Raw genomic sequence first — 57,671 nt, 5'->3', positions numbered from 1 at the left:
TGCTCACCGCCCTCGACAGGGCCGACCACGTCGAGCGCGCGCTGCGGAGCGGCGCCTCCGGGTTTCTGCTCAAGAGCACCGAACCGCGGCTGTTCGTGGACGCCGTGCGGCTGCTCGCCGCAGGTGGCGTCATCTGCACACCGCCCGGGAGCGCCGACGTTCTCGCCCGTTACGCCGGCTCGGCCCCGATAGCCGCCCCCGACCCGTCCGACGGGCTGGCCGGGCTCACCGACCGTGAGCGCGAGGTCCTTGCACTGATCGCGGCCGGATTGTCCAACACCGACATCGCCGCCCACCTCGGCATGGGCGTGACCACGGTCAAGACCCACATCGGGGCGCTCAAGCGGAAGCTCGCCGTCACCAGCCGGGTGGGCCTGGCCGGCGTGGTCCACCGATCCGCTGCCGGGCAGGGTTCGGGATGACCGCCCGCCGATGGGCAGTCGAAGCGCTCGTCGTCGTCGTAGCCGTCGCCGAGGCACTGGCGACCCGGCAGTGGCTGGAGGACTGGATGTTCGCCGGCGCGCTCGCCGTGGCAGTCGTCCTCGTCCTGCGCAGGCGTTTCCCCCGGACGGTTCTCGTTCTCGCGCTGCCCACCCTCGCCACCAGCGTGCTGTGGCTGCCCGCGATGTGCGCGCTGCACGCACTCGCCGCCTCCGAACGCCGTCGCGGCGAGGTGATCGCCGGGTCGGCGGCCGTCGCGGCGGTCGCGTTCGTTCCGTGGCGGGACCTCGACGGGTACGCCTGGACACTCCCTGACACCACCCTCGCCGTCATGCTGGCCGGGCTGCTCGCGGTCGCCCCCGCCGCGCTGGGCCTGCTCGGCCGCGCCCGCCGCGAACTCGCTGCCCGCCTCGCCGAGCTGGCTCTGTCACGGGAACGCGAGCGCCGTTACGCCGCCGAGCAGGCGGCGCTGCGGGAAAGGGAGCGGCTGGCCCGGGACGTCCACGACACGGCAGCCCACCACCTGAGCCTGATCAGCCTTCGCTGCACCGCACTCGCCGCCGCGGCGGACTCCCCCGGCTACCGCCAGGAAGCCGAGGTGCTGGGCGAGCTGAGCAGACACGCGGCGGCCGACCTGCGCCAGGCGATCCGCCACGAGACCCCGGGCCTGGCGCAGCTCCCCGCACTCGTCGTGGCCGCGGGCGACGGTGTACGCGCGGACCTCGCCCGGGTCGACCTCGCGGGCTGCGCGCCGGAGATCCAGCACACCGCGTACCGCATTGTCCAGGAGGCACTGACGAACGTGCGCCGGCACGCGCCGGGCGCCCGGGCCGATGTCGCGGTGCGGTGCACACCCGACTCGCTGCACATCTCCGTACGCAACGGGCCACCGTCCGTGCCCGGTCCGCGCCCCGAGCCCGGGGGCGGTCAGGGCCTGCCGGGCCTGAGGGTCCGCACCGCGGCCCTCGGCGGCACCCTCACCACGGCCCCGGCGCCGGACGGCGGCTTCGCCCTCGAGGCGGTGCTGCCCTTGTCGGCGCCCGCCTCGTGGTGATCACTGCGCACCGTCAAGGGACGCACATGCCGGCGGGCCCGGGCGTCAGGACGAGCCGCGCGGGACGCGGACCACGCCCTCCTGGATCACTGAGATCGCCAGCTGCCCGTCCTGCGTGTAGATACGGGCCTGGCCGAGACCCCGCCCGCCGTGCGCGCTCGGCGACTCCTGGTCGTACAACAGCCATTCGTCGGCACGGAACGGCCGGTGGAACCACATCGCGTGGTCAAGTGAGGCGCCCACGACGTCCCCGACCGCCCAGCCGCCCCGCCCGTGTGCCAGCAGCACCGAGTCGAGCAGCGTCATGTCGGAGACGTAGGTGGCCAGGCAGACGTGCAGCAGCGGGTCGTCCACGAGCTTGCCGTTCGTACGGAACCAGACCTGCGAGCGCGGTTCGCGGGGCTCGCCGACGCTGGCGTACGGGGGAGCGTCCACATACCGCAGATCGACCGCGGACCGCGCCTCCAGCATCCGCCGGGCCGTGTCCGGGTGGATGAACCGGTCCGCGTGCGCCGGCAGGGTCTCGGCGGCCGTCGGCAGGGTGTCCGGGTCCGGGGCGTCCGGCATGGGCGTCTGGTGGTCGAGTCCCTCCTCGTACGTCTGGAAGGACGCCGAGAGATGGAAGATCGGCTGGCCGTGCTGGACGGCGACGACGCGCCGGGTCGTGAAGGACTGCCCGTCACGGATGCGGTCGACCGTGTAGACGATCGGGGCGCCCGGGTCGCCCATGCGCAGGAAGTACGCGTGCAGGGAGTGGGCCGTGCGGTCGTCGGGGACGGTGCGGCCCGCGGCGACGAGCGCCTGGGCCGCGACCTGTCCGCCGAAGACGCGGGGCACGATCGCCGAGCGCGAACGGCCCCGGAAGTAGTCCTGCTCGATCTGCTCCAGGTCGAGCAGATCGAGCAGGTCGTCGAGCGCTTTCGTCACCTGGACTACAGGCCCATCGACTTCGCGATGATCGACTTCATGACCTCGCTGGTGCCGCCGTAGATGCGGTTGACGCGGTTGTCGGCGTACAGGCGGGCGATCGGGTACTCGTTCATGTAGCCGTAGCCGCCGTGCAGCTGGAGGCAGCGGTCGATGACGCGGTGCGCGACCTCGGTGCAGAACAGCTTGGCGGAAGCGGCCTCGGCGGCGGTCAGCTCGCCCGCGTCCAGGGTCTCCAGGGCGCGGTCGGCGACGGCCTCGGCGGCGTCCACCTCGGCCTGGCAGGCGGCCAGCTCGAACTTGGTGTTCTGGAAGTGCGCGACCGGCTTGCCGAAGACCGTGCGCTCCTGCACGTACTGCTGGGCGAACCGGACGGCGGCCTTGGCCTGCGCGTACGCGCCGAAGGCGATGCCCCAGCGCTCGGACGGCAGGTTCTGGCCGAGGTAGTAGAAGCCCTTGTTCTCCTCGCCGAGGAGGTCCTCGACCGGCACCTTCACGTCGACGAACGCCAGCTCGGCGGTGTCGGAGGTGCGCAGGCCGAGCTTGTCGAGCTTGCGGCCGATCGAGTAGCCCTCGGACTTGGTGTCCACGGCGAAGAGGGAGATGCCGAAGCGGCGGTCGTCCTCGCGCGGGGCGGAGGTGCGGGCGCACACGATCACGCGGTCGGCGTGCACACCGCCGGTGATGAAGGTCTTGGCGCCGTTGAGGACGTAGTGCGTGCCGTCCTCCGAGAGCTTGGCGGTGGTCTTCATGCCCGCGACGTCGGAGCCGGTGCCCGGCTCGGTCATCGCCAGCGCCCACATCTCCTCGCCGGAGACGAACTGCGGCAGGTAGCGCTTCTTCTGCTCGTCGGAGGCGAGCATCTTGATGTACGGCAGGGCGAGCAGCACGTGCACGCCGGAGCCGCCGAAGTTGACGCCCGCGCGCGAGGTCTCCTCGTACAGGACGGCCTCGAACTTGTGCGTGTCCAGGCCCGCGCCGCCGAACTCCTCGGGGACGTTGATGCCGAAGACGCCCAGCTCGCCGAGCTTGTAGTAGAAGTCGCGCGGCGCCTGGCCCGCGGCGAACCAGTCGTCGTAGACGGGGACGACCTCGGCCTCGATGAAGGCGCGGATGGTCTCCCGGAACGCCTCGTGGTCCTCGTTGAATACGGTCCGGCGCACGGACGCCTCCCTCTGGAGCTGACGGGCTGGTGAAATGTCTAAGCGCTTGCTCAGTCCAAGTTACCGGGCAGTTCGCAAGCCTGTCCAGAGTCGGAGTCCGGAGTGAGGAAGAGCACGCCCGCCTCGGGCGTCGGGCGAGGCAGGCGCTCAGCCCGCGGTGGGCGGCGGCGGTCCCGGCGGCAGGCCGGGCTGCGGGTCCTCGCCGTCGTAGGCCTCCAGCGCGGACTGGCGCAGGTCGAGCAGCTCGCCGAGGTCGTCGGGGGTCGGCGCGCCCTGGGCCAGCTTCACCGTGGCCCTGCCCTCCACCGCGGCCCAGGCGTGCCGTGCACGTTTGTTGGCCCTGCACCGCGTGGCGCTCCGGAGGAAGCTCGCGCCGGCGGCGAAGCCGGCAGAGGCCAGGGCGAGGAGGGCCGCTGGAACGCGCGCGTCCGCCGTGGCCAGTCCCGTTGCTCCCGCCGTGCCGGCGAGCAGGGCCGCGGGAAAGCCGAGTGCGACATCGGCCTTGGCCCAGAACTCGGCGCGCCGGTGGGCCAGCGCTTTCTGGCGCGTCGCCTCGTCCCGTAAGCCGGCGATCTCGGCACGCACGTGGTCCAACGGATCGACGTCCGGGGTTCCGGTCGTGGTTGCGTTCGTGGGAGTGACCATGCCGGAATTCCAACACGCCCCGAACGGAAGGGACTTGGTTGAACACGACAGCCTTCGGGGGGCGCCGTCGTGGAGTCCGTACGGAAGCGTGGATGCCCAAGCACACGCGCGCGGCTCAGGTGCGTGATCCGTACCGCAGCGCGAACCACAGCTCCATCCGTACGTCCGCGTCGTCCAGGTCCATCCCGAGGAGCGTCGAGCAGCGGGCGATCCGCTGGCGCACCGTGTTGCGGTGGACGCCCAGGGCGACCGCCGTGCGGTCCCAGCTGCCGTGCAGCGAGAGCCAGACGCGCAGGGTCTCGGTGAGTGCGGGGGAGCCCGCCAGGGGCGCGAGGAGGGCGCGGGCGTGGACGGCGGCCTCGTCGGGCGCGATCAGCTCGCCGAGCCCGGCGTCGCGCTGGCGTGCCAGCGGCTCCCGGGTCGCCTCGGCCCGGCGCAGGGCGCGCGCGGCGGCGGTGTCGGCGGCGGAGAGGTCGGCGGGGGCGGCGGGGGCGCTCACACCGAGGGTCCAGCCCGGCTGCGGCTCGATCCGCCGGTCCCCGGAGAGCAGGACCCGTACGGTCGCGCCGTCCGCGTCCACCAGCGCGCTGCCCAGCGCCGCGCCGAGCGCCGACGCCGCGATCCGGTCGGACGGCGGGCCGGGCCGCGCGGCATGCACGACGGTCCACGGCCCCGGCCCGAGCGCCGGCGCCACCTCGGCGGGCGCCGCCCCCAGCAGCAGCCGCACCAGCGCGGCCGACCTCCCGGTCGCGTCCACGCCCTGGTGCGGTGCGGTCAGCAGCGACAGCAGGACGACGGCCATCCCGGCCACGGTGTGCCCGCCGGGCTCCCGCGCCTCGGTCGTGATGCCCAGCACGAGACCCTCGCTGCCGCCCAGCGCGTACGCGGAGAGGCTGACCCCGCCGACGGTGTCGGTGGCGGACGCGGGAGCGACGCGCCGGCCACTGCCGCCGGGGGCGTCGGCGGGGGCCGGCGGGGCCTCGGCACCGGGCGCGGCGCCCCCGGGCTCCTCCTCCGCCGCGGGCCTGACCACCGCGGCCAGCCGCACCAGGGCCTCGCGGGCATCGGGGGACGGCCGGCGCCCCGACGCGTACAGGACCGAGGCGTCCGGGGCGAGAAGCACCGCCCAGCCGCCGAGGCGGGACGCCAGCTGCTGCAGCACCGCCGGGACCGGGTCCGGGCGGGCGGCCGCGTTCGCCAGGCCCTGCTGGGCCTCGCTCACCCGGCGCACCTCCTGGAGGCGGACCTGGGCCATGAGCCGCCAGACCGCGCGGGCGATCGCCGTGAACGGGGTCTGCGGCGGCACCTCGACCAGCGGCAGCCTGTGCCTCTCGCACGCCTCGACCAGCGCGGCCGGGACGGTGTCGTGCACCGGCGCGACGCCGAAACCGATCGCCGCGCCGCCCGCCTCGACGACCCGGGCCGCGTACGTGTCCGGGTCCTTCAGCAGGACGCCCGCCGTCAGCAGCAGCTCGCCGCCCAGTAGATAGGGGTACGGATCGGCCATCTCCGAGGTGTGCACCCACTGGATGGCCACGCTCTGGGGGTCCGTGGTGCCCGCGACGAGCCGCAGGCCGAGGTCCTCACGGGCCAGCAGTGCGGCCAGCGGGATGGGTGGGGCCGGCGGGGCCGAAGGGGCGGAGGGGTGAGCGGTGGGGTCCGGCATGGTGGACGTTCCATCCGTGATCGTCGTCGAGAGTGGAGGAAATGTACACTTCATCGTCGCTTTTCGGCCACCTATCGTCGAGACGTCCAGCGGCCGCGGGTACGGGCGGATGTCCCCGCAGAAGAGCTGCTGCATCCCCCTCATGTTCTGCACGACACGCCACTGAGGTGAACGAAGGAGGGCCCCATGGCCGTCGACTACGCAGTGATCGTCGTCTATCTGGCCGGCATGCTGGCCATGGGCTGGTGGGGCATGCGCCGCGCCAAGTCCAAGAGTGAGTTCCTGGTGGCGGGCCGCAGGCTCGGCCCCTGGATGTACTCCGGCACCATGGCCGCCATCGTGCTCGGCGGCGCCTCCACCATCGGCGGCGTCGGCCTCGGCTACAAGTACGGCCTGTCCGGCGCCTGGATGGTCTTCACCATCGGCCTCGGCCTCCTCGCCCTCTCGGTCTTCTTCTCCGCGCGCATCGCCCGGCTGAAGGTCTACACCGTCTCCGAGATGCTCGACCTCCGCTACGGCGGCCGCGCCGGTCTCATCACCGGTGTCGTGATGTGGGCGTACACGCTGATGCTCGCGGTCACCTCCACCATCGCGTACGCCACGATCTTCGACGTCCTCTTCGACATGAACCGGACGATCGCGATCATCCTCGGCGGCTCGATCGTCGTCGCCTACTCCACGCTCGGCGGCATGTGGTCGATCACCCTCACCGACATGGTGCAGTTCGTCGTCAAGACGATCGGTGTGCTGCTCCTGCTGCTGCCCATCGCCGTGGTCAAGGCCGGCGGCTTCGCCGAGATGAAGGCCCAGCTGCCCACCGAGTACTTCGCCCCGCTCGGCATCGGCGGCGAGACGATCTTCACGTACGTGCTGATCTACACGTTCGGCATGCTGATCGGCCAGGACATCTGGCAGCGCGTCTTCACCGCCCGCAACGACAAGGTCGCCCGCTACGGCGGCACCGTCGCAGGTACGTACTGCCTCGTCTACGCCATCGCCGGCGCCGTCATCGGCACCGCGGCCAAGGTGCTCTACCCGAACCTCGCCAATGCCGACGACGCCTTCGCGACCATCGTCAAGGACGAACTTCCCCTGGGCGTGCGCGGCCTGGTCCTCGCCGCCGCGCTCGCCGCGGTGATGTCCACCTCGTCGGGCGCGCTGATCGCCTGCGCCACCGTCGCCAACAACGACATCTGGCAGCGGCTGCGCGGCGCCATCACCCACCACCGCGCCGACGGTGAGCCGCACGACGAGGTCAAGGGCAACCGGGCGTTCATCCTGGCCATGGGTGTCGCCGTCATCGTGATCGCCATCGGGCTGAACAACGTGATCGAGGCGCTGACGGTCGCGTACAACCTGCTCGTCGGCGGACTGCTGGTCCCGATCCTCGGCGGACTGCTCTGGAAGCGGGGCACGGTCCACGGCGCGCTGTCCGCGGTCGTCGTCGGCGGCCTCGCGGTCATCGGCCTGATGTGGCACTACGGCATCCTCGCCAACCAGCCCATCTACTACGGCCTGCTCGCCTCGCTCGCCACGTACGTCGTCGTCTCGCTGGCCACCAGGCCGACGGACGAGGCGATCCTGGCCAACTGGCGCGAGCGCCTCGCGGGCCGCGGCCCCGAGGCCGCCGACGAGCCGGCGGCGGAGCCGGCCGTCCCGGCCACCCCCTGAATCCCGTTACAGTCGAACGACTGCGAACAGTAGGAAAAGCGTAGGAAGAAGGCATACGTCATGAGCAGCAACGAAACGCCGCGCGGCCCCATCGACTCGTCCCGCGTCCCGCGGTACGCCGGACCCGCGACGTTCGCCCGGCTGCCTCGGCTCGACGAGGTCGGCACCACAGATGTCGCCGTCGTCGGCGTGCCCTTCGACGCCGGGGTCTCGTACCGCCCTGGCGCGCGCTTCGGCGGCAACGCCATCCGTGAGGCGTCGAGGCTCCTGCGTCCGTACAACCCGGCGCAGGACGCCTCGCCCTTCGCGCTCGCCCAGGTCGCGGATGCGGGTGACATCGCCGCCAACCCGTTCAACATCAACGAGGCCGTCGAGACCATCGAGGCCGCCGCGGACGATCTGCTGGGCACGGGTGCCCGGATGATGACGCTCGGCGGCGACCACACCATCGCGCTGCCGCTGCTGCGCTCGGTCGCCAAGAAGCACGGCCCCGTCGCGCTGCTCCACTTCGACGCGCACCTGGACACCTGGGACACGTACTTCGGCGCCGAGTACACCCACGGCACCCCGTTCCGCCGTGCCGTCGAGGAGGGCATCCTCGACACCGAGGCGCTCTCCCACGTCGGTATCCGCGGCCCGCTGTACGGCAAGCAGGACCTGACCGACGACGAGAAGATGGGCTTCGGCATCGTCACCTCGTCGGATGTCTACCGCCGTGGCGCCGACGAGGTCGCCGACCAGCTGCGCCAGCGCATCGGCGACCGCCCGCTCTACATCTCCATCGACATCGACTGCCTCGACCCGGCGCACGCCCCCGGCACCGGCACCCCTGAGGCCGGCGGCATGACCTCCCGTGAGCTGCTGGAGATCCTGCGCGGGCTCGCCTCCTGCAACCTGGTCTCCGCCGATGTCGTCGAGGTCGCCCCCGCGTACGACCACGCCGAGATCACCTCGGTCGCGGCCTCCCACACCGCGTACGAGCTGACCACGATCATGTCCCGCCAGATCGCCGCGAACCGCGCCGCCGGCGCGGAGCAGAGCACGAAGTAACCCCCGGCCCGCCGGCCCCGCGGGCACGGCGCCGGCCTGTTGCCGCGCCCGCAGGTCACGCCGGGCCGCTCCCGCGGCCCGGCGGCCCGCGGCCGGCGCAGGCGCGGAGGCCTGCTTGCGTCCAGGCCAAGCGCCGGGGCCGGAGCCGGCAATGGCCGGACCTGGCGGCCAGAGTCTGTGACGCAGGCCTGGCGCCGAGGGCATGCCGAAGGCCAGGGCCGGCGTCGGAGCCAGGACCGGGGCCACGGCAATGGCCGGGACCGGGGTCAGGGTCAGGGCAATGGCCGGGACCGGGAACCATCGCCGGGACCGGGAACCATCGCCAGGGCCGGGACCGACGGGCAGGACCATGGCCAGGGCCACGGGCCATGGGCACGGGCCAGGGAAGACTGGGGCCACGGCGACAGTCACGGCGAAAGCCGGGACCAGGACCACGGTCCCTGGCCATGGGCAGGGCCATGGCCAGGGAGGACCGGGACCAGGACCACGGCAACGGTCACGGCCGGGACCAGGGCGACAGTCACGGCGAAAGCCGGGACCAGGACCACGGCCACGGCCAGGGCCACGGCAATGGCCCGACCAGGGCCGAGCCCGGAGGTCGAGCACCCGGGCCCTGCGCCACGGCTGGTCCGGTACCGAGGAAACGGCCGACGCCAGGCCGGGTGCGTCCGGCACGCTCCGGCGGAAGGGCATCAAGGAAGGGACACCCCATGACCCACGACCACGACCTCGTACTGCGCCCCACGGCGACGCAGATCGCGGCCGCGCTCAACCCGCCGGCCGGGCGCAACGGCGGCGACCTCGTCGTCGAGACCCTGGCCGGGCTCGGCGCGACCACGGTCTTCGGCCTGCCGGGGCAGCACGCACTCGGCATGTTCGACGCGCTGCGCCGGTCCGACCTGAGGTACGTCGGCCTCCGGGTCGAGAACAACGCGGGCTTCGCCGCCGACGCGTACGGCCGGATCACCGGCCAGGTCGCCCCGCTGCTGCTCTCCACCGGGCCCGGCGCGCTGACCTCGCTCGCCGCGCTCCAGGAGGCCGCGGCGGCCAGCGCCCCGGTGCTGGCGATCTCCAGCCAGATCCCGTCCGCGGGCCTCGGCGGCGGGCGCCACGGCTATCTGCACGAACTGCGCGACCAGAAGGCGTCGTTCCGCGACATCGTGAAGTCCGTGCACACGGTGCGCACGGCTTCGCAGATCCCGTCGGCGATCGCTGCCGCCTGGGAGTCCGCGCTGAGCGCCCCGCACGGCCCGGTCTGGGTGGAGATCCCGCAGGACGTGCTGCTCGCCGAGACGGACCTGCCGGTCGTGACGGCCATGGACGCGACCCCGCGCGACCTGGTCCCGCGCCCGGAGCTGACCGCCGTCGCCGCGCACCTGCTGCAGAACGCCGAGCGCCCCGCGATCATCGCGGGCGGCGGTGTCGTACGCTCCGACGCCTCCGGCAAGCTGCTGGCGCTCGCCGAGAAGCTGGACGCCCCGGTCGTCACCACCTTCGGCGGCAAGGGTGCCTTCCCATGGGAGCACCCGCTGTCGATGCAGTCCTGGCTGGAGGACCGGCACACCACCGACTTCCTGGAGGATGCCGACGTCCTCCTGGTCATCGGCTCGGGTCTCGGTGAACTCTCCTCGAACTACCACACGTTCGCGCCGCGCGGCCGGGTCGTCCAGATCGAGGCCGACCTCGGCAAGCTGGAGTCCAATCACGCCTGCCTCGGCATCCACGCCGACGCCCGTATCGCGCTCGCCGCGCTCATCGAGACGGTCGAGGACCGGCGCGACCCGTCGGCCGCCGAGCGGGTCGCGACCCTGCTCGCGAAGGTGCGGGAGCGGATCGCCGGCCAGGAGCTGACCCTGGAGCAGGAGCTGCTCGCCGCGGTCCGCGAGGCCCTGCCGGACGATTCGCCGAGCTTCTGGGACATGACGATCCTGGCCTACTGGGCCTGGTCCGCCTTCGACGCCCGGCACCCCAACACCATGCACTCCGCGCAGGGCGCCGGCGGCCTCGGCTACGGCTTCCCGGCGGCGCTCGGTGCCGCCGCGGCGGACCCCGGCCGGCCGGTGCTCGCGGTGTCCGGTGACGGCGGCGCGATGTACTCGATCGCGGAGCTGGCGACCGCGAAGCAGTACGGCCTGCCGGTGACCTGGCTGATCGTCGACGACGGCGGCTACGGCATCCTGCGCGAGTACATGACGGACGCCTTCGGCGAGGCCACGGCGACCGAGCTGTCCCGCCCGGACTTCGTCGCGCTCGCCGAGTCCTTCGGGGTGCCCGCGGTCCGTACGACGACGGAGTCGCTGCGCGAGGATCTGGCCAAGTCCCTGGCTCAGCCCGGGCCTTCGGTGGTCGTCCTGCCGGCGCTGCTGAAGATGTTCGCGCCGACGCACCTCTGAGGCGGGCGCGCCGCACGGGCGGGCGTGGGCGCTGTGACACGACAGCGCCCACGCCCGTACGGCTCTCCGTGTTCCCGTACAACTTTTCGCCATCCGGTGAGTCTTCCGATGCGTGACTCACCACTCCATTTCCCGCCGCCGCAGACGCGGCGCTCTCGGTGCGGCCCTCGCCGTGGGAGTGCTCGTGCCGACCGCCTTGTCGGCAGCGCCCGCTTCCGCCGTGACCCCCGCCGCGGTCTGCACCTCACTCACGCCGGGTCTCGGCGCCAAGCTCGCCGCGGACATCAACGCCGCCCTGGCGGGCCGTGCCTCGACGACGGCCATTTTCGTCAACGACCGGGGCAGCGGAACGAGCTGCTACCTGCGGCACGAGCAGCAATTCGACTCGGCCAGCGTGGTCAAGGTGATCGTGCTCGCCACCCTTCTGTGGGACGCGCAGAAGAGCGGCCGGGCGCTGACCTACACCGAGAAGACCCGCGCCAAGGCCATGATCACGCAGTCGGACAACACCGCGACCAGCGCGCTGTGGCGCCAGCTCGGTGTGACCAAGATCCAGAACTTCCTCCGTGCCGCCGGCATGACCAAGACCGTGCCCGGCTCCGGCGGCTACTGGGGACTCACCCAGATCACCGCCTACGACCAGCAGAAGCTGCTGTCGAGGATCACGGTGAGGAACGGCCTGCTGACGGACGCCTCGCGCGCCTACATCCTCCAGCTGATGAACGCCGTCATCACGTCGCAGCGCTGGGGCACCCCGGCCGGCGCGCCCAGCACCGTGAAGGTTCATGTCAAGAACGGCTGGCTGTCCCGGGCCACCCACGGCTGGCGGGTGCACAGCATCGGGGCCTTCACCAGCACCACGAAGAACTACACGATCACCGTTCTGACGCACGACAACACGACGATGACCTACGGAGTCAACACCATCCAGGCCGTCGCCCGCGTCGTCCACAAGGACCTCAACCCGACGGCGACGTTGACCTCCACGGTCACACCGCCCGCCGTCCCGCAGGAAGCCGCGGTGCCGGTGCCGGAGCTCGGACCGGCGTACTGAAGCGCTCCGAGGTCCTGGGTCCTAGGTCCGTCCTAGGACCTCAGACCGTACTTCGTCGCGGCGGGATGAAATCCGCCCGCGCCCGCGTTGGTGCCTTCCGGTAGATCAGGATCGAAATCCGGAGCCGGGAGGCACCCGTGGCGGCGGCGTCAGAGCAATCATGGGCACGGCGGCTGGCCGGATACGCCTGGCGGTACCGGCGGAACGTCGTGCTCGCCCTCGGGTCGTCCCTCGTCGGCATGGCCGTGATGGCCGTCGTCCCGCTGATCACCAAGGTCGTCATCGACGACGTCATCGGTGCGCACACGCGGTCCCTTGCCGTCTGGACCGGACTGCTGATCGCCGCTGCGGTCGTCGTCTACGTCCTCACGTACATCCGCCGCTACTACGGCGGACGACTCGCCCTCGACGTCCAGCACGACCTCCGTACCGAGATGTACGGCACGATCAGCCGGCTCGACGGGCGGCGCCAGGACGAGCTGTCCACCGGCCAGGTCGTCGGCCGCGCCACCAGCGACCTCCAGCTCATCCAGGGTCTGCTCTTCATGCTCCCGATGACGATCGGGAACTTCCTGCTCTTCCTCATCTCCCTCGGCGTCATGGCCTGGCTGTCGCTGCCGCTCACCCTGGTGGCGCTCGCCGTCGCCCCCGCGCTGTGGTTCATCGCCAAGCGCAGCCGGGTGAAGCTGCACCCCGCCACCTGGTACGCCCAGCAGCAGGCCGCCGCCGTCGCGGGAGTGGTCGACGGGGCCGTCTCCGGCGTCCGCGTCGTCAAGGGCTTCGGCCAGGAGGACCAGGAGACCGGAAAGCTCAGGGACGTCGGCCGCAGGCTCTTCGCCGGCCGGCTGCGCACGATCCGGCTGAACGCCACGTACACCCCCGCCCTGCAGTCCGTGCCCGCGCTCGGGCAGGTGGCGATGCTTGCGCTGGGCGGCTGGCTGGCCACGCGCGGGCAGATCACCCTCGGTACGTTCGTCGCTTTCTCGACCTATCTCGCGCAGCTCGTCGGGCCGGTGCGGATGCTCGCCATGGTGCTGACCGTGGGCCAGCAGGCGCGTGCCGGTGTGGAGAGGGTCCTGGAGCTCATCGACACCGAGCCGACGATCAAGGACGGTACGAAGGAGCTTCCCGCGGACGCCCCGGCGACGGTCGAGTTCGACGACGTCGGCTTCTCGTACGGGAACGGGGACTCCACGCAGCCCGTGCTGGACGGCTTCTCGCTGGAGATCCGGCCGGGCGAGACCGTTGCCGTCGTCGGCTCGTCCGGCAGCGGCAAGTCCACCGTCTCGCTGCTGCTGCCGCGCTTCTACGACGTGACGCGCGGCGCCGTCCTCGTCGGCGGCCACGACGTCCGCGAACTGACCCTGGACTCGCTGCGGGCCGCCATCGGCCTCGTACCGGAGGACAGCTTCCTCTTCTCCGACACCGTCCGCGCGAACATCGCGTACGGAAAGCCCGACGCGACGGACGAGGAGATCGTCCAGGCCGCGCGCACCGCGCAGGCGAACCGTTTCATCGACGAGCTGCCCGACGGCTACGACACCAAGGTCGGCGAGCACGGCCTCACCCTCTCCGGCGGCCAGCGCCAGCGCATCGCCCTCGCCCGCGCGATCCTCGCCGACCCCCGGCTGCTGCTCCTCGACGACGCGACGTCCGCCGTGGACGCGCGCGTCGAGCACGAGATCCACGAGGCGCTGCGCGGCGTCATGGCCGGACGCACGACCCTGCTGATCGCCCACCGCCGCTCCACGCTCGGCCTCGCCGACCGGATCGCCGTCCTCGACGATGGCCGGCTGGCCGACATCGGCACCCATGAGGAGCTGCAGGAACGTTCCGCGCTGTACCGGCGGCTGCTGACCGACCCCGACGAGCTGGGCGGCGTCTCGCCGGGGCACGCCGTTCCCGTGGAGCTGCCGGAGGACCGGACGGTTCTGGAGGAGCTCGAGGCGGAGTTCGACGCCGAGCGCGGCATCACGCCCCCGCTCTGGGTGCGCAAGGAAGAGGCCGAGGAGGACGAGGCCGCCGGCGCCACACCCGAGCTGCTGGCCCAGGTCGCGGCGCTGCCCCCGGCCGGCGACACACCCCAGGTCGACGAGGCACGGGCGGTGACGCCCGAGGACTCGTACGGGCTGCGCCGGCTGCTGCGCGGCTTCGGGCGGCCGCTGCTGCTCAGCCTGCTGCTCGTCGCGGTGGATGCGGGCATGGGCCTGCTGCTGCCGGTGCTGATCCGGCACGGCATCGACGACGGTGTGGAGAAGGTGGCGCTGGGCGCGGTGTGGGCGGCGTCCGGTTTCGCCCTGTTCACGGTGGTGGTGCAGTGGGCGGCGCAGATCGGCGAGACCCGGATGACCGGACGCACGGGCGAGCGAATCCTCTATGCGCTCAGGCTGAAGATCTTCGCGCAGCTGCAGCGGCTCGGGCTCGACTACTACGAGCGTGAGCTGACCGGCCGCATCATGACCCGGATGACGACGGACGTGGATGCCCTGTCCACCTTCCTGCAGACCGGTCTCGTCACCGCCTTCGTCTCCGTCGTCACCTTCTTCGGCATCATGGTCGTGCTGGTCGTGATCGATGTGCAGCTGGCGCTGGTGGTCTTCGCGACCCTGCCGGTGCTGCTCGTCGGCACGTTCTTCTTCCGCCGTAAGTCGGTGAAGGCGTACGAACTGGCCCGTGAGCGGATCAGCGTCGTCAACGCCGACCTCCAGGAGTCGGTCAGCGGGCTGCGGATCGTGCAGGCCTTCCGCCGAGAGCGCTCGGGCAACCAGCGGTTCGTGGAGCGCAGCGAGAGCTACCGCGAGGCACGGGTGCGCGGCCAGTGGCTGATCTCCGTGTACTTCCCGTTCGTGCAGCTGCTGTCGTCGGTGGCGGCCGCGGCCGTGCTGATCGTCGGCGCCGGGCGGATCGAGGCGGGGACCCTCACGACGGGTGCGCTGGTGGCGTATCTCCTCTACATCGACCTGTTCTTCGCGCCCGTGCAGCAGCTGTCGCAGGTCTTCGACGGCTACCAGCAGGCGACGGTGTCGCTGGGGCGCATCCAGGAGCTGCTGCGCGAGCCGACGTCGACGGCCGAGGCGCGCGAGCCGCTCGATGTGCTGTCGCTGCGCGGTGAGATCGCCTTCGAGGACGTGTCGTTCGCCTATGGCGACGACGAAGAGGCGCTGACCGGAGTCGACCTGCGGATCCCGGCCGGGCAGACGGTCGCCTTCGTCGGGGAGACGGGCGCCGGCAAGTCCACACTGGTCAAGCTGGTGGCGCGGTTCTACGACCCGACGAGCGGACGGGTCACCGCCGACGGCACCGATCTGCGCGAGCTGGACCTCACCGCGTACCGGCACCGGCTCGGTGTCGTCCCGCAGGAGGCGTACCTCTTCCCGGGCCCGGTGCGTGACGCGATCGCGTACGGGCGTCCGGAGGCGACCGACGCCGAGGTGGAGGCGGCGGCGCGCGCGGTCGGCGCCCACGACATGATCGCCACCCTGGACGGCGGCTATCTCCACGAGGTCGCCGAGCGCGGACGCAACCTCTCGGCCGGCCAGCGCCAGCTCATCGCCCTCGCGCGGGCGGAGCTCGTCGACCCGGACGTGCTGCTGCTCGACGAGGCGACCGCCGCGCTGGACCTGGCCACCGAGGCGCAGGTCAACCAGGCCACGGACCGGCTCACCGGCCGCCGTACGACACTCGTCGTCGCCCACCGCCTCACCACCGCCGCCCGCGCCGACCGCGTGGTCGTCATGGCGCACGGCCGGGTCGTCGAGGACGGCACGCACGACGAGCTGCTGGCCCTCGGCGGGCGATACGCCGAGCTGTGGCGGACGTTCGTCGGGGAAGAGGCTCCCGCTCCGGCCTGATCCGGATGTGTGCAGGCCCCCGCAGGGCCCGGACGGCAACCGTCCGGGCCCTTGTTGCGTCGTACGTCAGTACGGCTTGGTGTCTGAGGGGAGCAAGGGTGTTCGGAAGACTGGTGGTGCACGTACTCGCGGTGCTCTCGGTCGTCGTGGCGCTGTCACTGACGGGTCCTGGGACGCAGGGTGCCGCGGCCATGTCCGCGTGCACCGGCCGCCCGTCGAAGACGGTCGGGTTCGCCGCCGGGGAGCTGCGCATCTACAAGACCCGGCAGTACGTGTGCGCCCTCACCGTCGCCAGGCAGCCCGGCACCCGGCGGGCCATGGCGGTGTCCCTCCAGCCGCGCGGTGGCCGCGCCGCCGTGGACAAGGGGCGCTTCGTCCAGCAGGCCGGACCGGTCACCGTCCATGCCCTCAACCGCTGCGTCCGCGCCTCGGGTTCCATCGCCGGGAAGAGCGTCTCGACCGGCTGGATCCTCTGCTGACGCCTGTGCCGGCCGGCTGACGCCGGTGCCGACTGTTGTGCGGCGACCCAATTGGGTCTGGCGATACGGGTGTTGCGCCCGCTAGGTTCACCGACACCGTTGTGAACCAAGGGGAGGGTGCATGCGCAGAACGCTCAGATGGCTGTTGTCGCTGGTCGTGCTCATAGGCACGGCGGGAGCGACGGCGAGTGCGGCCACCGCCGCCGAGCCGGCCACCGGCTCATCGGAAGCGTCCACCGATATCAAGGACCGGATCCTCGCGATCCCCGGAGTGAGCCTGATCGAGGAGAAGCCGTACCCCGGCTACCGCTACTTCGTCCTCAACTTCACCCAGCCGGTCGACCACCGGCACCCGTCCAAGGGCACGTTCCAGCAGCGCATCACCCTGCTGCACAAGGACACGTCACGTCCGACCGTCTTCTACACCAGCGGCTACAGCGTCTCCACGAACCCCGGCCGTCGCGAGCCGACGCAGATCGTGGACGGCAACCAGGTCTCGCTGGAGTACCGCTTCTTCACTCCGTCCCGGCCCGATCCGGCGGACTGGTCCAAGCTCGACATCTGGCAGGCCGCGAGCGATCAGCACCGTGTCTTCACCGCGCTGAAGAAGATCTACGACAAGAAGTGGATAGCCACGGGCGGTTCCAAGGGCGGCATGACCGCGACCTATTACGAGCGCTTCTATCCGCGTGACATGGACGGCGTTGTCGCGTACGTCGCTCCCAACGACGTGAACAACCAGGAGGACTCGGCCTACGACCGGTTCTTCGAGCAGGTCGGCACCAAGGAGTGCCGCGACAGGCTGAACGCGGTGCAGCGAGAGGCGCTTGTCCGCCGCGAGCCGCTGGAGGCCCGTTACACCGCGTACGCGGCCGAGAACGGCTACACCTTCAACACGGTCGGTTCGCTCGACAAGGCATTCGAGGCCGTTGTCCTCGACTACACCTGGGCCTTCTGGCAGTACAGCCTGCTGGCCGACTGCGCAACGATCCCGGTCGCGGCCACCGCCACCGACCAGGAGATCTGGGACAGCGTCGACGCGATCTCCGGCTTCTCCTTCTACACCGACCAGGGCCTGACCCCGTACACGCCGTACTACTACCAGGCCGGCACGGAGCTGGGCTCGCCCGACATCGCGCTGCCGCATCTCAACGGCCTGAGCCGCTACGGCTATCAGCCGCCGCGGAACTTCGTGCCGAGGGACATCCCGATGCGGTTCAAGCCGTGGGTCATGAACGACGTGGACAGCTGGGTCAGGCACAACGCCCAGCGGATGCTCTTCGTCTACGGGCAGAACGACCCGTGGGGCGCGGAGCGGTTCCGCCTCGGCAAGGGCACGCGGGACAGCTACGTCTTCACCGCACCGGGTGCCAACCACGGTGCCAACGTGGCCCGTCTGAACCCCGAGGAGAAGGCGAAGGCCACCGCCCGGATCCTGGAGTGGGCGGGCGTCGCACCGGCCGCCGTCCAGGCCGACCCGTCCAAGGCGAAGCGGCTGACGAAGCCTGACGCGAAGCTCGACAAGCAGAACATCGAGCGGGAGCCGTTCACGCTGCGGCCGTAGTCGCTGTTGCTGATGCTGCTGTGGGCTGCGTTCGCCGTGTGCGCTCCGTGCGCGTTACACACGGCGGGCGCAGCCCACCGGCCTTTCGCCGCCCAACTGGACGTACAGATCGGTCGCCGGCGGGCACTGTGACCGCTTCTGCACCGCGGACGCCACCTCGAACTCGGGCCGCTGCTCGCCCGAACCGTCGCATGCCGTCTCCTTCACCTGCCCCTTGCGGGAGGTGTAGACGCAGTCGCCGGGCACGGTGTGCGGTCCGCCGCCCCCACCCGGGTCGCCGGGATGGGGCGGTTCCAGATTGCGCATGCACGCGTAGCCCTGCGGCACGGTCCCGTCGCCGTCCTCGTCGGCCGACGGCCGGCTCTCGGAGATGTGCAGGACGAAGTCGGTCGCGGCCGGGCAGGCGGGCCCGTCCGCCTGGCGCCCTTCGTGACGCACGACGACCCGGGCGGACGCCTTCTCGCTCGTGCACGGCACCTCACGGACGTCGCCCCTGCCGCGGCTGCTGCAGTCGCCGGACCCCAGGAACACCGCCCCGTACCCGGACGGCCCGGACGGGTTCGCCGTCCGGCTCCCGTTCCCGTTCCCGTTCCCGTTCCCGCTCCCGCTCCCGGTCCCGGTCTCCCGGGAACCGTCCGCGTCCGAGCCGCCGTGCCCCGGCGACCGCTGACAACCGAGGGCGCCGCCGATGACGAGCGCGACACACACCACCCCCACGCCCACTCGCGGCATACGCATGCAATTCCCCCCGGTCGGTCCGTCCCAGCGTGGCCCGCGGAAGCGGGCGCACGCCAGGGGAGCGGGGGGCTTTCCGCCGTGTGGGGGTGGTCAGCCGGTGGCGCGGCGTACACCGGGCTACGCCTTAATACGTCAGCCCGTATCCGACCGGGTACAGCACCTGGGCCGGATCGTCCGCGCGCTGCACGGGCACCGGCAGCCTGCCCTCCGGCTCGGCCCGGCCCGCGATCACCCTTGCGGCGGCGCGCAGTTCGACGTCCGTCCAGCTGTAGGCGGCGAGCGCGGCGGCGAAGCCGGTGCCGGTCAGCTGGGCGATGTCGTACGGGTTGCGGATGGCGACCGTGACCACGGGCACGCCGGTCGTCGCGAGCCGGGACACGAGGGTGCGCTGGGGGCTGGTGGCCGAGACGTTGTACGTACCGACGACCACGACATCCTTGCCGGCCGCGGCGGCCACCGCCTCGTCGATCTTCGCGGCGGTCGGGGTGATGCCGGTGGACAGCGCCGTGGCGGCGAAGCCCAGTTCGGTGAAGGCCTTGGCCAGGGTGGCCGTGGGCGGGCCGGTCGTGCCGGAGGGGGATGCCGGGTCCGCGCCGACGACGAGGACGTTGGCGTGGCTGCGGCGGGAGAGCGGCAGGAAGCCGTTCTCGTTCGCCAGCAGGGTGGTGGTCTCCCCGGCGATCCGGTCGGCGGCGGCGAGGTGGCTGTGGGTGCCGACCGTGCGGTCCACGCCCTCGTGCGAGACGAACGGGTCGCGGAACAGCCCGAGTTTCGACTTCAGGTGAAGGATGCGCAGGATCGACTCCTCGATGCGCTCTTCGGTCACCTCGCCGCTCTTGACCGCCTCGAGCACGGCGCTCCAGGCGATGCTCAGGCTCGGCGGGTTGAGCAGCTGGTCGCAGCCCGCCTTCAGCGCGAGCACGGGGACGCGGTCGTCGCCGTACTTCTGGCGCACACCCGCCATGCCGAGGGAGTCGGTGACCACGACCCCGTCGTAGCCGAGCTGCTCGCGCAGGATGCCGGTGAGGATGGGCCGGGAGAGCGTCGCCGGGTCCTCGCTCGGGTCGAGGGCGGGGACCACGATGTGCGCGGTCATGATCGAGTCGATCCCGGCGGCGATGGCGGCCCGGAACGGCGGCGCGTCCAGCTCGCCCCACTGCTCACGCGTGTGGTGGATGGTGGGCAGGGCGTAGTGGCTGTCGTCCTTGGTGTCGCCGTGCCCCGGGAAGTGCTTGGACGTGGCGGCGATGCCCGCGCCCTGGTAGCCGCGCACCTGGGCGGCGACGAGCCCGGCCACGGCCTGCGGGTCGGCGCCGAAGGAGCGTACGCCTATGACGGGGTTGGCCGGGTTCACGTTCACATCGGCGACCGGCGCGTAGTTCTGCGTGATGCCCATCGCGGCGAGCTCGGCGCCCGCGATCCGGGCGGCCTCGCGGGCGCGTGAGCGCGAGCCGCCCGCCCCGAGCGCCATCGCGCCCGGCATGAGGGTCGCGGGCTTCCCGACCCGGGCGACGATGCCCTGCTCCTGGTCGGTGGATATCAGCAGGGGAACGGGCGTGGGCTGGGCGAGGCCCGCCTGCTGGATGCCGTTGGAGAGGTCGGCGATCTGGTGGGGGTTGCGGGTGTTGTGCGCCCAGGCGAAGTAGATGATGCCGCCCACGTGGTAACGCTCGATCAGCTCGGCGGCGGTCCTGACGCCGATCTCGTTGAGGTTGGCGGCGATGTCGGCCTGGTCGGGGGCGGTGGCGGAGTGCCCGTACACCCGCATGACGAAGAGCTGGCCGACCTTCTCCTCCAGACTCATCCGGGATATGAGGCGCTTGAGACGGTCGCGTGTGGCGGCTTCGGCGTCGCCCGGGCCGGAGGCGAAGGCCGACGCCGGGGCGAGAGCGACGGCCGCTGCTCCGGCGGCGGTCGCGGCGAGGAGTGTACGTCTGGAGGGGGTGGTCCGGTCCTGCACTGGTGCTCCTCCCGTGAAGGAAACTTCCAAGGAGCCACGGATATCCGGAAAGTAACTGCCAGTCAAGGGTTGCGGCAGGGGCCGACGTACGGGGGGAAGGCCGCCACCGGCGCTAGGGAGGGGGCGCACCGGTGGCGGCGTGCGCTGCCGGCCGCAGGCGGCTGGAGAGGGGAGTCAGCGATCGCAGCCAGCAGCGAGGGCCGACACCGCTCTGCGGTGACTCACCGGCAGGACGGCACTTGGACGGTGCGGGGTCGGCGCTGGTTCCCCGTACTGCGAAGTTCCCCCGCATTCCAGGACATTGGTGCGGATGATGCCGTCGTGGCTCTGGCCGGGCTCATATGTACCTCAACGTGCGTCAGCGCCACTCCTGTACGTCGACGAGCGTGCCCGCCGTCAGGTCCGGGTGTCCCCAGAAGTCCCCGACCTGGGTCGCCACGACAAGCACCGGTCGCCCATCGCTGCCGAGGTGCGCGGTGTAGAACCCGAACACCCACGACGGCTCCGCGACCAGGTCCCGCGGCGGCTTGAGCCGCACCAGCTCCGTCCCGTCGGCCTCGTACACGACCGCGTTGTCCGACGGGGTGTACGGCGTGTCGTCGAGGGCCTCGACGACGAGAACCCGGCCGTCCCACGCCAGTGCGGCCTGCGTGGGCCGCGCGTACACCTTCTCCACGGTCCGTCCGTCGTCCGTCCAGCGCACGACCCGGTCGCCGTGGCTCCAGCCGATGACGACGGGTGCGCGGTGGCGGGAAGCCTGGGGGCTCCGCGTGATCCGCGGGTGCTGGTCGTGCGGGTCCTGGCTCACGGGGAATCTCCACGGGTTGCCGACGGAAACCACCGCTTCCAGCCTACTCACCTCCCCTCCGGCAACTTCCTTTAGCGTTGCTTCCATCAACCATGTAGTAATCCGCACTGGTGCTACATGGTTGCCACCGGTGAAGCTCTACCCATGCGCCCCGCCCATGTCGCTCTCGCCGCCCTCGTCGCAGCCGTCTGGGGCGTGAACTTCGTCGTCGTCGAGATCGGCCTCCAGCACTTTCCCCCTCTCCTCTTCTCGGCCCTGCGCTTCCTGGTCGCCGCCCTTCCGGCGGTGTTCTTCGTCGGCCGGCCCAAGGTGGCCTGGAAGTGGGTCATCGCCGTCGGCCTGGTGCTGGGCGTCGCCAAGTTCGGCCTGCTCTTCACCGGCATGAACGAAGGTGCACCGGCCGGGCTGTCCTCCCTGATCCTCCAGGTCCAGGCTGTCTTCACCGCGCTCTTCGCGTTCCTGGCACTGGGCGAGCGACCGGGCAGAACGCGTGTACTCGGCATGCTGATCGCCCTCTCGGGCATCGGGGTGGCCGCGGTCGACGAGGGCGGCTCGGGCCCGTTGACCGGCTTCGCCCTGGTGATCGCGGCGGCGGCCTGCTGGGGCGTGTCCAATGTCCTCACCCGCAAGGCATCCCCGCCCGACGCCCTCAACTTCATGGTCTGGGTCTCGGTCGTCCCCGTACTCCCCCTGCTCGCCCTCTCCCTTCTGCTGGAAGGCCCGGACCAGGACCTCGCAGCACTCCGCGCCCTCGACTGGGCGGGCGTCGGCGTCATCGTCTACGTCGCCTGGATCACGACGGTCTTCGGCTTCGGCGCCTGGGGCTGGCTCCTTCGCCGCCATCCTGCCTCGTCCGTGGCCCCGTTCTCCCTCCTCGTCCCGGCCTTCGGCATGTCGTCCGCGGCCCTCTTCCTGGACGAGCCGGTCAGCCCCCTCCGCTGGTGCGCGGCAGCCCTCCTCGTCGGTGGAGTCGCGCTCACCTCCCTGGCCCGGACAGCGACTCCAGGTGCTCCTTCCCCGCCGCCAGCAGCGCCGGCAGGCCCGGCGCTTGCGGATGCCAGCGCTGCTCGTACTCCCAGCACACCCAGCCGTCCTCGTCCGTGAGGGCCAGGCACTTTGCGAGGGGCAGGACGCCGGTGCCGAGGGGGAGGGGACTGAGGTCCTCCCGCGAGGCGACGTCCTTGACCTGGACATAGCCGAGGAACGGGGCGAGGGCGGCATGGGTGACGGCCGGGGCCTCGCCGTCCAGCCAGGGGTGCAGGACGTCCCACAGCGCGCCCACATGGCGATGGCCGACCGTGCCGAGGACACGGGATACCGCCGCGCCTGTGCGGTGCGAGTCATGCGTCTCCAGCAGGATCCGCACGCCCAGGTCCGCCGCGGTCTCCGCCGCCGCGGCCAACCGGCGCGCCGCTGTCGCGTCCGCCGTCTCCTGGTCCTGGTCGCCGCCGCCGGGGAAGACCCGTATGAAGGAGGCTCCCAAGTCCCTGGCCAGCCACAGCAGTTCGTCGAGCTCCTGGCGCACGGCCTCGTCGTCGCCCGCGGCCGCCACCCGTGCGTAGCCGGCGACGGTCAGGATCTCCACGCCTGCGCGGGCGAACTCGTCCACCACCGCGGCCCGTTCGCGCATCCCGATTCTCAGGTGGACCGGCTCCTCGGGGTCGGCCCTCAGCTCCACTCCCTGGTAGCCGGCCGCGGCGGCGAGGCCGGCCACCTCGGAGACGGGCATCCCGGGAACCCCGAGCGTCGAGAAGGCGAGCCTCACTTGGGTGATCCTTCCTGGAGGGCGAGCCGCCAGTCCTGGCCGACCAGATCCGCCCCGAACGAGCGGTGGGGCTTTTCGGCGACGAGGGTGAAACCGGCGCGCTGATATATCTTGCGGGCGGCGGTCAGCACGTCGTTCGTCCACAGCACCAGCTCCCGGTAACCGACCTCGCGGGCGAAGTTCACGACCGCGCCCACCAGCCGGTCCCCGAGGCCGTGCCCGCGCGCCTCCGGTTCGACCAGAAGCAGTCTCAGCCGCGCGGTGGCCGGTGCCTCGTCCCGTACGCACATCACCGACCCGACCGGGCGGCCGTCCAGCTCCGCTATCCATACCCGCTCCAGATGCGGGTCGTGGTCCTGGGCGAAGTCGGCGACTATGCGGGCGACCAGGCCTTCGAAGTCGGTGTTCCACCCGAACTCCGCGGCATAGAGCGCGCCATGGCGCTGGACGATCCAGCCCAGGTCGCCGGGGACGGGATCGCGCAGCACGGGCCCCTCACGACGCCGGTCCTGGTCGGGGCGGGCCTCGCCCAGTATCTCCCGCACCGTGCGCAGCGCGTCCGTCAAGCGGGGGCGGTCGTCCGTCGGCACGGCGGACACCAGCTTGCCGACGGCTTCCCGCGACCGCTCGTCCAACAGCGCGGTCGCCTCGCGCCCGCGCTCGGTGAGCGTGATGCGCTGGCGCCGCGAGTCCACCTCCGAGGGGGCCCGCTCGACCAGACCTTCCCGCTCGAACTTGCCGAGCAGCCGGCTCAGATACCCCGCATCCAGGGAGAGCTCCATCCGGAGGTCGGCGGCGTCCGTGCGCGGGGCGTGCGCCAGCTCGTACAGCACGCGGGACTCGGTCAGTGTGTACGGGGTGTACAGATGTTTGCTGTAGTCGAGCGCGCCGATGAGGTTCGTGTAGAAGCGGTTGAAAGCGCGGATGTCGTGAATGACCATGATCCACCCGTGACCTTTCTTTGACTGAGTCAAGGCTAGGTTCGGGTGTCAACCTCCGACAAGGCCTGTGGATAACGTGCCCCCGAGCCCGGACCGAGCAGGTCGCAGACGCGCCGCGAGCCGCCCCCGGCCCGGCCGTCCCCGTCGAGTCGCTCCGCCAGGGCCCGTCCCGGCCTTACCGCTTCTTCGGCGGCGCCGTCGACGCCCGTGCCATCAGCTCCGCGCCGATCGTCGCGATGCCCCCGGGCGGGGGCGCCTCCTTGCCCATGGCCAGCCGTCCCGCCCGTACCCCCGCTTCGTGGAGCGGCAGTCGTACCGTCGTCAGTGCCGGGACCGCGTCGACGGAGAACGGAAGGTCGTCGAAGCCGGCCACCGAGACGTCCTCCGGAATGCGCAGGCCCTGATCCCGCAGGGCCGCACAAGCGCCCAGTGCCACCGTGTCGTTGGCAGCGACGACGGCCGTCAGATCCGGGTCGCGGCGCAGTAGCTCCAGCGTGGCGTCGTAGCCGGAGCGCCGGTCGTACGAGCCGTGCACGATGAGCTGCGCGTGATCCTCGGTGGCCGTGTCGATCCCCGCCGCAGCGAGCGCCGCCCGGTGGCCCTCGAGCCGGTGGCGGGTCGTGGTCCGCTCCGCCGGCCCGGCCACGTACCCGATCCGCCGGTGCCCCAGCGTGATCAGGTGCTCGGTGAGCCGCCGCCCGCCGCCCCGGTTGTCGAAGGCGAGCGTCGCCGTGACGGACTCGCCCGGCACGGGCGGTCGGCCGCACAGCACCACCGTCGTCCCCGCATCGGCGAGCTTCGCCAGCTTGGCGGACATCGCGGCGATGTGGTCCGGGTCCTCCAGGGATCCTCCGGTGAGGACGACCGCCGCGGCCCGCTGTCGCTGCAGCAGGGTGAGATAGGTCAGTTCGCGCTCGGGCGAGCCGCCCGTGTTGCAGACCACCGCCAGCTTCTCGCCGCCCGCGCGCCCGGAAGCGCCCTCGCCGATCGCGGTCTGCGCGGCCCCGGCCATGATCCCGAAGAAGGGGTCGGCAATGTCGTTGACCAGGATGCCGACCAGGTCGGACGTGGCCGCGGCGAGCGAGCTGGCCGGCCCGTTCAGGACGTAATCGAGCTCGTCGACGGCGCGGAGCACCCGCTCCCGAGTCGTCGCGGCGACAGGGTAGTTGCCGTTGAGCACCCGGGAGACGGTCGCCGGGGACACCCGGGCGCGGGCCGCAACATCCGCCAGCGTGACTGTCATCGCTTTCCTCCGGGGGGAGATCGGGCCGAGCCCTTGCAGGGCCACTGTGCGCAGGCTAGCGTCATAGCGCATAGAAAGCGCTTGCTGTCACCGTTTCGCGACCGTATCGAGGACACATCGAGGACACGAGGCCGCAACAAACGCGGGACGAGGGGACGAGGGAACGTGGAGGCATCTTCGTGACACGCAGGACAGTGCGGATCGCCATGAACGGCGTTACGGGACGCATGGGATACCGGCAGCACCTTGTGCGCTCCCTCCTCGCGATCCGCGAGCAGGGCGGCGTCGACCTCGGCGACGGGGAGATCCTCTGGCCCGAGCCCGTCCTCGTGGGCCGCCGGGAGCACGCCCTGCGTGAACTCGCCGAGCGGCACCGGCTGACGGATTGGTCCACGGACCTCGACGCGGTGCTCGACGACGGGACCGTCGACATCTACTTCGACGCGCAGGTCACCTCGGCCCGCGTCGAGGCCATCAGGAGGGCGATCGCCGCGGGCAAGCACATATACACGGAGAAGCCCACCGCGACCGACCTCGAGGATGCCCTTGAACTGGCCCGGCTCGCCCGGGCCGCCGGCGTCAGGCACGGTGTCGTCCAGGACAAGATCTTCCTGCCGGGACTGCTGAAGCTGAAGCGCCTCGTGGAGGGCGGATTCTTCGGGGAGATCCTCTCCATCAGGGGAGAGTTCGGCTACTGGGTCTTCGAGGGGGACTGGCAGGAGGCCCAGCGACCCTCGTGGAACTACCGTTCCGAGGACGGCGGCGGCATCGTCGTCGACATGTTCCCGCACTGGGAGTACGTACTGCACGAGCTGTTCGGCCGGGTGACGAGCGTTCAGGCGCAGGTCGTGACCCACATTCCGCAGCGCTGGGACGAGCGCGGCAAGCCGTACGCGGCGACGGCCGACGACGCGGCGTACGCCGTCTTCCAGCTGGAGGGCGGGGCCGTCGCCCAGATCAACTCCTCCTGGGCGGTGCGGGTGAACCGCGACGAGCTGGTCGAGTTCCAGGTCGACGGTACCCACGGCTCGGCCGTCGCCGGGCTGCGGCGGTGCCGCGTACAGCACCGCAGTGCGACGCCGAAGCCCGTATGGAACCCGGATCTTCCCGCCACCGAGTCGTTCCGCGACCAGTGGCAGGAAGTGCCCGACAACAGGGACTTCGACAACGGGTTCAAGGCGCAGTGGGAGCTGTTCCTACGGCATGTCGCCCTGGGTGAGCCCTACCACTGGGATCTGCTCGCGGGCGCGCGCGGAGTGCAGCTCGCCGAGCTCGGGCTGAGGTCGTCGGCAGAGGGGCGCAGGCTCGACGTTCCGGAGCTGGCGCTGTGACGATCCGACTCCCTGGTGACGACGGCACGCTCCGCACCTACGAGCCACGCGGCGAACGCACCACTACCTACTCCGTAGGTAGTGCTCCGCTCGTCTCCCGGACGGTCTTCTCGGCGGCCCACGTCGTCGCCGACCCGTACGCGGACACCACCCCCGACGGCCCCGCCGCCGTCGATTGGGACGCCACCCTCGCCTTCCGCCGTCATCTGTGGGCGCATGGACTCGGTGTCGCGGAGGCCATGGACACCGCGCAGCGGGGGATGGGCCTGGACTGGGCGGGCGCCGCGGAGCTCATCCGGCGTTCGGCCGCTGAGGCGAAGGCGATGGAGGGCCGCATCGCGTGCGGTGCCGGCACCGATCAGCTCACGCGCCCCGGCGCGGACCTCGAGGCCGTGCGCGAGGCGTACGAGGAGCAGCTCGCGCTCGTCGAGGAGAGCGGGGCGCAGGCGATCCTCATGGCCTCCAGGGCCCTGGCCGCGGCCGCCCGCGGCCCGGAGGACTATCTGACCGTCTACGGGTACCTGCTGCGGCAGGCGAGCGAGCCGGTCATCCTGCATTGGCTCGGGCCGATGTTCGATCCCGCACTGGACGGCTACTGGGGAAGCACGGACCTCGACGCCGCCACCGAGACCTTCCTCCAGGTGATCGCCGAGCACCCGGGCAAGGTCGACGGAGTCAAGATCTCGCTGCTGGACGCGCAGCGCGAGATCGACCTGCGACGGCGCCTCCCCGTCGGCGTGCGCTGCTACACGGGCGACGACTTCCACTACCCCGAGCTGATCGCGGGCGACGACCAGGGCTTCAGCCACGCCCTCCTCGGGATCTTCGATCCCCTGGGGCCCGTGGCCGCTGAAGCCGTACGTGTCCTGGACACCGGCGACGCCAAGGGCTTCCGTGAACTCCTCGACCCGACGGTCGAACTGTCACGCCACCTCTTCGAAGCACCGACCCGGTTCTACAAGACGGGAGTCGTCCTGCTGGCGTGGCTGGCGGGCCACCAGTCCCACTTCACGATGGCCGGCGGCCTCCAGTCCGCCCGATCGCTGCCGCATCTCGCGCGGGCCTACGAACTGGCGGACGGGCTGGGGCTGTTCCCCGACCCGGCGCTGGCCGAGGCCCGGATGAAATCCCTGTTCACGGTGTACGGAGTCGAACAGTGACCCACGACCTCTCCCGGTTCAGCATCAATCAGATGACCGTCAAGCAGCTCACGCTGCCGGAGCTCACGGAGGCCTGCGTACGACTCGGCGTGCCCGGTGTCGGGCTGTGGCGCGAACCAGTGCGGGCGTACGGCGTCGAGGCCGCCGCCAAGCTCGTACGGGACGCCGGACTCGCGGTCACCACGCTCTGCCGCGGCGGCTTCCTCACCGCGATCCACCCCGGCGAGCGGGCACAGGCCCTGGACGACAACCGCGCGGCCATCGACGAAGCGGCGGCCCTGGGCACGGACACGCTCGTCCTCGTCTCGGGCGGGCTGCCGCCGGGCAGCAAGGACCTGCACGGTGCGCGTGAGCGCATCGCGGACGCGCTGGGCGAACTCGCGCCGTACGCAGGGGAGCGGGGCGTGCGCCTGGCGATCGAGCCGCTGCACCCCATGTACGCGGCGGACCGATGCTCCGTCTCCACACTCACCCAGGCTCTCGGCCTCGCCGAGCGCTTCCCCGCCGAGCAGGTCGGCGTCGTCGTGGACACGTACCACATCTGGTGGGACGACCAGGCGCCCGCGGCGGTCGCGCGCGCCGGTGCGGGCGGGCGGATCCACTCGTTCCAACTGGCCGACTGGATCACTCCGTTGCCGGAGGGAGTGCTCAACGGCAGGGGTCGGCTGGGCGATGGCGCGATCGACTTGCGCGCATGGCGCGAACGGGTCGACGCTGCGGGCTATACGGGCCCGGTCGAGGTGGAGCTCTTCAACGACGAGCTGTGGGCGCTCGACGGCGTGGTGCTGCTCGCGGAGACGGCGGCGCGCTACGTGCGGCACGTGCTGTAGCTCTCCGGGCAGGCCCGCGATCTCGTGGAGCCGGTCGTCCCCGAGCTCCATCAGTACGTGCTGCTGAAACGCGTCGTCACTCGTGGCGAAAACAGCCAGAGTGCCCTGGTATGTCGGCATTTCGAGATTCCGCAAAAATAACTGACCGCAACCGTGCAACCCTTCTGGCGTGAGACGAGTCGTACTTGGCGTCAGGGCTCCCGGGGAGGGATCTGGGGGGATCGGGGAGCTCTGCCGGAGGGGGAGTGAGCGGGGCCCGGTCATGTGACCGGGCCCCTTGAACTGTCCGGGCCCCGCTGCCCGGCCCCGTGAATCGTGCACACCCCCCGGTGGCTGTGGAGTTTTCCACAGGCACGGCAGGCTGTCCGACCCGGGCGGTAGCGTCGGATCATGTCCAATCTGGCAGTGGTCGAAGGGGTCCTGGAGCGGATCACCTACGCCAACGAGGAGAACGGGTACACGGTCGCCCGCGTCGACACCGGCCGCGGCGGCGGCGAGCTCCTCACGGTGGTCGGCTCGCTCCTCGGTGCGCAGCCGGGCGAATCGCTGCGCATGGAGGGCCGCTGGGGCTCCCACCCCCAGTACGGCAAGCAGTTCAGCGTCGAGAACTACACGACGGTCCTCCCCGCCACCGTCCAGGGCATCCGCCGCTATCTCGGCTCCGGCCTCATCAAGGGCATCGGCCCCAGGATCGCCGAGCGGATCGTCGACCACTTCGGTGCCGGCACCCTCGACATCATCGAGCAGGAGCCAGGGAAGCTCGTCGAGGTCCCGGGTCTCGGCCCGAAGCGGACGAGAATGATCGGCGCCGCCTGGGAGGAGCAGAAGGCCATCAAGGAAGTCATGGTCTTCCTCCAGGGCGTGGGTGTCTCCACATCCATCGCCGTACGGATCTACAAGAAGTACGGGGACGCCTCGATCTCCGTCGTGAAGAACCAGCCCTACCGCCTCGCGGCGGACGTCTGGGGCATCGGCTTCCTCACCGCCGACCGGATCGCCCAGGCCGTCGGCATCCCGCACGACAGCCCGGACCGGGTCAAAGCCGGCCTGCAGTACGCCCTGTCCCAGTCCACGGACCAGGGTCACTGCTTCCTCCCGCAGGAGCAGCTCATCGCCGATGCCGTGAAGCTGCTCCAGGTCGACACCGGCCTGGTCATCGACTGCCTCGCCGAGCTCGCGGCCGACGACGAAGGAGTCGTACGGGAGCAGGTCCCGGCCCCGGACGGCGGCGATCCGGTCACCGCGGTCTATCTGGTGCCGTTCCACCGCGCCGAGCTGTCCCTCTCCGCCCAGCTGATCCGCCTGCTGCGCACGGACGAGGACCGCATGCCGGCCTTCCAGGACGTGGCCTGGGACAAGGCACTGGCCTGGCTCGCGGACCGTACGGGCGCGGAGCTGGCCCCCGAGCAGCAGCAGGCCGTGCGTCTCGCGCTCACCCGGAAGGTGGCCGTCCTCACCGGTGGCCCGGGCTGCGGCAAGTCCTTCACGGTCCGCTCGATCGTCGAGCTGGCCCGTGCCAAGAAGGCCAAAGTGGTGCTCGCCGCGCCCACGGGCCGGGCGGCGAAGCGGCTCGCCGAGCTCACCGGCGCCGAAGCCTCCACCGTGCACCGGCTGCTGGAGCTCAAGCCGGGCGGCGACGCGGCGTACGACCGGGACCGGCCGCTCGACGCCGACCTGGTGGTCGTCGACGAGGCGTCCATGCTCGATCTGCTCCTTGCCAACAAGCTGGTGAAGGCCGTGGCACCGGGTGCGCATCTGCTGCTGGTCGGGGACGTGGACCAGCTGCCGAGCGTCGGCGCGGGGGAGGTGCTGCGGGATCTGCTCGCCGGCTCCGGTCCGGTGCCGAGCGTCCGGCTGACCCGGATCTTCCGGCAGGCCCAGCAGTCCGGGGTCGTGACCAACGCCCACCGCATCAACTCCGGGACACAGCCCCTCACCCAGGGCCTCGACGACTTCTTCCTCTTTGTCGAGGACGACACCGAGGAGGCGGGCAGGCTCACCGTGGATGTCGCGGCGCGGCGCATCCCTGCCCGGTTCGGCCTGGACCCGCGGCGCGATGTGCAGGTGCTCGCCCCCATGCACCGCGGACCGGCCGGCGCGGGCACCCTCAACGGGCTGCTTCAGCAGGCGATCACGCCCGCCCGCCCCGACCTGCCGGAGAAGCGGTTCGGCGGCAGGGTGTTCCGCGTCGGCGACAAGGTCACTCAGATTCGCAACAATTATGAGAAGGGGAAGAACGGAGTCTTCAACGGCACGGTCGGCGTGGTGACCTCGCTCAATACGGTCGATCAGCGACTGACGGTGCTGACGGACGAGGACGAGGAGGTGCCGTACGACTTCGACGAGCTGGACGAGCTCGCGCATGCGTACGCCGTGACGATCCACCGCTCCCAGGGCAGCGAGTATCCGGCGGTCGTGATCCCGGTCACCACCAGCGCCTGGATGATGCTCCAGCGGAATCTGCTCTACACGGCCGTCACACGCGCCAAGAAGCTCGTGGTCCTTGTCGGCTCCCGCAAGGCGATAGGGCAGGCCGTGCGCACCGTTTCCGCAGGCAGGCGCTTTACCGCACTCGACCACCGGCTGGCAGGTGGAGGCTTCGTGGGAAAGATCACCTAGACTTCCGGAACCGGGGCGAAGGGGGCAGGATGAGCAGGTTGACGGCACTGAGTGCCGCCAAATGGCCCAATGGTCGACCCCGAGTGCACTCTCCTCAGCCAAATGGGGGATGGTAGAGACAGTCAGGGCACCTCGAAGAAGAGGACTACGTCGGTGAGGGATGACGTGAGCGACAACTCTGTAGTACTGCGGTACGCGGACGGTGAATACACCTACCCGGTGGTCGAGAGCACCGTCGGCGACAAGGGCTTCGACATCGGGAAGCTCCGGGCGCAGACCGGTTTGGTGACCCTGGACAGCGGTTACGGCAACACGGCCGCCTATAAATCCGCGATCACCTACCTCGACGGCGAGCAGGGCATCCTGCGCTATCGCGGCTACCCGATCGAGCAGCTGGCCGAGCGCTCCTCCTTCCTCGAGGTGGCGTACCTGCTGATCAACGGTGAGCTCCCGACGGTCGACCAGCTGGCCGCGTTCCGGGGTGAGATCACCCAGCACACGCTGCTGCACGAGGACGTCAAGCGGTTCTTCGACGGCTTCCCGCGTGACGCCCACCCGATGGCGATGCTGTCGTCCGTGGTCAGCGCGCTGTCGACGTTCTACCAGGACAGCCACAACCCGTTCGACGAGAAGCAGCGTCACCTCTCCACGATCCGGCTGCTGGCCAAGCTGCCGACGATCGCGGCGTACGCGTACAAGAAGTCGATCGGCCACCCCTTCGTCTACCCGCGTAACGACCTCGGGTACGTGGAGAACTTCCTGCGGATGACCTTCTCGGTCCCGGCGCAGGAGTACGAGCTCGACCCGGTCGTGGTCGCCGCGCTCGACAAGCTGCTCATCCTGCACGCGGACCACGAGCAGAACTGTTCGACCTCCACCGTGCGCCTGGTCGGTTCCTCGCAGGCGAACATGTTCGCCTCGATCTCCGCCGGCATCTCGGCCCTGTGGGGCCCGCTGCACGGTGGCGCCAACCAGTCGGTGCTGGAGATGCTCGAGGGCATCGCGACCAGCGGTGGCGACGTCGACACCTTCATCCGCAAGGTGAAGAACAAGGAGGACGGCGTCCGTCTGATGGGCTTCGGCCACCGGGTCTACAAGAACTTCGACCCGCGCGCCAAGATCATCAAGGCCGCCGCCCACGATGTGCTCTCCGCGCTCGGCAAGTCCGACGAGCTGCTCGACATCGCCCTCAAGCTGGAGGAGCACGCGCTCTCCGACGACTACTTCGTCGAGCGCAAGCTCTACCCGAACGTGGACTTCTACACCGGCCTGATCTACCGGGCCATGGGCTTCCCGACCGAGATGTTCACCGTGCTGTTCGCGCTCGGTCGGCTGCCCGGCTGGATCGCCCAGTGGCACGAGATGATCAAGGAGCCGGGTTCCCGCATCGGCCGCCCGCGCCAGATCTACACGGGCGAGGTCCTGCGGGACTTCGTCCCGGTCGAGGCCCGCTGACCGGCGACAGTATCGGAACCGGGCTGAGCAGGCCTGCCTGGACACCTGAGCAGGCAGGCCTGAACGCCCGAGCAGGCCTGAACAAAGCGAGAAGCGCCCCGCTGCCGATCCCCCCACGGGTCGGCGAGCGGGGCGCTTCCCATATCCCCGGTGCGGATTCCCCCCACGGGATCCGGCCCGGGCGTCTGCTGGTACCCAGCAGAAGCTCTTCGCGGTCTGCCGGGGTACGTATGTCGGGAGGGCCGCTCAAAGCTCCCCGGTCTACGTGCCCCGGCCAACGCTTGCCTGGGACGTCCCCCAAGACATCCCATGAACGTCCCCCAAGACGTTCTGGCATCGCCCACTTAGACTCGCGAAGAGCCCGAATGGTTACCCTCAAATATCTGTGATCTGGATCTCTTTGTGAAGGTCCTGTGTATCACGTGAAGGATCGCAGACGCAGGCTGTTGCTCACCACGAAAACGGATGAGAAGGCCATGGCAATTCCCGCGATCATGGGATTGAGCAGTCCGGCGGCGGCCAGCGGCAGGGCCGCGACGTTGTAGCCGAAGGCCCAGAAGAGGTTTCCCTTGATCGTGGCGAGGGTCCGCCGGGAGAGCCGGATGGCATCGGCGGCGACCCGCAGATCGCCCCGTACGAGCGTGAGATCCCCGGCCTCGATGGCCGCGTCGGTGCCCGTACCCATGGCCAGGCCGAGGTCGGCGGTGGCCAGCGCGGCCGCGTCGTTCACCCCGTCACCCACCATCGCGACCGTACGGCCCCCGGCCCGAAGCCGCTGGATCGCGGCCACCTTGTCCTGAGGCAGCACCTCGGCGTACACCTCTTCGATGCCGACCTCGGCCGCGACCGCCTCGGCGACCGCGCGCTCGTCGCCCGTCAGCAGCACGGGCCTCAGGCCCAGCGCACGCAGCCGGGCGACCGCCTCGGCGCTGGTGTCCTTGACCGCGTCGGCCACGGTCAGTACGCCGCGGGCCTTGCCGTCCCAGGCGACCGCGACGGCGGTACGTCCAGAGATCCCGGTGAGCTCGTGCGGCGGCTCCACGCCGGCCTCCTCGAGCAGGCGGGCGCGGCCGACGAGCACGGTGCGGCCGTCGACCGTGCCGCGTACGCCGAGGCCGGGGACGTTCTCGAAGGTCTCGGGGACGGGGAGCGTGCCGACCCTGGCCACGGCGCCGTCCGCGACGGCACGGGCGACGGGGTGCTCGGAGGCGTGCTCCAGAGCGCCCGCGAACCGCAGCAGCTCCTCCTCGGTGGTGGAGCCGGTGACGTAGATGTCCTGCAGGCGCATCCGGCCGGTGGTGACCGTTCCGGTCTTGTCGAGGACGACGGTGTCGACCGTGCGGGTCGACTCCAGGACTTCGGGGCCCTTGATGAGAATGCCGAGCTGGGCCCCGCGACCCGTACCGACCATGAGGCCGGTGGGGGTGGCCAGGCCCAGCGCACAGGGGCACGCGATGATCAGCACGGCGACGGCCGCGGTGAACGCGGCGGCCGTGTCGCCGGTGACCAGCAGCCAGGTGACCAGGGTGCCGAGGGCGATCAGCAGGACAACGGGAACGAAGACGGCCGAGATGCGGTCGGCGAGACGCTGCACCTGCGCCTTGCCGTTCTGGGCGTCCTCGACCATGCGGGCCATCCGGGCCAGCTGGGTGTCGGCGCCGACCCGGGTGGCCTCCACGACCAGTCGGCCCGCGGTGTTGACGGTCGCACCGGTGACCTTGTCCCCGATGGTCACGTCCACCGGGACGGACTCGCCCGTCAGCATCGACGCGTCGATGGCCGAACTGCCCTCGACGACGGTCCCGTCGGTCGCGATCTTCTCCCCCGGGCGTACGACGAACAGGTCGCCGACCGCGAGGTGGGCGGCCGGGATGCGTACCTCCGTGCCGCCCCTGAGTACGGCGACGTCCTTCGCGCCCAGCTCCAGCATGGCGCGCAGGGCCGCGCCCGCCTTCCGCTTGGCGCGCGCCTCCAGATAGCGGCCGAGCAGGACGAACGTGACGACGCCCGCGGCGACCTCGAGATAGATGGCCGATGCGGGATCGGCGCGGCCGGCGGTGGGGATGACGGCGAGGTCGAAGCCGTGGCGCATTCCCGCCATCCCGGCATGCCCGAAGAACAGCGCCCAGAGGGACCAGCCGAAGGCGGCCAGGGTGCCCAGGGACACAAGGGTGTCCATGGTGGCCGCGCCATGCCGGAGGTTGGTCCACGCGGCGCGATGGAAGGGCAGCCCGCCCCAGACGACCACGGGCGCGGCGAGGGTGAGGGAGAGCCACTGCCAGTTGTCGAACTGGAGCGCGGGGACCATGGCCAGCAGAACGACGGGCGCGGCGAGCAGCCCGGATATACGCAGGCGCCGTCGCAGGGTGATGACGGGGTCGCCGACGGAAGGCTGGGCTCCGGCTCGAGCGGCCTCGGGCCGGGGCTGCGGCTGGAGTTGTTCGGCTCGGGCGACGGGCTGGGCGACGGGCCGGGCCTCCGCTGCTCGGGCGGGCTCCGGCCGGGGCCGCGGGGGCGCGGCCTCCCGGTCGCCCTGCGCAGCGGCGTCGAGTGGCGCGGCGTCCTCGCGGGGGCGCGGCGCGGTTTCGGCACCGCCCACGCTCGGTTCCCGTGGCGCCTCGCTCGCGTGGTGACCGGGGGCGGCAGTCGTGCGGGCCGCGGCCGGGGCGCTCAGCGGCGTGGCCGTGTAGCCGGTCTTCTCGACCACAGCGATGAGGTCGGCGACATCCGTGTCCGTGCCGTATGCGACGCGGGCCTTCTCGGTCGCGTAGTTCACCGTCGCGGTCACGCCGTCCATGCGGTTGAGCTTCTTCTCGACACGGGCCGCGCACGATGCGCAGGTCATTCCGCCGATCAGGAGCTCGATCCGGGACGTGCCCGCGTCCGGGGCCTCGGTGGCGATGCTGGTCATGGGTACTGACTCCAAGGCGGGCCGGCCGGGCCACGCACTGCGGCGCCCGGCCGGAAACGGATGTCAGGCCTGGCCGACGAGCTCGTAGCCCGCCTCGTCGACCGCGGCGCGCACCGCGGCCTCGTCCAGCGGCCCGTCGGACACGACGGTGACCTGTCCGCTGGCGGCGACCGCCTTGACCGAGGTGACGCCCGCGATTCCGGAGATCTCGTCCGACACCGCACCCTCGCAGTGGCCGCAGGTCATGCCCTTCACCTCGTACACCGCGGTGAAGCCTGCCGACGCGGCGTCCGTCGCGCCGCTGCCGTGGCAGGAACCGGCGGGCGAGCAGCAGGAGCCGGTGGCCTGGGGGATCTCGGTCTTCGTCTCGGCGGTCATGGCGTTCTCCTCTTCGGGCCGTGTGCGCTGTGCGATCACTTCGCGGAACGACGTCATGGTGCATCAGGTGCATGAGGGGAGTTCCCGGGGCCCCGGGTTCCTCTCCTTCGTCAGGTTATACCCCTAGGGGGTATGAATGCGAGCCGGTCCGTGGCGGCGTGTCGGACGACGCACGTCGGGCAACGCCCGGACGGATAGGTTCGGGCCGATCCGAGCGGAGCCAGGGAAGGCGGGGCCGATGAGGGCTGTGGTGTTCGAGGAGTACGGACAGGACGCCGAGGTACGGGAGGTGCCGGACCCGGTGCCGTCTGATCACGGCGTGGTCGTACGCGTCGAGGCCACCGGACTGTGCCGCAGCGACTGGCACGGCTGGATGGGGCACGACCCGGACATCACGCTCCCGCACGTCCCGGGACACGAGCTCGCCGGGGTCGTCGAGGCGGTGGGCCCCGACGTCGCCAACTGGCGTCCCGGCGACCGGGTCACCGTGCCCTTCGTCTGTGCCTGCGGCCGCTGCGCCGCCTGTGTGGCCGGGGATCAGCAGGTCTGCGAGCGCCAGACCCAGCCGGGGTTCACGCACTGGGGTTCCTTCGCCGAGTACGTGGCGTTGGAGCACGCGGACGTGAATCTGGTGGCCGTGCCCGAGGGGCTGTCGTTCGCGACGGCGGCGGGGCTCGGCTGCCGGTTCGCGACCGCCTTCCGGGCCGTCGTGGCCCAGGGGCGGGTGGCGCCGGGCGAGTGGGTCGCGGTGCACGGCTGCGGCGGGGTGGGGCTGTCCGCGGTGATGATCGCGGCGGCCTGCGGGGCGCGGGTGGTCGCGGTGGACGTCTCGCCGCAGGCCCTTGAGCTGGCGCGGAAGTTCGGCGCGACGGAGTGCGTGGACGCCACGGCGCTCACCGGCACGGGCGCGGGCACCGGCACCGGCACGGGTGCGGGCAAGGGTGCGGGCGGCGGCACGGGTGCGGGGCGCGGCGCCGGCGGTACGGCCGAGGCGGTGCGTGAGCTGACGGGCGGCGGCGCCCATCTCTCGCTCGATGCGCTGGGCTCACCGGTCACCTGCGCGGCATCGGTGCAGAGCCTGCGCCGCCGCGGACGGCATGTCCAGGTCGGTCTGCTGCCCTCGGCGGCCGGAGACCCGGTCGTGCCCATGGGCCGGCTCATCGGCCTGGAACTGGAGATCCTCGGCAGCCATGGAATGGCCGCGCATGCCTACGGCCCGATGCTGGAGATGGTCCGCTCCGGGGCGCTGAGGCCGGACCTCCTGGTCACCTCGGTGATCTCCCTGGACGCGGCCCCGGCCGCGCTCTCCGCCATGGGCACGACCCCCGGGGCGGGCGTGACGATCATCGAGCCGGCGCGCGTCGCCTGAGCGGCGGCCCGGCTCGCGGGCGTCGCCCGGTAGATGGCACGGCTTGCGCATTGCCTGGTCGATGGCCCGGATCGCGCGTCGCCTGAGCACGGCTCGGGCCCCGCACCGGCCCGATGCGATGCGGGGCCCGGCCCCGATGAACGGCGCGACTCAGTCCCTGCGGCCCCTGTTGCCGGGGCGGTTGGCCACCCAGCGGCGGATGGTCTCCGCGTACCAGTAAGGCTTTCCGGCCTCCACATGGTCGGGCGGCGGAAGGAGGCCGTGCTTGCGGTACGAGCGAACCGTGTCCGGCTGCACCCGGATGTGCGCGGCGATGTCCTTGTAGGACCAGAGCCTTCTGTCCGTCATCTGTGGCACCTCCCTGCGTGCGCCGCAGCGACGGCCGGGGGAGCCGTCGGGGGAGCTGAGGCGCGGACGCTGGCGATCACTGAGCCTGTGCCCGGTGCAACGACAGGGCGTGACGGGGAGGGAGGGGCTGTAGACGCCCTGTGACGGAAAGCCCGCGTAACGGAGACATGCGTGACGCTACGGCAAACTGCCGTGACGTCGCCGGTATGACCGTCATGCCCCGCAGGAGCGGAGGAAGCGACGGGTGCGCTCGGCGATCGGGAAGGGCTTGTCCGGGGGGCACGGGTACATGTCCTGCTCGACGATGGCGAACCGTTCGGCGTCAAGCCGTCGCGCCGCGGCCAGCACCGGCTCCAGCGCGGGAACGCCCTGCGGCGGCTCGCACATCACACCCCGCGCCACAGCCGGCCCGAACGGCACCTCGTCCGCGACCACTTCGGCGAGGATCTCGGGATCCACCTGCTTGAGGTGGAGATAGCCGATCCGCTCGCCGTAGGTCTCGATGAGCTTGACGCTGTCGCCGCCGCAGTAGGCGTAGTGCCCGGTGTCCAAGCAGAGCGAGACCAGTTCGGGGTCGGTCGCGTCGAGGAAGCGGCTGACGTTCTCTTCGCTGTCGATATGGGTGTCCGCGTGCGGGTGGACGACGATCCGCAACCCGAAGCGGTCGCCGACCTCCTGGCCGAGGCGCTCGGTCTGGGTGGTGAGATCGCGCCATTGCTCGGCGGTCAGTGTGCGGTCCTCCAGCACCTCACCCGTCTTGTCGTCGCGCCAGAAGGACGGGATGACGACGAGATGGTCCGCGCCCATCGCCCGGGTTAGCGCCGCGATGTCGGCGACATGGGCCCAGGTCTTCTCCCAGACGGCCGGTCCGTGGTGCAGCCCGGTGAAGACGGTTCCGGCCGAGACCTTCAGCCCGCGCGCCGCGGTCTCCTCCGTGAGCAGGGCCGGGTCGGTGGGGAGGTAGCCGTACGGGCCGAGTTCGATCCACTCGTACCCCGCCTGCGCGACCTCGTCGAGGAAACGCTGCCAGGGAACCTGCTGCGGGTCGTCGGGGAACCACACGCCCCAGGAGTCAGGGGCCGACCCGATCCGGATGCGGTTGAGCGAGGGTGCGGAGGAGGTCATGGCGGCCAGCTTTCCGGCCTCTCGAGAAAGGTGTCAAGCTTTCGTCCGAATGTAAGGACAAAATGTTGACAGCGTTCATGAGGGCGGGCTAGACCAGGGAACAGCCGGGCGTGGAACCGAAGGGACACGTATGTCGCAGCCGCCGTCTCAAGCGTCGCAGCCGTCGCAGCCAGCGTCTCAACCGTCGCGGTCGGCGCGGTCGTCCGAGCCGTCCCAGCCGCTCGAGCCGTCCCAGCGGTACGACGTGATCACGATGGGCCGGATCGGAGTGGACCTCTACCCGCTGCAGACCGGGGTTCCGCTGGCGCGGGTCGAGACCTTCGGGAAGTTCCTCGGTGGCTCCGCCACGAATGTGGCGGTCGCGGCGGCACGGCTCGGCCGCCGCGCCGCGGTGGTCACACGCACAGGACAGGACGCCTTCGGGGAGTATCTCCATGAGGCGCTGGGGGAGTTCGAGGTCGACGACCGCTGGGTGACGGCCGTGCCGGGGCTGCCGACACCAGTGACGTTCTGCGAGATCTTTCCGCCCGACGACTTCCCGCTGTACTTCTATCGGCAGCCCAAGGCACCGGACCTGGAACTGCGCGCGGACGAGCTGGACTTGGCGGCGATCGACGCGGCACGGGTCTTCTGGATGACCGGCACCGGACTGTGTGCGGAGCCGAGCAGGAGCGCGACACTCGCGGCGCTTGCACACCGGGCGAAGTCCGGGACGACAGTCTTCGACCTGGACTGGCGGCCGATGTTCTGGGAGGGCGCGGCCCGGGCGGCGCCGGACGAGGCACGCCCGTACTACGCGCGGGCCCTCGCCCACGCCACCGTCGCCGTCGGCAACACGGACGAGTGCGAGATCGCGACCGGCGAGCGCGAGCCGTACGCGGCCGCCCGCGCACTGCTGGCCGCCGGGGTCGAACTGGCCGTGGTCAAGCAGGGGCCCAAGGGCGTCCTTGCCGTGCACCGGGACGGCACCACCGCCGAAGTCCCTCCGGTGGAGGTCGAGGTGGTCAACGGGCTCGGTGCGGGGGATGCGTTCGGCGGGGCGATGGTGCACGGGCTGCTGGCCGGGTGGGAGCTGGAGCGGGTGATGCGGTTCGCCAACGCCGCGGGCGCGATCGTCGCCTCCCGCCTTGCCTGCTCCTCCGCCATGCCCTACCCCACCGAGGTCGACGCCCTTCTCGAAGAGATCGCGCCCGGTCCCGAGCCCGGCTCGGCGCCCGGCAGCGGACCCGGTCCCGAGCCCCGCTCGGCGCACGGCAGCCCGCCCGGCAGCGGACCCGGTCCCGTACCCGGGACGGCGTCGTGACCCGCGTCGACGTCGCCGACCTGGTCCGCATCAGGGCCCACCACCCCGAGGCGGTCGCCGAGGCGGCCGCCCGGCGGCGCAGGCGCCCGCTCGTCGGGAGCAGCGGACGGCTGATGATCATTGCGGCCGACCATCCCGCCCGCGGTGCCCTCGCCGTCGGCGAGCAGCGGCTTGCCATGGCCAACCGCCCCGGGCTCCTGGAGCGGTTGTGCACCGCCCTGGAGCGCCCCGGCGTCGACGGGGTCCTCGCCACCGCCGACATCCTGGAGGACCTCCTCCTGCTAGGAGCCCTCGACGACAAGGTCGTCATGGGTTCCATGAACAGGGGCGGACTCGCGGGCGCCGCTTTCGAACTGGACGACAGGTTCACCGGGTACCGGGCGGAGGATCTCGTCCGGCTCGGCTTCGATGCGGGGAAGCTGCTCCTCCGCATCGACTACGACGACCCGGGCTCCCTCGCCACCCTCCACTCCACCGCCCGCGCCATCGACGAGATGGCCGCGCACCGGCTGCCGGTATTCGTCGAGCCGTTCATCTGCCGCCGCGTCGACGGGATCCTGCGCAACGATCTGTCCGCGGATGCGGTCACCCGTTCCATTGCCATCGCCTCCGGCCTCGCCGGCACCTCGGCGTACACCTGGCTGAAGATCCCCGTCACCGAGAACCCGGACGACATGGCACGGGTGATGGAGACCTCGACGCTGCCCGCGGTGCTGCTCGGCGGCGACGTGGGCGACTCCGCCGACGGGCAGGCGGCGGCGTACGAGAAATGGCGCGGAGCACTGCAACTGCCCACCGTCCAGGGCCTGGTGGTGGGGCGCTCACTGCTCTATCCGGTCGACGGCGACGTCGCGGCAGCGGTCGACACGGCCGTAGGACTGCTCTAGGGGGTACGGAGAACTCATGGACGACACCGCACGCGGCACCGCACGCAGCACCGCACCCGAAACGGCACGCGACACCACACACGAGAGGCATGTACGCGCAGGGACCGCGGCCGACGGGCCGTACGCGCTCGACATCGACCCCAAGACGGCCGGATGGGGCTACTCCGCGCTGCGGATCCTGGAACTGGGCCCGGGCGGTTCGCACCTTCTGGGTGCGGGGGACAGCGAGTGGATCGTGCTCCCGCTCAGCGGCGGCTGTACGGTGCAGATCGAGGGCGAGACCATGGAACTGCTGGGCAGGGAAAGTGTGTTCGCGGGAGTCACCGACTTCGCGTACGTACCGCGCGACGCCCATGCACAGATCGCCTCCGGCGCGGGAGGCCGCTTCGCCCTGGCAGGAGCGAAGTGCGAGCGACGACTCCCCGCTCGCTACGGCCCCGCGCCGGAGGTTCCGGTCGAGCAGCGCGGCACGGGGACCTGCGCCCGCCGGGTGAACAACTTCGCCGCCGCCGACTCCTTCGACTGCGACCGTCTCATCGCCGTAGAGGTGCTCACTCCGGGCGGCAACTGGTCGTCGTATCCGCCCCACAAACACGACGAGCACCGGCCCGGCGAAGAGACCAGACTGGAAGAGATCTACTACTTCGAGATCGACGGTGAGCACGGCTTCGGCTACCAGCGGGTGTCGCCGTCGCGACCCGGCGGCACCGACCTGCTCGCCGAGGTCCGCAGCGGCGACGCCGTCCTCGTCCCCGACGGCTGGCACGGACCGTCCATCGCCGCGCCCGGCCACGACATGTACTACCTGAACGTCATGGCGGGCCCGGGCCCGGAGCGGGAATGGCGGATCTGCTTCCACCCCGACCACACGGAGGGCTACCGATGAGCACGGGAGCGAGCACGGGGCCTGCCGACCCCCATTCCCGCACGCCCAACCCCGGCGCGCCCAACCCCCGCACGCCCAACCCCGGCGCGCCCAACCCCCGCACGCCCAACCCCGGCGCGCCCAATCCCGGCACATCCCGCCCCGGCACGCGCCGTCTCACCACCGCCCAGGCGCTGATCGCCTTTCTCGCCCGCCAGTACACCGAGCGCGACGGCCGGCAGCGGCGGCTGATCGGCGCCACCTGGGGCATCTTCGGCCACGGGAACGTCGCGGGGATCGGCCAGGCGCTGCTGGAGAGCGGCCCCGACATGCCGTACTACCAGGGCCGCAACGAACAGGCCATGGTCCACGCTGCCGTCGGCCACGCCCGCCAGTCCTGCCGACTCGCCACCCACGCAGTCACCACCTCCATCGGCCCCGGCGCCACCAATCTCGTCACCGGCGCCGCGCTCGCCACCATCAACCGGCTCCCCGTCCTCCTCCTCCCCGGCGACGTCTTCGCGAGCCGCCCCGCCGACCCCGTCCTCCAACAGCTCGAGGTCCCGTACGCGGGGGACGTCTCCGTCAACGACTGCCTGCGCCCCGTCTCCAAGTACTTCGACCGGATCACCCGTCCCGAGGCCCTGATCCCGGCCGCCCTCGCGGCCATGCGGGTCCTCACCGACCCCGCCGAGACCGGCGCGGTCACGCTCGCGCTGCCGCAGGACGTGCAGGCGGAGGCGTACGACTGGCCCGAGGAGTTCTTCGCCGAGCGCGTCTGGCACGTACGCCGTCCGCAGCCCGACCCGGCGGAGCTGGCAGCGGCGGTGGAGGCGGTACGGTCCGCCCGCAGGCCCCTGATCATCGCGGGCGGCGGCGTGCACCACAGCGCCGCGGAGTCCGCCCTCAAGACCTTCGCCGACGCGACCGGCATCCCCGTCGCCTCGACCCAGGCGGGCAAGGGCTCCCTGCGCCACGACCACCCGGCCGACGTCGGAGGCATCGGCCACACCGGCACCGCGGCCGCCGACGAGCTGGCCCGCGCCGCCGATCTCGTCATCGGAATCGGCACCCGCTACTCCGACTTCACCACCGCGTCCGCCACCCTCTTCACCCACCCCGACGTCCGCTTCCTCAACCTCAACATCACCGGCTTCGACGCCCACAAGCTCGCCGCGCTCCCGCTCGTCGCGGATGCCCGCGCCGGACTCGAAGCCCTCACCGCGGCCCTGCACGGCCACCACGTCGAGCACAGCTACGAGACGGAGTACACGGACGACAAGGAGCGCTGGGAGCACCGCGTCGACGCCGCCTACGAGGCGCGCGACGAGGACGTACGCCCCACCCAGCCGCAGGTCCTCGGCGTGCTCGACAGTCTGGTCACCGAGGACGACATCGTGATCAACGCGGCCGGCTCGCTCCCCGGAGACCTCCACAAGCTGTGGCGCGCACGCTCCCGCGACCAGTACCACGTCGAGTACGGCTACTCCTGCATGGGATACGAGATCCCCGCGGCGATCGGCGTGGCGATGGCCGCGCCGGGGCGGCCCGTGTGGGCGCTCGTCGGCGACGGTACGTATCTGATGAATCCCACCGAAATCGTCACCGCGGTGCAGGAGAACATTCCCATCAAGGTGGTCATCCTCCAGAACCACGGGTACGCGTCGATCGGCGGCCTCTCCGAGTCGGTCGGCTCCGAACGCTTCGGCACCGACTACCGCCACCGGGAGGCCGACAGGACATACACGGGGCCACCGCTCCCCGTCGACCTCGCGGCCAACGCGGCCTCCCTCGGGATGCGGGTGCTGCGCGCCAAGACCGTCCGTGACCTGCGCGAAGCCCTGGCGCAGGCCCGCGCGTCCGACCGCCCCACATGTGTCTACGCCGAGACCGAAACGGCAGACACTGTGTCGGGCGCGCCCCCCGCGCAGGCGTGGTGGGATGTTCCTGTGGCCGAGACCGCGACCCGCCCGTCGGCGGTCAAGGCCCGGGAGGAGTACGACCGGCAGGTCGCAGCCCGACGCCGCCATCTCTGAAGGACCTGAAGGAGCTTTTCGTCATGACGAAGACCGTCAACCACTGGATCGGTGGCAGGACCGTCGAGGGCGCGTCCGGCAACTGGGGCCCGGTCACCGACCCGGCGACCGGGGCCGTGACCACGCGGGTCGCGCTCGCTTCGGTCGAGGAGGTCGACGCGGCCGTCGCCGCCGCGAAGGCCGCGTTCGAGACCTGGGGCACGTCCTCCCTGGCCCAGCGGACCACGATCCTCTTCCGCTTCCGCGCGCTTCTCGACGCCAACCGCGACGCGATCGCCGAGCTGATCACCGCCGAGCACGGCAAGGTCCACTCGGACGCGCTGGGCGAGGTGGCCCGCGGTCTGGAGATCGTGGACCTGGCCTGCGGGATCACCACGCAGCTCAAGGGGGAGCTGTCCACCCAGGTGTCGAACCGGGTGGACGTGGCGGCGATCCGCCAGGCGGTCGGCGTCGTGGCGGGCATCACGCCGTTCAACTTCCCGGCGATGGTGCCGATGTGGATGTTCCCGCTGGCCATCGCCTGCGGAAACACCTTCGTCCTCAAGCCGAGCGAGAAGGACCCGTCCCCGTCGCTGAAGATCGCCGAGCTGCTGGCCGAGGCGGGCCTGCCGGACGGCGTCTTCAATGTGGTCCAGGGTGACAAGGTCGCCGTCGACCGCCTCCTGGAGCACCCGGACGTCTCGGCGATCTCCTTCGTCGGCTCGACGCCGATCGCCCGGTACATCCACACCACCGCCTCTGCCAACGGAAAGCGCGTCCAGGCGCTCGGCGGTGCCAAGAACCACATGCTGGTCCTCCCGGACGCGGACCTGGACGCGGCCGCCGACGCCGCCGTCTCCGCCGCGTACGGCTCCGCGGGCGAGCGCTGCATGGCGATCTCGGCGGTCGTCGCGGTCGGCGCGATCGGTGACCAGCTCGTGGACAAGATCCGTGAGCGCGCCGAGAAGATCAAGATCGGTCCGGGCAACGACCCGACCTCCGAGATGGGTCCGCTCATCACCAAGGTCCACCGCGACAAGGTCGCCTCCTACGTCCACGGCGCGGCGGACCAGGGCGCCGAAGTCGTCCTCGACGGCACGGGCTACACGGTGGACGGCTTCGAGGACGGCCACTGGATCGGCCTGTCGCTCCTCGACAAGGTCTCCACGGACTCCGACGCGTACCGGGACGAGATCTTCGGCCCCGTGCTGTGCGTGCTGCGCGCCGAGACGTACGAGGAGGGCCTCGAGCTCATCAACTCCTCGCCGTTCGGCAACGGCACCGCCATCTTCACCCGCGACGGCGGCGCCGCCCGCCGCTTCCAGCTGGAGGTCCAGGCGGGCATGGTCGGGGTGAACGTCCCGATCCCGGTGCCGGTGGGCTACCACAGCTTCGGCGGCTGGAAGGACTCGCTCTTCGGCGACCTCCACATCTACGGCAACGACGGCGTGCAGTTCTACACCCGCGGCAAGGTCGTCACCACCCGCTGGCCCGACCCGTCCGAGGCCCCGGCGGGCGTGGACCTGGGCTTCCCGCGCAACCACTGACGCCGACCACAGCCACAGAACGCCGCGCGGCCCGTACGGAACCCTCACCCCGTACGGGCCGCGTGGTCGTCCGGCTGATGCCCTGATGCCCTGATGCCCGAGGAGCGGGCCTACCCGGGTGGGGAGGAGCTCCTCGAGCATCTCACGGCGTAGCAGCCGCGCCCGGGATCGGAACAGCGCCCGGACCGGAACAGTGCCCGGACCGGAACAGTGCCCGGGATCAGAACAGCGAGTGCAGCAGCTTGTTCGGGGAGCCCGTGCGCGGGTCCACGACCTTGCCGCTCGTCGCGTTGTTCACCAGGGCGTCGCGGACCTGGGCCGGCGTGGCCGAGGGGTGGGTCGCGAGGTAGAGCGCGGCGACTCCGGCCGTGTGCGGGGTGGCCATCGACGTACCCGAGATGGTGTTCGTCGCGGTGTCGCTGTCCTTCCACGCCGACGTGATGTCCACGCCGGGCGCGAACAGGTCCAGGCAGCTGCCGTAGTTGGAGAACGACGCCCGCCGGTCCGTGTTGTCCGTCGCGCCGACCGTGATCGCCTCGGGGACGCGGGCCGGTGAGTAGTTGCAGGCGTTCACGGGGATGCCGATGAGGATGCCGTTGCCCGCCGCGATCGAGTAGCTGACGCCCGACGCGATGGACTTCTTCACCGCGTCGTCCAGCGCGGCGCTGGCCCCGCCGCCCAGGCTCATGTTGGCGACGGCCGGCTTGACGGCGTTGGCGGTCACCCAGTCGACACCGGCGATGACCCCGGCCGTCGTACCGGAGCCGTCGCAGCCGAGCACGCGCACGGCGACGAGCTTCACGCTCTTGGCGACGCCGTACGTCCTGCCGCCGACCGTGCCCGCGACATGGGTGCCGTGACCCTGGCAGTCCTGGCCGTTCTGGCCGTCGCCGACGGTGTCCGTGCCCACGCTCGCACGGCCGCCGAACTCGCTGTGCGAGGTGCGGATGCCGGTGTCGATGATGTGCGCGTTCACGTTCGACGCCGTCGTGTTGTACGTGTACGTCGTCGACAGCGGCAGGTTGCGCTGGTCGATGCGGTCGAGGCCCCAGGTCGCGTTCGCCTGGGTGTCGTTGAGGCGGACGACGGCGTTCTGCTCGACGTACGCCACGCGCGGGTCGGCGGCGAGACGAGCGGCCTCCGCCTTGGACATGGAGGCGGAGAAGCCCTTGAGGACCGAGCGGAAGGTGTGCTGGGGAGTCACACCCTGGTCGGCGGCGATGTCGGAGACGCTGGTGCTGCCGTCCTTCAGGGCGACGATCCAGCTGTTCTGTACGGCGGTTGCAGTGGGGGCGAGACGGAGATCGCCGAGCGACGCGCTCTGCGCGGTGGGGGTGACGGCGAACTGGAGACCGGCCGCGAGGGCGACTGCGGGGAGCAGCGCGCCCAGACGTATGGAGCGGCGGGCAGTGAATCTCATCTCGTGCACCTGACCTCTCTCTCTGATCGGAACACGACAAAAATCCGCTTGGGGGCTGCGGATGTGCCGGACAGCGTCTCGTGCGGTGATCGAGTGCACAAGGGGTTGTTACTGATGGGTTCAAGCCAATGCCCTGGTGGCATGCGCAATTTGGCGGACATCACCGACATCGTCATCGCGCAGGGCGGTGCTCCTGCGTCAGCCGGTCCGTCAGCGGTGCGTCAGCGCGAATCGCCCGAATCGTCACCTGTCGTGAAGTCCCAGGTCAGCATGGCGAATTCGCCCTCGTTCGCGGCGCCGGCCGAGCCGTACGTCGCCAGCGCCGGGTCGTTGTCCGTGTCGACGCCGACCCACATGTCGTAGCAGCCGCGCTCCCGGGCGACCGTCGCGAGGGCCTCGGTCAGCGCTCGGCCGATACCGCGCCGCCGATGGTTTTCGGCCACCGACAGCTCGTACAGACACATTTCCGTGCCCTTGTCGGGGTGGAGCATCTCGATGCCGGAGACCATTCCGGCAGGGGCGCCGTCGACATAAGCGATCAGCATCAGATGGCCGGGGGCGGCGAGGAAGCGCTCCGCCCACTCCGGGCGCGCGGGGCCGTCGTACAGATGCTCGGCGGCGATGAGCTCGGCGACGGTCGTCGCGCGGCGGATCTCCATGCGGGCTCCTCCGTGGGCTCCTCTGTCTGCCGCTGCGCGCTGTCCGCCGCCGCGTGCTGTGCACCGGTATGCGCTGTGTACCGCCGTGCGCTGTGTACCGCGTCTGGTGTACGGCGACGGTACTCGGTACTACCCGAGGAGGTCGGGGAGTTCCGCCCGGCGGCAGCCGCGAGGAGGCGGGGGCGCGCTTAGGGTTTCAAGCATGAAGATCCGACTTCCCGGGTGGGCCGTCGTCCGCCGGCGCCGTGGGCGATGGTTCGCGGGCGTCGCCGCGTTCGCCGTGCTCGCCGGTGCCGGTACCTGGACGGCCGCCGCTTCGGACGACGTGCCGACCGTGCACCGCGAGGACCAGGTGCTGACCATGCCGGGGGCGAGGATCGACACCTCGTACTTCACCTCCGGTGGCGGTGGCGATGGCGGTGGCGAGCGCCGGCCCGCCGTGCTGCTCGGGCACGGCTTCGGCGGCAGCAAGGAGTCCGTACGGGAACAGGCGGAGGCGCTGGCCCGTGACGGGTATGCCGTGCTGACCTGGTCCGCGCGCGGTTTCGGCGCATCCACCGGCCGGATCGGCCTCAACGACCCGGACCACGAGGTCAAGGACGTCTCCCGGCTGATCGACTGGCTGGCTGAGCGGCCGGAGGTACGGCTGGACGCCGCCGGCGACCCGCGCGTGGGGGTGACGGGGGCGTCGTACGGCGGGGCGATCTCCCTGCTCGCCGCGGGGTACGACCGCCGGGTCGACGCGATCGCCCCGGAGATCACGTACTGGAACCTCGCGGACGCGCTCTTCCCGGACGGTGTCTTCAAGAAACTCTGGGCGGGAATCTTCTTCACGACCGGCTCGGCGGGCACGGCCGGACTCACCCCGGACGCCCCCGAAGCCCCGGCGGACCCGAACGGCCCGGCGGACCCGAACGGCCCGGCGGACCCGAACGGCCCGGCGGACCGGAACACCCAGGCCGGAACGGGCGGGACCGGGAAGCGCGCAGCCGAGGCCGGCAGCGGTCAGGCCGAGGGCACGTCCGCCGCCGTCCCCGCGTGCGGGCGCTTCCAGCCCGTCCTCTGCGCCATGTACGAGCGGGTCGCCACCTCAGGCAAGCCCGATGCGGCGGCCCGCGCCCTGCTGGAGGCGCGCAGTCCGTCCGCTGCCGGCGACCGGATCAAGGTGCCCGCGCTCATCGTGCAGGGGCAGTCCGACTCGCTCTTCCCGCTCTCGCACGCCGATGCGATGGCCAAGGCGATCAAGGGCAACGGTGCGCCCGTGGCCGTCGACTGGATCGCGGGAGGGCACGACGGCGGTGACCTCGAGGCCGACCGGATCCAGGGGCGGGTCTCCGCGTGGTTCGACCGGTATCTGAACGGGGACAAGGCCGCCGACACCGGCCCCGCCTTCCGCGTCAGCAGGACCGGCGGCGTCGACTCCACCGACGGACAGGCGACCCTGCGCGGCGCCACCGCGGCCGACTACCCGGGCCTGGGCGCAGGCGGCCGTACGGTCGAACTGACCGGCCGGACACAATCCTTCCGCAACCCGGCAGGCGCCAGCCCGCCCGGTATCTCCGCCGTCCCCGGCGTCGGCGGCGGGCTCTCTCAGCTCTCCTCCCTCGGCGTCGGCCTCTCCCTCGACTTTCCCGGGCAGTACGCCCGATTCGACTCCCGGCCCGTCGACCGGCCCCTGCGGATCACCGGCTCGCCCACCGTCCGGGTCGAGGTGACGTCCGACAGCGGGGAGGCGGTCCTCTTCGGCAAGCTGTACGACGTCGGGCCCGACGGCCGCCGGCAGGTGCTGCCGGCCCAACTCGTGGCCCCCGTCCGGGTCGAGGGCGCCAAGGCAGGCAAGCCGGTCGCCCTGACCCTGCCCGCCGTGGACCATGAGATCGAGGCAGGCCACCGGCTCCGCCTCGTCCTCGCCGCCACCGATCTGGGCTACGCCTCCCCGGCTGCCCCGGCCACCTACACCGTCTCCCTGGCAGGGCAGCTCACGGTGCCCACCGCACCCGCCGTCACCACCCAGGCGCCCGCCCTGCCCTGGTGGGTATGGGGACTGCCCGCCGCGGGCGCCGTCGTCGCCGCGGCGCTGCTGCTCACCGCCCGCCGCCGCACCACCGCGCCGGCACCGGACCCCGAACTCGCCGACGTCCCCCTGCAGATCACCGGACTGTCCAAGCGGTACGCCAACTCCGCCGACCGCTACGCCGTGCGCGACGTGTCCTTCCGCGTCGAGAAGGGCCAGGTCCTCGGACTCCTCGGTCCGAACGGCGCGGGCAAGACCACCACGCTGCGCATGCTGATGGGCCTGATCACCCCCGACGACGGCGAGATCCGCGTCTTCGGACACGCCGTCAAGCCCGGCGCGCCCGTCCTCTCCCGGGTCGGCGCCTTCGTCGAGGGCGCGGGCTTCCTGCCGCATCTGTCCGGGCGGGAGAACCTCGAACTGTACTGGCGGGCCACCGGCCGTCCGGCCGAGGACTCCCACATCGGCGAGGCCCTGGAGATCGCCGGCCTCGGCGACGCCCTCGCCCGTGCCGTACGCACCTACTCGCAGGGCATGCGCCAGCGGCTCGCCATCGCGCAGGCCATGCTCGGACTGCCGGATCTGCTGATCCTCGACGAACCGACCAACGGGCTCGACCCGCCACAGATCCGCGAGATGCGGGACGTGATGATCCGGTACGCGGCCGGGGGCCGGACCGTCATCGTCTCCAGCCACCTCCTTGCGGAGGTGGAGCAGTCCTGCACCGACCTGGTGGTCATGGACCGTGGCCGGCTCGTGCAGGCAGGCCCCGTCGCGGAGATCACCGGCGCGGGCGACACCCTGCTGGTGACGACCGCGGCCGAGGTGGCCGAGCCGCTGGTGGAGAAGATCGCGGCCCTGCCCGGGATCGGCTCCGCCGTCCGCACGGACGACGGGGACGGGCTGCTGGTCGGCCTGGACGGCGCCAGCGCCTCCACGCTCATCGCCGAACTCGTACGGCTGGACGTGCCGGTGACCGGTGTCGGCCCGCACCGACGCCTGGAGGACGCATTCCTCACCCTGATCGGAGGAGCATCCGCATGAGCACCGTGCACACCAGGGCGGGCGAGGCGACCGCCCCCGGCTACCGGCCGCGGCACACCCTGCCGCTGCGTGTCGAGGCCGTACGTCAGCTGAAGCGCCGGCGGACGCTGGTGATGGGCGCCATCCTGGCTGCCCTGCCGTTCGTCCTGATCGTGGCCTTCGCGATCGGCGGCACACCGGGCGAGCGCGGCGGGGGCGGTGGCGACCGGATCACGCTGATGGACACGGCGACCGCTTCCGGCGCGAACTTCGCCGCCACCTGCCTCTTCGTATCGGCGGGGTTCCTGCTGGTGGTGCCCGTCGCACTGTTCTGCGGGGACACCGTCGCATCCGAGGCAAGCTGGTCCTCCCTCCGCTATCTGCTCGCGGCACCGGTGCCGCGGTCGCGACTGCTGTGGTCGAAGCTGATCGTGGCGCTGGGCTTCAGCGCCGCGGCGATGCTGCTGCTGCCGCTCGTCGCACTTGCGGCGGGCACGGCGGCCTATGGCTGGGGGCCGCTGGAGCTGCCCACCGGAGGGTCCCTCGCGACCTCGGACACCCTGCCGCGGCTCGCGCTCGTCGTCGCATTCATCTTTGTGTCCCAACTGGTCACCGCCGGTCTGGCGTTCTGGCTGTCGACCAAGACGGACGCACCGCTGGGCGCGGTCGGCGGCGCGGTCGGTCTGACGATCATCGGGAACGTCCTGGACGCGGTGACGGCGCTCGGCTCCTGGCGCGACTTCCTCCCGGCGCACTGGCAGTTCGCCTGGGCGGACGCGCTGCAGCCGCAGCTGGAATGGGGCGGGATGCTGAAGGGCACGGCGGTATCCGTGACATACGCCCTGATCCTCTTCGCCCTCGCCTTCCGCGGCTTCGCCCGCAAGGACATCGTGTCCTGACGTCCCTCGCCCGGACATGCCCGGGCCGTCCGTCAGATCCAGCCACGGCGAGCCGCCTCCACCCCCGCGCGGAAGCGGCTCGCCGTACCCAGGGCGGCGAGCAGCTCTCCCACGCGGCGGCTGTACGTCCGGGCCGACATGCCGAGACGCGTCGCGGCCGTCTCGTCCGTCAGCCCCTCCAGCATCGCGTCGAGAACCGGACGCAGATGCGCGGGTGCGGACCCCGACACAGCGGCCGCAACCTCGTCCCCGCCGTCCCACCACGACTGGTGGGTGCGGACCAGGGCCCGGACGACGACAGGATCGCGGATCAACAGCAGCCCGTTGCTGTGCAGTTCGAGATCGAGCGGCACGGCAGCGACCGTACGGTCCGCGACGACCAGCTTGAACGGGATCGAGTCGGCCACCCGCGCCCGGCCGACGAGCCGCCCGGGCGGCGGCAGATGCGGCAGCGCCCGCCGCGGCACGATGCGGCGGACCGTCGCCGGCCGGTCCTCGGCCGCTCGCACACAGGCCCCTGCGAGGGCCCGGAACGGCTCGGGCACCCTCGGCGAGCCCGCCGGGTCGTCGAACGTCAGCAACTCGTGCCGGGCCGCATGGACCAGCCCGGTCAGCGTGGCGCTCACCTGCGCCAGTCCTCTGACCGGCCGGCCCGGCCGGGGCTCTTCGGGCAGGGCCTGCCTGCACATGACGGAGCTCGGTCTGGGCATGGCGATGACATTGGGCACGGCTGACCACCCCCCGATCTCGGAGCCGTACGTCACTCCATGTACGCATGTGGACGCTCATCGTGACAACCCCCAGTTCAGGGGATGGCGAGTCCCCGCCAGCCCCTTCAGTCGGCGCCGGGATGCCCGCCAGTCTGGAGAAGCGGCGCGAGAAGCGATCCGCAAGGAGAAGGGAAGGTCACCATGGTCCGACGCACGACCGGACGCATGAACAGACGGCCCGTTCGGGCAACGCGCGCGCTTGTGGCCGTCGCGGCGGCGCTCCCCCTGGCCGTCCTGTCCCCGAGCGCAGGCACGGCCCAGGCGGACGATCCGCCGGATGACACCCGCGGACCCACCGCCCTGCTCTCCTGCAGCACCGGCACGGACGGATGGACGGGCTGGGCCGACTGCTCCAATCCCAGCAGTCAGGTCGTCGCCTTCCGTGTCGTCGTGGTCTGCGGCTGGTGGCCCGACGCATACGGCCACTGGGTGACGCTGCAGCCGGGCTGGTCCGGCCGATCCTCCGCCACCTGCGACGGAGGGACCGGCGTCGGGAGCGTGAGCTGGGAAGAGGGCTGATCCCAGGTCCCGGTGTCTCCCGTGCCGTCCGACCGGCGGATGTTGCCGTGCGGCGGCACGGCAACGCCCGCTCAACCCCGGCACAGGCCGCCGCCGTTGCCGCATTGAGATTCATCCGCAACTCCTTCGCATGCTCCTTCGGGCGGTCCCAGACGTCACATTCACAAGTGCTGACGATCCAGGGGGCGGCAGATGAATCTCTGTGCAAGGACGTACCGGGCAAGGACATCCAGGGGAGCGTTCGTCGCGCTGCTGGCCGGCGCGATGCTGCTGACCGGCTGCGGGTCGGGCGGGCAGGGCGACCGCACGGCGGACGGCGGTGGCGCGCACCGGGCCGAGGACGGCCTGCAGGCCCCGATGCCACCCGACGGCGGCGGCCGTCCGGCGGAGGGGGACAACGGGAGCGGGCGGGAAGGTGAGCAGAAGGGTGAGGCCCAGAGGGAGTCGGCACCACCGGCCGACTATCTGTCCACCTTCGCGCTCGACGTGGACACCGCCTCGTACGGATACGCGCGGCGTGTCCTCGGCGAAGGGCGGCTGCCGGAGCCGGACTCCGTACGGCCCGAGGAGTTCATCAACAGCTTCCGTCAGGACTATCCGAGGCCCGAGGGCGACGGCTTCACCGTGACCGTGGACGGCGCCCGCGCGGGCGGCCGGGGAGAGGAGGATTGGTCGCTGGTGCGTGTGGGACTCGCCACCCGCGCAACCACGAGGAGCGGTGAACGGCCACCGGCCGCGCTGACGTTCGTCGTCGACATCTCGGGGTCGATGGCCGAGGCCGGTCGGCTCGACCTCGTCCGCGAGTCGCTCGGCATCCTCACCGATCAGCTGCGCGACGACGACTCGATCGCCCTTGTCACCTTCAGCGACGAGGCCGAGACACGGCTGCCGATGACCCGGCTCGACGGCAACCGGGATCGTATCCACGGCATCATCGACTCGCTGGAGCCGACCGACTCCACCAATGTGGAGGCGGGCGTTCGCACCGGCTACGACGTCGCCGTCGAGGGCCACCGGCAGGGCGCCAACAACCGGGTGGTGCTCCTGTCCGATGCGCTGGCCAACACCGGTGAGACCGAGGCCGACGCGATCCTGGAACGGATCGCCGAATCCCGTCGGGAGTACGGCATCGCCCTCTTCGGTGTCGGCGTCGGCAGCGACTACGGCGACAAGCTGATGGAGCGGCTCACGAACCGGGGCGACGGCCACACGACGTATGTGTCGACGTCCGCGCAGGCCAGGAAGGTGTTCGTCGACCAGCTCCCTGCCCATATCGAGCTGCGCGCCCGCGACGCGAAGGCGCAGGTCGCGTTCGATCCCCAGACAGTGAAGGAGTTCCGACTGATCGGATACGAGAACAGGGCCGTCGCCGACGAGGACTTCCGCAACGACCGGGTGGACGGCGGCGAGGTCGGCCCCGGCCACACGGTGACCGCGCTCTATGCGGTACGGCTCCGCGAAGGGGCGGGCGGGCACATCGCCACGGCGACCGTGCGCTGGCTCGACCCGGCGAACCGGACCCCGCACGAGGCGTCCGGCACGGTGGAGGCGGGCGCGCTCAACCGTGACCTCTGGTCCGCGGAGACGGCGCCCCGGCTGCAGGTCAGCGCCGTGGCCGCGTACTTCGCCCAGGCTCTGCGCGGTGCCGAGACGCCCGGTGCCCCCAGGCTGGAGGAGCTCGCCGAACGCGCCGGCACCCTTGCCCGGCGCACGGAGGACGCGTCCGTAGGCCAGTTGGCCAAATCGATAGGACAGGCGGACGCGCTGCTCGAGTGAGGCACTGACCGAGGTCCGGCCGGGCCCTGCCCGACCCCGGCCGGAGCCCGGTCCCGGAGCCCGGCCTCGTCCGGAGCCCGGTCCCGCGCCTGCCCGCCCGGTCCGGAGCTCGATTCCGCGCTCGTCCGGCTCCCGCTCGGACGGGGGGCCTGGCCGGCCGGTGGGGCGGTCGCTCGGCCGGGTCCGGTCGAGCACGCTGCTCCCCCCGGGCCTCGCTCGAGCCCGGCAGGCGTGGCGGGCCGGGACGCCGACCCCGACCCCCGCCCTCACGGTCGCGGTCGGTGGCGGGAATCGGCGTGGTAGCTGTGCTGCGCACGGGCGTTCGGCGCGTCATGATGTGCCGTATGGCCACCTTGCTGCTCGCCCTTGCCGTCATTTCCACCGGGCTGTACGCGGGCTTCATGCTGATCTTCCAGACCGCGATCATGCCGGCGCTGGCCAGGCTGTCCGACGACCAGTTCGTGCCGGCCATGCGGCGCATCAACGAAGAGGTGCCGCGCGCCGTGTTCCTGGTGGTCTTTCTGGCCATCATCGCGTTCCCGGCGGCGGCGCTTGCCGTGCCGGTCGAGGGCCGCTCGGACACCCAGATGTGGCTGATCCTGGCCGGGCTGGTGTGCGCCGTACTGAACCATCTCATCACGATTGCCGGAAACATCCCGCTGAACAACGTGCTTGCCTCTTCCGGAAGTTCACCCGACTCCGAGGTCCGAGCGGCCTTCGAGGCCAAGTGGAACCGCTTCCACATTGTCCGCACTGTCTTCGTTCTGTCCTCGTTCGTGCTGCTCGTCTGGGCCTCGCTCGTGTGACGGAAAGCCGACACCGACCGCAAGCGGACAGCACAAGAGGGCGGACATCGGGGCAGAGAACCTAGTACGGTCGTAAGGCACACGTGAGACAACGTTGTCGGCACCCGTCGGTAGCAACTTCGGCGCAGACTCCGGCGCGACCCGCCGGGCGGGGCCGGGGACGGGTTGTCCCGGTCGTCCCCACGCCGGCAGGGGTCGATCCCCCCACCCGGGACAACCCGCCCCCTCCCGAGGCTGGTTCAGGTGTTCACGACGTTCAGGCGTTTCGGCGTTCAGGCGCCGAGCGGGAGGGGCTTCCCGCAGCGGGCGCAGTAGCGCGCATCCGATTCCGTCGCGAGGCGCCCGCAGTCCGTGCAGACCCGGTCCAGGAGACATGGGGGCTCACCGCCGGCGCTCTGGATGGTCAGGCCCGGGCGCCGCCGGTGGACGCTCAGTTGGACGAGCCCCTCCGGTCCCGCGCGCAGGGCGCGGCGGCTACCGCGCGGCAGCCAGACCACCGAACCGGCGGCAATACTCTGCTGCGCGCCGTCGACGTGCAGGACTCCGCCGCCTCCGGTGACGTAAAGCAGCACATCCAGATCGGGCTCGATGTGTTCGGCGACGCGGGCGTCCGGTGGCAGCCGTACGACATTGGCGTCGAGCTGGCGTGCGCTCTCCGCGAGGCGCCATAACGCCCCGCCCTGCTCCTCGGCCACTCCGTTGCTCAGCTCGGCAAGTCGCGCGAGCACGCCCCGGCCGGAGTCGGAAGGGGATGCCATGCAATTCCTCCAGTGATCGACCCCACGCGATCCACGCCGGACCCCAAAGCCAGGGATGGTACTCCCCGTTGGGCATTCCCTGCCCACGCGCCACTCGGCATACGCTCTGCCCGCACCCCGGGTCACCCGAGGTCACCCGAAGCAGTCAGCCGTAGCAGCCGCCTGAATCAGCCGTCGAGCGGGAGGAAACGCGTGAGCGACCAGCCCAGGAAGCCGTTCCTGTACGTCATCGTGTGCGCGGCCGGGAACGCGGGCGATGTGGGGAAGCTGATCACCGCGGCGCAGGAGCGGCAGTGGGACGTCGGGGTGATCGCCACACCCCAGGGCCTCGGATTCATCGACGCGGACGCGGTGTCGGCCCAGACCGGGTATCCGGTCCGGTCGGCGTGGCGCCGCCCCGGCGAGGCGCGCCCCTTCCCGCCCGCGGATGCCATGGCCGTGGCTCCGGCCACGTTCAACACCATCAACAAGTGGGCCGCCGGAATTGCCGACACGCTTGCTGTGGCCACACTCTGCGAGGCGTACGGGGCCGGCGTGCCGACGGTCGTGCTGCCGAGCGTGAACGCGGACCTCGCGGCTCACCCCGCGTACCGGTCGAGCGTGGAGCGGCTCCGCGGAATGGGCGTGCTCTTCGCTTCGGACGACCACGCGGATGCGCCCCGGCAGGAGTCCGAGCCCGCGCCCGCGCCCGAGCCCGAGCCCGAGCCCGAGCCGGCTCCCGCTTCCTTCCGGTGGGAGCACGCGCTGGAACTGCTTGCTTCGGCGCCCGACGCCACGTGGCGAAGGTCGTCACCGTACCGGCGTTGAGCGCCGTTCACGCCCGGACGGTGGCCGAAGCGTTTTCCGGCCCAAGGACACTGCGGCTGTCCCCATGCGTCACCCGGGGAACAGCCGGGGCAGGCAGCGAACGAACGGCCGGGCTCAGGTGGTGTATTCGGAGTTCAGCCGCACATATCCCTCGGTGAGGTCGCACCCGTACACCGTGAACGTGCCGTCGGCGATGCCGAGATCGATCCCGATGACGACCTCGTCGCCGCGCAGATACTCCGTCAGGGCTTCGAGTACCGCGTCCTCGTCGGCCCGGGGCGGGTAGACGGAGACATCCCCGAAGCGGATGGTGACCTTGTCCTTGTCGATGTCCGTCTCGTCCTGGCACTTTCCGATCGCCATCGCCACGCGGCCCCAGTTGGGGTCGCAGCCGTGGACGGCAGTCTTCACCAGTGGTGAGTTGACGACCGACTTGCCGACCCGCTTCGCCTGCGCCGCGTCCCGGGCCCCGGCCAACTCGACCTGGATGAGCTTGCTCGCGCCCTCGCCGTCGGAGGCGATCATCTTCACGAGATCGAGCGCCACGCGGTGCAGCGCGGCCCTGAACGCGTCCGGGTCGACCTCGCCCGCGAGCCCGTTCGCGAACAGCGCGGCGGTGTCCGACGTGGAGGTGTCGGTGTCGATGCTCACCGCGTTGAACGTG

Annotated in this window: 45 protein-coding genes and 1 pseudogene (2 of these 46 only partly in view); 27 read left to right on the top strand and 19 right to left on the bottom strand. The window is 71.3% G+C overall.

Annotated elements, in window-relative coordinates:
• Positions 1-422 carry the 3' portion of a response regulator gene (locus tag ACWCXB_RS07150; protein WP_450719870.1) on the top strand. It extends 232 nt beyond the left edge of the window, so the window shows 422 of its 654 coding nt (coding positions 233-654); its start codon lies off the left edge, out of view; the stop codon is at positions 420-422.
• Positions 419-1,495: a sensor histidine kinase gene (locus ACWCXB_RS07145; RefSeq protein WP_450719868.1), complete on the top strand. Its 1,077-nt coding sequence runs from the start codon at positions 419-421 to the stop codon at positions 1,493-1,495. The genes ACWCXB_RS07150 and ACWCXB_RS07145 overlap by 4 nt, the downstream gene beginning before the upstream one ends.
• A 45-nt stretch (positions 1,496-1,540) precedes the next feature.
• Here ACWCXB_RS07145 and ACWCXB_RS07140 read toward each other — a convergent pair whose 3' ends face one another.
• The 4 genes from ACWCXB_RS07140 to ACWCXB_RS07125 all read right to left on the bottom strand — a co-directional run bounded on the left by ACWCXB_RS07140 (position 1,541) and on the right by ACWCXB_RS07125 (position 5,896).
• Positions 1,541-2,422, bottom strand: a complete 882-nt coding sequence (locus tag ACWCXB_RS07140) for an acyl-CoA thioesterase (protein WP_450719866.1) — start codon at positions 2,420-2,422, stop codon at positions 1,541-1,543.
• Positions 2,423-2,427: 5 nt separating this feature from the next.
• On the bottom strand, positions 2,428-3,585 hold the full coding sequence (locus ACWCXB_RS07135; protein ID WP_450719864.1) for an acyl-CoA dehydrogenase family protein: 1,158 nt from the start codon (positions 3,583-3,585) through the stop codon (positions 2,428-2,430).
• Between the two features lie 147 nt (positions 3,586-3,732).
• Positions 3,733-4,230, bottom strand: a complete 498-nt coding sequence (locus ACWCXB_RS07130; protein ID WP_450719862.1) for a hypothetical protein — start codon at positions 4,228-4,230, stop codon at positions 3,733-3,735.
• Positions 4,231-4,345: 115 nt separating this feature from the next.
• Complete coding sequence (locus ACWCXB_RS07125; RefSeq protein ID WP_450719860.1) at positions 4,346-5,896, bottom strand: PucR family transcriptional regulator; 1,551 nt, start codon at positions 5,894-5,896, stop codon at positions 4,346-4,348.
• A 186-nt stretch (positions 5,897-6,082) separates the two neighbouring features.
• Here ACWCXB_RS07125 and ACWCXB_RS07120 point away from each other — a divergent pair, with 186 nt between their 5' ends.
• From ACWCXB_RS07120 to ACWCXB_RS07090, 7 genes are all read left to right on the top strand, one after another.
• On the top strand, positions 6,083-7,567 hold the full coding sequence (locus ACWCXB_RS07120; RefSeq protein ID WP_450719858.1) for a sodium:solute symporter: 1,485 nt from the start codon (positions 6,083-6,085) through the stop codon (positions 7,565-7,567).
• A gap of 60 nt (positions 7,568-7,627) precedes the next feature.
• Positions 7,628-8,617, top strand: a complete 990-nt coding sequence (gene speB, locus ACWCXB_RS07115; RefSeq protein ID WP_450719856.1) for an agmatinase — start codon at positions 7,628-7,630, stop codon at positions 8,615-8,617.
• Between the two features lie 710 nt (positions 8,618-9,327).
• Positions 9,328-11,010 (top strand): thiamine pyrophosphate-binding protein, encoded by a 1,683-nt coding sequence (locus ACWCXB_RS07110; RefSeq protein ID WP_450719854.1) that lies wholly within the window; start codon positions 9,328-9,330, stop codon positions 11,008-11,010.
• A gap of 178 nt (positions 11,011-11,188) precedes the next feature.
• Positions 11,189-12,064 carry a serine hydrolase gene (locus ACWCXB_RS07105; protein WP_450720098.1) on the top strand — a complete coding sequence of 292 codons (876 nt, stop codon included), beginning with the start codon at positions 11,189-11,191 and terminating at the stop codon, positions 12,062-12,064.
• Between the two features lie 137 nt (positions 12,065-12,201).
• Complete coding sequence (locus ACWCXB_RS07100) at positions 12,202-15,915, top strand: ABC transporter ATP-binding protein (RefSeq protein WP_450719852.1); 3,714 nt, start codon at positions 12,202-12,204, stop codon at positions 15,913-15,915.
• Positions 15,916-16,013: 98 nt separating this feature from the next.
• The gene (locus tag ACWCXB_RS07095; protein WP_450719850.1) at positions 16,014-16,394 is read left to right on the top strand and encodes a hypothetical protein; all 381 of its coding nucleotides are present in this window, start codon (positions 16,014-16,016) and stop codon (positions 16,392-16,394) included.
• Between the two features lie 121 nt (positions 16,395-16,515).
• The gene (locus ACWCXB_RS07090) at positions 16,516-17,958 is read left to right on the top strand and encodes a S28 family serine protease (protein ID WP_450719848.1); all 1,443 of its coding nucleotides are present in this window, start codon (positions 16,516-16,518) and stop codon (positions 17,956-17,958) included.
• Between the two features lie 54 nt (positions 17,959-18,012).
• On the opposite strand, the gene ACWCXB_RS07085 is transcribed toward ACWCXB_RS07090, so the two are convergent.
• From ACWCXB_RS07085 to ACWCXB_RS07075, 3 genes are all read right to left on the bottom strand, one after another.
• The gene (locus ACWCXB_RS07085; protein ID WP_450720096.1) at positions 18,013-18,690 is read right to left on the bottom strand and encodes a hypothetical protein; all 678 of its coding nucleotides are present in this window, start codon (positions 18,688-18,690) and stop codon (positions 18,013-18,015) included.
• A 130-nt stretch (positions 18,691-18,820) separates the two neighbouring features.
• Entirely contained in the window at positions 18,821-20,656 is a 1,836-nt protein-coding gene (locus ACWCXB_RS07080) for a glycoside hydrolase family 3 protein (protein ID WP_450719846.1), read from the bottom strand.
• 358 nt (positions 20,657-21,014) lie between these two features.
• On the bottom strand, positions 21,015-21,464 hold the full coding sequence (locus ACWCXB_RS07075) for a hypothetical protein (RefSeq protein WP_450719844.1): 450 nt from the start codon (positions 21,462-21,464) through the stop codon (positions 21,015-21,017).
• Positions 21,465-21,608: 144 nt separating this feature from the next.
• Here ACWCXB_RS07075 and ACWCXB_RS07070 point away from each other — a divergent pair, with 144 nt between their 5' ends.
• The gene (locus ACWCXB_RS07070) at positions 21,609-22,568 is read left to right on the top strand and encodes an EamA family transporter (protein ID WP_450719842.1); all 960 of its coding nucleotides are present in this window, start codon (positions 21,609-21,611) and stop codon (positions 22,566-22,568) included.
• Here the strand turns inward: ACWCXB_RS07070 and ACWCXB_RS07065 are convergent.
• The 3 genes and pseudogenes from ACWCXB_RS07065 to ACWCXB_RS07055 all read right to left on the bottom strand — a co-directional run.
• Positions 22,450-23,229, bottom strand: a pseudogene (locus tag ACWCXB_RS07065) (sugar phosphate isomerase/epimerase family protein); the annotation flags it as partial. The gene ACWCXB_RS07070 and the pseudogene ACWCXB_RS07065 sit on opposite strands and share 119 nt — an antisense overlap.
• Entirely contained in the window at positions 23,226-24,170 is a 945-nt protein-coding gene (locus ACWCXB_RS07060) for a bifunctional helix-turn-helix transcriptional regulator/GNAT family N-acetyltransferase (RefSeq protein WP_450719840.1), read from the bottom strand. The gene ACWCXB_RS07060 and the pseudogene ACWCXB_RS07065, both read right to left, overlap by 4 nt.
• Positions 24,171-24,345: 175 nt before the next feature.
• On the bottom strand, positions 24,346-25,413 hold the full coding sequence (locus ACWCXB_RS07055; RefSeq protein WP_450719838.1) for a LacI family DNA-binding transcriptional regulator: 1,068 nt from the start codon (positions 25,411-25,413) through the stop codon (positions 24,346-24,348).
• A 179-nt stretch (positions 25,414-25,592) separates the two neighbouring features.
• On the opposite strand from ACWCXB_RS07055, the gene ACWCXB_RS07050 reads away from it, so the two are divergent.
• From ACWCXB_RS07050 to ACWCXB_RS07030, 5 genes are all read left to right on the top strand, one after another.
• Positions 25,593-26,744 (top strand): Gfo/Idh/MocA family protein, encoded by a 1,152-nt coding sequence (locus tag ACWCXB_RS07050; RefSeq protein ID WP_450719836.1) that lies wholly within the window; start codon positions 25,593-25,595, stop codon positions 26,742-26,744.
• Positions 26,741-27,904, top strand: coding sequence for a dihydrodipicolinate synthase family protein (locus ACWCXB_RS07045; protein WP_450719834.1), 1,164 nt, complete (start codon positions 26,741-26,743; stop codon positions 27,902-27,904). Before ACWCXB_RS07050 ends, ACWCXB_RS07045 begins: the two co-directional genes overlap by 4 nt.
• A 32-nt stretch (positions 27,905-27,936) precedes the next feature.
• Complete coding sequence (locus tag ACWCXB_RS07040) at positions 27,937-28,734, top strand: sugar phosphate isomerase/epimerase family protein (RefSeq protein ID WP_450719832.1); 798 nt, start codon at positions 27,937-27,939, stop codon at positions 28,732-28,734.
• Positions 28,735-29,124: 390 nt separating this feature from the next.
• Positions 29,125-31,353, top strand: a complete 2,229-nt coding sequence (recD2, locus tag ACWCXB_RS07035; RefSeq protein ID WP_450719830.1) for an SF1B family DNA helicase RecD2 — start codon at positions 29,125-29,127, stop codon at positions 31,351-31,353.
• Positions 31,354-31,518: 165 nt separating this feature from the next.
• On the top strand, positions 31,519-32,808 hold the full coding sequence (locus ACWCXB_RS07030; protein ID WP_450719828.1) for a citrate synthase: 1,290 nt from the start codon (positions 31,519-31,521) through the stop codon (positions 32,806-32,808).
• Between the two features lie 418 nt (positions 32,809-33,226).
• Here ACWCXB_RS07030 and ACWCXB_RS07025 read toward each other — a convergent pair whose 3' ends face one another.
• Positions 33,227-35,719, bottom strand: a complete 2,493-nt coding sequence (locus tag ACWCXB_RS07025; protein WP_450719826.1) for a heavy metal translocating P-type ATPase — start codon at positions 35,717-35,719, stop codon at positions 33,227-33,229.
• A 63-nt stretch (positions 35,720-35,782) separates the two neighbouring features.
• Positions 35,783-36,097 (bottom strand): heavy-metal-associated domain-containing protein, encoded by a 315-nt coding sequence (locus ACWCXB_RS07020; protein WP_450719824.1) that lies wholly within the window; start codon positions 36,095-36,097, stop codon positions 35,783-35,785.
• 238 nt (positions 36,098-36,335) lie between these two features.
• Here ACWCXB_RS07020 and ACWCXB_RS07015 point away from each other — a divergent pair, with 238 nt between their 5' ends.
• Positions 36,336-37,466 (top strand): zinc-dependent alcohol dehydrogenase family protein, encoded by a 1,131-nt coding sequence (locus tag ACWCXB_RS07015; RefSeq protein WP_450719822.1) that lies wholly within the window; start codon positions 36,336-36,338, stop codon positions 37,464-37,466.
• 150 nt (positions 37,467-37,616) lie between these two features.
• On the opposite strand, the gene ACWCXB_RS07010 is transcribed toward ACWCXB_RS07015, so the two are convergent.
• Complete coding sequence (locus ACWCXB_RS07010) at positions 37,617-37,814, bottom strand: helix-turn-helix transcriptional regulator (RefSeq protein WP_450719820.1); 198 nt, start codon at positions 37,812-37,814, stop codon at positions 37,617-37,619.
• A gap of 213 nt (positions 37,815-38,027) precedes the next feature.
• The gene (locus tag ACWCXB_RS07005) at positions 38,028-38,939 is read right to left on the bottom strand and encodes a sugar phosphate isomerase/epimerase family protein (protein ID WP_450719818.1); all 912 of its coding nucleotides are present in this window, start codon (positions 38,937-38,939) and stop codon (positions 38,028-38,030) included.
• 253 nt (positions 38,940-39,192) lie between these two features.
• Here ACWCXB_RS07005 and iolC point away from each other — a divergent pair, with 253 nt between their 5' ends.
• From iolC to mmsA, 5 genes are read left to right on the top strand one after another with little or no spacing between them, the layout of a single operon-like run.
• Entirely contained in the window at positions 39,193-40,242 is a 1,050-nt protein-coding gene (gene iolC, locus ACWCXB_RS07000; protein ID WP_450720094.1) for a 5-dehydro-2-deoxygluconokinase, read from the top strand.
• Positions 40,239-41,129: a Cgl0159 family (beta/alpha)8-fold protein gene (locus ACWCXB_RS06995; protein ID WP_450719816.1), complete on the top strand. Its 891-nt coding sequence runs from the start codon at positions 40,239-40,241 to the stop codon at positions 41,127-41,129. The genes iolC and ACWCXB_RS06995 overlap by 4 nt, the downstream gene beginning before the upstream one ends.
• A gap of 16 nt (positions 41,130-41,145) precedes the next feature.
• Positions 41,146-42,015: a 5-deoxy-glucuronate isomerase gene (gene iolB / locus ACWCXB_RS06990; RefSeq protein WP_450719814.1), complete on the top strand. Its 870-nt coding sequence runs from the start codon at positions 41,146-41,148 to the stop codon at positions 42,013-42,015.
• Entirely contained in the window at positions 42,012-44,030 is a 2,019-nt protein-coding gene (iolD, locus tag ACWCXB_RS06985; RefSeq protein WP_450719812.1) for a 3D-(3,5/4)-trihydroxycyclohexane-1,2-dione acylhydrolase (decyclizing), read from the top strand. The genes iolB and iolD overlap by 4 nt, the downstream gene beginning before the upstream one ends.
• Before the next feature lie 23 nt (positions 44,031-44,053).
• The gene (gene mmsA, locus ACWCXB_RS06980) at positions 44,054-45,556 is read left to right on the top strand and encodes a CoA-acylating methylmalonate-semialdehyde dehydrogenase (protein WP_450719810.1); all 1,503 of its coding nucleotides are present in this window, start codon (positions 44,054-44,056) and stop codon (positions 45,554-45,556) included.
• 220 nt (positions 45,557-45,776) lie between these two features.
• Here the strand turns inward: mmsA and ACWCXB_RS06975 are convergent, their stop codons facing one another.
• Together ACWCXB_RS06975 and ACWCXB_RS06970 are read right to left on the bottom strand one after the other, a co-directional pair.
• Positions 45,777-46,976 carry a S8 family peptidase gene (locus tag ACWCXB_RS06975; protein ID WP_450719808.1) on the bottom strand — a complete coding sequence of 400 codons (1,200 nt, stop codon included), beginning with the start codon at positions 46,974-46,976 and terminating at the stop codon, positions 45,777-45,779.
• Between the two features lie 221 nt (positions 46,977-47,197).
• Positions 47,198-47,635, bottom strand: a complete 438-nt coding sequence (locus ACWCXB_RS06970; RefSeq protein ID WP_450719806.1) for an N-acetyltransferase family protein — start codon at positions 47,633-47,635, stop codon at positions 47,198-47,200.
• A gap of 202 nt (positions 47,636-47,837) precedes the next feature.
• Here ACWCXB_RS06970 and ACWCXB_RS06965 point away from each other — a divergent pair, with 202 nt between their 5' ends.
• A complete protein-coding gene (locus tag ACWCXB_RS06965) occupies positions 47,838-50,693 on the top strand; it encodes an alpha/beta fold hydrolase (RefSeq protein ID WP_450719804.1) in 2,856 nt (951 codons plus the stop codon).
• Positions 50,690-51,571 carry an ABC transporter permease gene (locus tag ACWCXB_RS06960; protein WP_450719802.1) on the top strand — a complete coding sequence of 294 codons (882 nt, stop codon included), beginning with the start codon at positions 50,690-50,692 and terminating at the stop codon, positions 51,569-51,571. The genes ACWCXB_RS06965 and ACWCXB_RS06960 overlap by 4 nt, the downstream gene beginning before the upstream one ends.
• Positions 51,572-51,603: 32 nt before the next feature.
• On the opposite strand, the gene ACWCXB_RS06955 is transcribed toward ACWCXB_RS06960, so the two are convergent.
• Complete coding sequence (locus ACWCXB_RS06955; protein WP_450719800.1) at positions 51,604-52,281, bottom strand: DNA-binding response regulator; 678 nt, start codon at positions 52,279-52,281, stop codon at positions 51,604-51,606.
• 225 nt (positions 52,282-52,506) lie between these two features.
• On the opposite strand from ACWCXB_RS06955, the gene ACWCXB_RS06950 reads away from it, so the two are divergent.
• The 3 genes from ACWCXB_RS06950 to ACWCXB_RS06940 all read left to right on the top strand — a co-directional run bounded on the left by ACWCXB_RS06950 (position 52,507) and on the right by ACWCXB_RS06940 (position 55,442).
• On the top strand, positions 52,507-52,860 hold the full coding sequence (locus tag ACWCXB_RS06950; protein WP_450719798.1) for a hypothetical protein: 354 nt from the start codon (positions 52,507-52,509) through the stop codon (positions 52,858-52,860).
• 192 nt (positions 52,861-53,052) lie between these two features.
• On the top strand, positions 53,053-54,636 hold the full coding sequence (locus ACWCXB_RS06945; RefSeq protein WP_450719796.1) for a YfbK domain-containing protein: 1,584 nt from the start codon (positions 53,053-53,055) through the stop codon (positions 54,634-54,636).
• Between the two features lie 344 nt (positions 54,637-54,980).
• Positions 54,981-55,442 (top strand): anthrone oxygenase family protein, encoded by a 462-nt coding sequence (locus ACWCXB_RS06940; protein WP_450719794.1) that lies wholly within the window; start codon positions 54,981-54,983, stop codon positions 55,440-55,442.
• 272 nt (positions 55,443-55,714) lie between these two features.
• Here ACWCXB_RS06940 and ACWCXB_RS06935 read toward each other — a convergent pair whose 3' ends face one another.
• On the bottom strand, positions 55,715-56,200 hold the full coding sequence (locus ACWCXB_RS06935) for a cupin domain-containing protein (RefSeq protein ID WP_450719792.1): 486 nt from the start codon (positions 56,198-56,200) through the stop codon (positions 55,715-55,717).
• Positions 56,201-56,392: 192 nt separating this feature from the next.
• Between ACWCXB_RS06935 and ACWCXB_RS06930 the strand changes: the two genes are divergently transcribed.
• Entirely contained in the window at positions 56,393-57,007 is a 615-nt protein-coding gene (locus ACWCXB_RS06930; RefSeq protein WP_450719790.1) for a flavoprotein, read from the top strand.
• Between the two features lie 114 nt (positions 57,008-57,121).
• Here the strand turns inward: ACWCXB_RS06930 and argJ are convergent, their stop codons facing one another.
• Positions 57,122-57,671: the end of a bifunctional glutamate N-acetyltransferase/amino-acid acetyltransferase ArgJ gene (argJ, locus tag ACWCXB_RS06925; protein ID WP_450719788.1), read on the bottom strand. It continues 611 nt past the right edge of the window; 550 of the gene's 1,161 nt are visible here — the last part of the coding sequence; its start codon lies off the right edge, out of view; the stop codon is at positions 57,122-57,124.

This window comes from Streptomyces sp. NPDC001514 (assembly GCF_053597075.1).
This window is presented reverse-complemented; position numbering and strand designations above follow the sequence as displayed.

Excerpts from the sequence above, each read along its gene's own strand:
- ACWCXB_RS07145 (WP_450719868.1), top strand. The coding sequence starts at position 419 with ATGACCGCCCGCCGATGGGCAGTCGAAGCGCTCGTCGTCGTCGTAGCC.
- ACWCXB_RS07130 (WP_450719862.1), bottom strand. The coding sequence starts at position 4,230 with ATGGTCACTCCCACGAACGCAACCACGACCGGAACCCCGGACGTCGAT.
- ACWCXB_RS07125 (WP_450719860.1), bottom strand. The coding sequence starts at position 5,896 with ATGCCGGACCCCACCGCTCACCCCTCCGCCCCTTCGGCCCCGCCGGCC.
- ACWCXB_RS07120 (WP_450719858.1), top strand. The coding sequence starts at position 6,083 with ATGGCCGTCGACTACGCAGTGATCGTCGTCTATCTGGCCGGCATGCTG.
- speB (WP_450719856.1), top strand. The coding sequence starts at position 7,628 with ATGAGCAGCAACGAAACGCCGCGCGGCCCCATCGACTCGTCCCGCGTC.
- ACWCXB_RS07110 (WP_450719854.1), top strand. The coding sequence starts at position 9,328 with ATGACCCACGACCACGACCTCGTACTGCGCCCCACGGCGACGCAGATC.
- ACWCXB_RS07090 (WP_450719848.1), top strand. The coding sequence starts at position 16,516 with ATGCGCAGAACGCTCAGATGGCTGTTGTCGCTGGTCGTGCTCATAGGC.
- ACWCXB_RS07085 (WP_450720096.1), bottom strand. The coding sequence starts at position 18,690 with ATGCCGCGAGTGGGCGTGGGGGTGGTGTGTGTCGCGCTCGTCATCGGC.
- ACWCXB_RS07070 (WP_450719842.1), top strand. The coding sequence starts at position 21,609 with ATGCGCCCCGCCCATGTCGCTCTCGCCGCCCTCGTCGCAGCCGTCTGG.
- ACWCXB_RS07060 (WP_450719840.1), bottom strand. The coding sequence starts at position 24,170 with ATGGTCATTCACGACATCCGCGCTTTCAACCGCTTCTACACGAACCTC.
- ACWCXB_RS07055 (WP_450719838.1), bottom strand. The coding sequence starts at position 25,413 with ATGACAGTCACGCTGGCGGATGTTGCGGCCCGCGCCCGGGTGTCCCCG.
- ACWCXB_RS07040 (WP_450719832.1), top strand. The coding sequence starts at position 27,937 with ATGACCGTCAAGCAGCTCACGCTGCCGGAGCTCACGGAGGCCTGCGTA.
- recD2 (WP_450719830.1), top strand. The coding sequence starts at position 29,125 with ATGTCCAATCTGGCAGTGGTCGAAGGGGTCCTGGAGCGGATCACCTAC.
- ACWCXB_RS07025 (WP_450719826.1), bottom strand. The coding sequence starts at position 35,719 with ATGACCAGCATCGCCACCGAGGCCCCGGACGCGGGCACGTCCCGGATC.
- ACWCXB_RS07020 (WP_450719824.1), bottom strand. The coding sequence starts at position 36,097 with ATGACCGCCGAGACGAAGACCGAGATCCCCCAGGCCACCGGCTCCTGC.
- ACWCXB_RS07015 (WP_450719822.1), top strand. The coding sequence starts at position 36,336 with ATGAGGGCTGTGGTGTTCGAGGAGTACGGACAGGACGCCGAGGTACGG.
- ACWCXB_RS07010 (WP_450719820.1), bottom strand. The coding sequence starts at position 37,814 with ATGACGGACAGAAGGCTCTGGTCCTACAAGGACATCGCCGCGCACATC.
- ACWCXB_RS07005 (WP_450719818.1), bottom strand. The coding sequence starts at position 38,939 with ATGACCTCCTCCGCACCCTCGCTCAACCGCATCCGGATCGGGTCGGCC.
- iolC (WP_450720094.1), top strand. The coding sequence starts at position 39,193 with ATGGGCCGGATCGGAGTGGACCTCTACCCGCTGCAGACCGGGGTTCCG.
- iolB (WP_450719814.1), top strand. The coding sequence starts at position 41,146 with ATGGACGACACCGCACGCGGCACCGCACGCAGCACCGCACCCGAAACG.
- iolD (WP_450719812.1), top strand. The coding sequence starts at position 42,012 with ATGAGCACGGGAGCGAGCACGGGGCCTGCCGACCCCCATTCCCGCACG.
- mmsA (WP_450719810.1), top strand. The coding sequence starts at position 44,054 with ATGACGAAGACCGTCAACCACTGGATCGGTGGCAGGACCGTCGAGGGC.
- ACWCXB_RS06975 (WP_450719808.1), bottom strand. The coding sequence starts at position 46,976 with ATGAGATTCACTGCCCGCCGCTCCATACGTCTGGGCGCGCTGCTCCCC.
- ACWCXB_RS06970 (WP_450719806.1), bottom strand. The coding sequence starts at position 47,635 with ATGGAGATCCGCCGCGCGACGACCGTCGCCGAGCTCATCGCCGCCGAG.
- ACWCXB_RS06965 (WP_450719804.1), top strand. The coding sequence starts at position 47,838 with ATGAAGATCCGACTTCCCGGGTGGGCCGTCGTCCGCCGGCGCCGTGGG.
- ACWCXB_RS06960 (WP_450719802.1), top strand. The coding sequence starts at position 50,690 with ATGAGCACCGTGCACACCAGGGCGGGCGAGGCGACCGCCCCCGGCTAC.
- ACWCXB_RS06955 (WP_450719800.1), bottom strand. The coding sequence starts at position 52,281 with ATGCCCAGACCGAGCTCCGTCATGTGCAGGCAGGCCCTGCCCGAAGAG.
- ACWCXB_RS06950 (WP_450719798.1), top strand. The coding sequence starts at position 52,507 with ATGAACAGACGGCCCGTTCGGGCAACGCGCGCGCTTGTGGCCGTCGCG.
- ACWCXB_RS06945 (WP_450719796.1), top strand. The coding sequence starts at position 53,053 with ATGAATCTCTGTGCAAGGACGTACCGGGCAAGGACATCCAGGGGAGCG.
- ACWCXB_RS06940 (WP_450719794.1), top strand. The coding sequence starts at position 54,981 with ATGGCCACCTTGCTGCTCGCCCTTGCCGTCATTTCCACCGGGCTGTAC.
- ACWCXB_RS06935 (WP_450719792.1), bottom strand. The coding sequence starts at position 56,200 with ATGGCATCCCCTTCCGACTCCGGCCGGGGCGTGCTCGCGCGACTTGCC.